The organism is uncultured Coprobacter sp., from assembly GCF_947855755.1.
Taxonomy (GTDB): Bacteria; Bacteroidota; Bacteroidia; order Bacteroidales; family Coprobacteraceae; genus Coprobacter.
On record NZ_CANUAR010000013.1, the window covers coordinates 1 to 57,671 of the forward strand.

At 38.9% G+C, this 57,671-nt stretch carries 48 protein-coding genes and 1 tRNA gene (1 of these 49 running past the window's edge); 19 read left to right on the top strand and 30 right to left on the bottom strand.

The annotated features are described in order from the left end of the window. Positions 1–238: 238 nt before the first annotated feature. The 3 genes from Q0093_RS08245 to Q0093_RS08255 form a co-directional block, all read right to left on the bottom strand. Positions 239–634, bottom strand: coding sequence for an HIT family protein (locus Q0093_RS08245; protein ID WP_294177907.1), 396 nt, complete (start codon positions 632–634; stop codon positions 239–241). 138 nt (positions 635–772) lie between these two features. Continuing rightward, a complete protein-coding gene (greA, locus tag Q0093_RS08250) occupies positions 773–1,243 on the bottom strand; it encodes a transcription elongation factor GreA (protein WP_294177905.1) in 471 nt (156 codons plus the stop codon). A gap of 198 nt (positions 1,244–1,441) precedes the next feature. Then, on the bottom strand, positions 1,442–2,572 hold the full coding sequence (locus Q0093_RS08255) for a TlpA disulfide reductase family protein (protein ID WP_294177903.1): 1,131 nt from the start codon (positions 2,570–2,572) through the stop codon (positions 1,442–1,444). Positions 2,573–2,786: 214 nt separating this feature from the next. Here Q0093_RS08255 and pnp point away from each other — a divergent pair, with 214 nt between their 5' ends. Next, on the top strand, positions 2,787–4,949 hold the full coding sequence (gene pnp / locus Q0093_RS08260) for a polyribonucleotide nucleotidyltransferase (RefSeq protein ID WP_294177901.1): 2,163 nt from the start codon (positions 2,787–2,789) through the stop codon (positions 4,947–4,949). A gap of 233 nt (positions 4,950–5,182) precedes the next feature. Here pnp and Q0093_RS08265 read toward each other — a convergent pair whose 3' ends face one another. The 5 genes from Q0093_RS08265 to Q0093_RS08285 form a co-directional block, all read right to left on the bottom strand. After that, positions 5,183–7,240, bottom strand: coding sequence for a C10 family peptidase (locus tag Q0093_RS08265; protein ID WP_297929604.1), 2,058 nt, complete (start codon positions 7,238–7,240; stop codon positions 5,183–5,185). Between the two features lie 406 nt (positions 7,241–7,646). Then, entirely contained in the window at positions 7,647–8,480 is an 834-nt protein-coding gene (gene rnc / locus Q0093_RS08270) for a ribonuclease III (RefSeq protein WP_297929606.1), read from the bottom strand. Between the two features lie 37 nt (positions 8,481–8,517). Continuing rightward, entirely contained in the window at positions 8,518–9,780 is a 1,263-nt protein-coding gene (gene fabF / locus Q0093_RS08275) for a beta-ketoacyl-ACP synthase II (RefSeq protein WP_009318240.1), read from the bottom strand. Positions 9,781–9,797: 17 nt separating this feature from the next. Beyond that, positions 9,798–10,034: an acyl carrier protein gene (locus tag Q0093_RS08280; RefSeq protein ID WP_009318239.1), complete on the bottom strand. Its 237-nt coding sequence runs from the start codon at positions 10,032–10,034 to the stop codon at positions 9,798–9,800. Between the two features lie 473 nt (positions 10,035–10,507). After that, the gene (locus Q0093_RS08285) at positions 10,508–10,591 is read right to left on the bottom strand and encodes a hypothetical protein (protein WP_297929714.1); all 84 of its coding nucleotides are present in this window, start codon (positions 10,589–10,591) and stop codon (positions 10,508–10,510) included. A 137-nt stretch (positions 10,592–10,728) separates the two neighbouring features. Between Q0093_RS08285 and Q0093_RS08290 the strand changes: the two genes are divergently transcribed. Next, positions 10,729–11,304 (top strand): phosphoribosylglycinamide formyltransferase, encoded by a 576-nt coding sequence (locus tag Q0093_RS08290; protein WP_297929608.1) that lies wholly within the window; start codon positions 10,729–10,731, stop codon positions 11,302–11,304. On the opposite strand, the gene pdxB is transcribed toward Q0093_RS08290, so the two are convergent. Next, positions 11,299–12,426 (bottom strand): 4-phosphoerythronate dehydrogenase PdxB, encoded by a 1,128-nt coding sequence (pdxB, locus tag Q0093_RS08295; RefSeq protein ID WP_297929610.1) that lies wholly within the window; start codon positions 12,424–12,426, stop codon positions 11,299–11,301. The genes Q0093_RS08290 and pdxB overlap by 6 nt on opposite strands. A 146-nt stretch (positions 12,427–12,572) precedes the next feature. Between pdxB and Q0093_RS08300 the strand changes: the two genes are divergently transcribed. The 6 genes from Q0093_RS08300 (at position 12,573) to Q0093_RS08325 (ending at position 19,077) form a co-directional block, all read left to right on the top strand. Then, a complete protein-coding gene (locus Q0093_RS08300) occupies positions 12,573–13,178 on the top strand; it encodes a DUF4254 domain-containing protein (RefSeq protein ID WP_297929612.1) in 606 nt (201 codons plus the stop codon). Continuing rightward, on the top strand, positions 13,165–14,247 hold the full coding sequence (locus Q0093_RS08305; RefSeq protein WP_297929614.1) for a glycosyltransferase family 9 protein: 1,083 nt from the start codon (positions 13,165–13,167) through the stop codon (positions 14,245–14,247). The genes Q0093_RS08300 and Q0093_RS08305 overlap by 14 nt, the downstream gene beginning before the upstream one ends. A 72-nt stretch (positions 14,248–14,319) precedes the next feature. Beyond that, complete coding sequence (locus tag Q0093_RS08310) at positions 14,320–15,066, top strand: lipopolysaccharide kinase InaA family protein (RefSeq protein ID WP_297929616.1); 747 nt, start codon at positions 14,320–14,322, stop codon at positions 15,064–15,066. A gap of 111 nt (positions 15,067–15,177) precedes the next feature. Then, entirely contained in the window at positions 15,178–16,200 is a 1,023-nt protein-coding gene (ruvB, locus tag Q0093_RS08315; RefSeq protein WP_297929618.1) for a Holliday junction branch migration DNA helicase RuvB, read from the top strand. 11 nt (positions 16,201–16,211) lie between these two features. Beyond that, positions 16,212–17,711, top strand: a complete 1,500-nt coding sequence (locus tag Q0093_RS08320; protein ID WP_297929620.1) for a lipopolysaccharide biosynthesis protein — start codon at positions 16,212–16,214, stop codon at positions 17,709–17,711. Between the two features lie 4 nt (positions 17,712–17,715). Then, complete coding sequence (locus tag Q0093_RS08325; protein ID WP_297929622.1) at positions 17,716–19,077, top strand: TIGR00341 family protein; 1,362 nt, start codon at positions 17,716–17,718, stop codon at positions 19,075–19,077. Between the two features lie 116 nt (positions 19,078–19,193). On the opposite strand, the gene Q0093_RS08330 is transcribed toward Q0093_RS08325, so the two are convergent. Beyond that, a complete protein-coding gene (locus tag Q0093_RS08330; protein ID WP_297929624.1) occupies positions 19,194–20,270 on the bottom strand; it encodes a mannose-1-phosphate guanylyltransferase in 1,077 nt (358 codons plus the stop codon). A 230-nt stretch (positions 20,271–20,500) separates the two neighbouring features. Between Q0093_RS08330 and Q0093_RS08335 the strand changes: the two genes are divergently transcribed. Continuing rightward, positions 20,501–20,584: transfer RNA gene (locus Q0093_RS08335), tRNA-Leu, on the top strand. Between the two features lie 139 nt (positions 20,585–20,723). On the opposite strand, the gene Q0093_RS08340 is transcribed toward Q0093_RS08335, so the two are convergent. Together Q0093_RS08340 and Q0093_RS08345 are read right to left on the bottom strand one after the other, a co-directional pair. Next, entirely contained in the window at positions 20,724–21,263 is a 540-nt protein-coding gene (locus Q0093_RS08340) for an adenylate kinase (protein ID WP_297929626.1), read from the bottom strand. A 63-nt stretch (positions 21,264–21,326) separates the two neighbouring features. Further along, the gene (locus Q0093_RS08345) at positions 21,327–21,905 is read right to left on the bottom strand and encodes a GNAT family N-acetyltransferase (protein ID WP_297929628.1); all 579 of its coding nucleotides are present in this window, start codon (positions 21,903–21,905) and stop codon (positions 21,327–21,329) included. Between the two features lie 322 nt (positions 21,906–22,227). On the opposite strand from Q0093_RS08345, the gene Q0093_RS08350 reads away from it, so the two are divergent. Genes Q0093_RS08350 through Q0093_RS08360 form a run of 3 tightly spaced genes read left to right on the top strand, consistent with a single transcriptional unit; the run spans position 22,228 to position 24,892 of the window. Continuing rightward, on the top strand, positions 22,228–22,944 hold the full coding sequence (locus Q0093_RS08350; RefSeq protein WP_297929630.1) for a glycosyltransferase family 2 protein: 717 nt from the start codon (positions 22,228–22,230) through the stop codon (positions 22,942–22,944). A gap of 5 nt (positions 22,945–22,949) precedes the next feature. After that, positions 22,950–23,513 (top strand): hypothetical protein, encoded by a 564-nt coding sequence (locus Q0093_RS08355; RefSeq protein ID WP_297929631.1) that lies wholly within the window; start codon positions 22,950–22,952, stop codon positions 23,511–23,513. 5 nt (positions 23,514–23,518) lie between these two features. Further along, complete coding sequence (locus Q0093_RS08360) at positions 23,519–24,892, top strand: hypothetical protein (protein WP_297929633.1); 1,374 nt, start codon at positions 23,519–23,521, stop codon at positions 24,890–24,892. An 11-nt stretch (positions 24,893–24,903) separates the two neighbouring features. Here Q0093_RS08360 and Q0093_RS08365 read toward each other — a convergent pair whose 3' ends face one another. The 6 genes from Q0093_RS08365 to Q0093_RS08390 form a co-directional block, all read right to left on the bottom strand. Further along, entirely contained in the window at positions 24,904–26,679 is a 1,776-nt protein-coding gene (locus Q0093_RS08365; RefSeq protein ID WP_297929635.1) for an O-antigen ligase family protein, read from the bottom strand. 164 nt (positions 26,680–26,843) lie between these two features. Continuing rightward, complete coding sequence (locus Q0093_RS08370) at positions 26,844–27,344, bottom strand: hypothetical protein (RefSeq protein ID WP_297929637.1); 501 nt, start codon at positions 27,342–27,344, stop codon at positions 26,844–26,846. An 11-nt stretch (positions 27,345–27,355) separates the two neighbouring features. Beyond that, complete coding sequence (locus Q0093_RS08375) at positions 27,356–27,856, bottom strand: hypothetical protein (RefSeq protein ID WP_297929638.1); 501 nt, start codon at positions 27,854–27,856, stop codon at positions 27,356–27,358. Between the two features lie 11 nt (positions 27,857–27,867). Beyond that, entirely contained in the window at positions 27,868–28,368 is a 501-nt protein-coding gene (locus Q0093_RS08380) for a hypothetical protein (RefSeq protein ID WP_297929640.1), read from the bottom strand. Between the two features lie 11 nt (positions 28,369–28,379). Next, entirely contained in the window at positions 28,380–28,880 is a 501-nt protein-coding gene (locus tag Q0093_RS08385) for a hypothetical protein (protein ID WP_297929642.1), read from the bottom strand. Positions 28,881–28,910: 30 nt separating this feature from the next. Continuing rightward, on the bottom strand, positions 28,911–30,626 hold the full coding sequence (locus tag Q0093_RS08390; protein ID WP_297929644.1) for a hypothetical protein: 1,716 nt from the start codon (positions 30,624–30,626) through the stop codon (positions 28,911–28,913). Positions 30,627–30,915: 289 nt separating this feature from the next. On the opposite strand from Q0093_RS08390, the gene Q0093_RS08395 reads away from it, so the two are divergent. Next, positions 30,916–32,748, top strand: a complete 1,833-nt coding sequence (locus tag Q0093_RS08395) for a hypothetical protein (RefSeq protein ID WP_297929646.1) — start codon at positions 30,916–30,918, stop codon at positions 32,746–32,748. Positions 32,749–32,836: 88 nt separating this feature from the next. Continuing rightward, positions 32,837–33,424, top strand: a complete 588-nt coding sequence (locus Q0093_RS08400) for a hypothetical protein (RefSeq protein ID WP_297929647.1) — start codon at positions 32,837–32,839, stop codon at positions 33,422–33,424. A 250-nt stretch (positions 33,425–33,674) separates the two neighbouring features. Here Q0093_RS08400 and Q0093_RS08405 read toward each other — a convergent pair whose 3' ends face one another. The 7 genes from Q0093_RS08405 to Q0093_RS08435 form a co-directional block, all read right to left on the bottom strand. Next, entirely contained in the window at positions 33,675–34,652 is a 978-nt protein-coding gene (locus Q0093_RS08405; RefSeq protein WP_297929649.1) for a family 43 glycosylhydrolase, read from the bottom strand. Positions 34,653–34,847: 195 nt separating this feature from the next. Next, positions 34,848–36,149 (bottom strand): glycoside hydrolase family 71/99-like protein, encoded by a 1,302-nt coding sequence (locus Q0093_RS08410; protein ID WP_297929650.1) that lies wholly within the window; start codon positions 36,147–36,149, stop codon positions 34,848–34,850. Positions 36,150–36,256: 107 nt separating this feature from the next. Continuing rightward, positions 36,257–37,735 carry a glycoside hydrolase family 71/99-like protein gene (locus Q0093_RS08415; protein WP_297929652.1) on the bottom strand — a complete coding sequence of 493 codons (1,479 nt, stop codon included), beginning with the start codon at positions 37,733–37,735 and terminating at the stop codon, positions 36,257–36,259. A gap of 78 nt (positions 37,736–37,813) precedes the next feature. Then, entirely contained in the window at positions 37,814–38,539 is a 726-nt protein-coding gene (locus Q0093_RS08420; RefSeq protein ID WP_009318205.1) for a DUF3823 domain-containing protein, read from the bottom strand. 27 nt (positions 38,540–38,566) lie between these two features. After that, positions 38,567–40,549 carry a RagB/SusD family nutrient uptake outer membrane protein gene (locus Q0093_RS08425; RefSeq protein WP_297929654.1) on the bottom strand — a complete coding sequence of 661 codons (1,983 nt, stop codon included), beginning with the start codon at positions 40,547–40,549 and terminating at the stop codon, positions 38,567–38,569. Positions 40,550–40,564: 15 nt separating this feature from the next. Next, complete coding sequence (locus tag Q0093_RS08430) at positions 40,565–43,732, bottom strand: TonB-dependent receptor (RefSeq protein ID WP_297929656.1); 3,168 nt, start codon at positions 43,730–43,732, stop codon at positions 40,565–40,567. Positions 43,733–43,770: 38 nt separating this feature from the next. Beyond that, the gene (locus Q0093_RS08435) at positions 43,771–45,501 is read right to left on the bottom strand and encodes a PL29 family lyase N-terminal domain-containing protein (RefSeq protein ID WP_297929658.1); all 1,731 of its coding nucleotides are present in this window, start codon (positions 45,499–45,501) and stop codon (positions 43,771–43,773) included. Positions 45,502–45,788: 287 nt separating this feature from the next. Here Q0093_RS08435 and Q0093_RS08440 point away from each other — a divergent pair, with 287 nt between their 5' ends. From Q0093_RS08440 to Q0093_RS08455, 4 genes are all read left to right on the top strand, one after another. Further along, entirely contained in the window at positions 45,789–48,338 is a 2,550-nt protein-coding gene (locus Q0093_RS08440) for a kelch repeat-containing protein (protein WP_297929660.1), read from the top strand. 367 nt (positions 48,339–48,705) lie between these two features. After that, entirely contained in the window at positions 48,706–49,386 is a 681-nt protein-coding gene (locus tag Q0093_RS08445; protein ID WP_297929661.1) for a response regulator transcription factor, read from the top strand. Between the two features lie 14 nt (positions 49,387–49,400). Then, positions 49,401–50,684, top strand: coding sequence for a HAMP domain-containing sensor histidine kinase (locus Q0093_RS08450; protein ID WP_297929662.1), 1,284 nt, complete (start codon positions 49,401–49,403; stop codon positions 50,682–50,684). Between the two features lie 175 nt (positions 50,685–50,859). Beyond that, a complete protein-coding gene (locus Q0093_RS08455) occupies positions 50,860–51,297 on the top strand; it encodes a PepSY-like domain-containing protein (protein ID WP_294177835.1) in 438 nt (145 codons plus the stop codon). A 66-nt stretch (positions 51,298–51,363) separates the two neighbouring features. Here the strand turns inward: Q0093_RS08455 and Q0093_RS08460 are convergent, their stop codons facing one another. From Q0093_RS08460 to Q0093_RS08480, 5 genes are all read right to left on the bottom strand, one after another. Further along, entirely contained in the window at positions 51,364–52,416 is a 1,053-nt protein-coding gene (locus tag Q0093_RS08460; RefSeq protein WP_297929663.1) for a DUF4857 domain-containing protein, read from the bottom strand. A gap of 30 nt (positions 52,417–52,446) precedes the next feature. Then, the gene (locus tag Q0093_RS08465; protein WP_294177833.1) at positions 52,447–53,118 is read right to left on the bottom strand and encodes a hypothetical protein; all 672 of its coding nucleotides are present in this window, start codon (positions 53,116–53,118) and stop codon (positions 52,447–52,449) included. A 22-nt stretch (positions 53,119–53,140) separates the two neighbouring features. Next, positions 53,141–54,025 carry an ABC transporter ATP-binding protein gene (locus Q0093_RS08470; RefSeq protein ID WP_294177832.1) on the bottom strand — a complete coding sequence of 295 codons (885 nt, stop codon included), beginning with the start codon at positions 54,023–54,025 and terminating at the stop codon, positions 53,141–53,143. A gap of 5 nt (positions 54,026–54,030) precedes the next feature. Then, complete coding sequence (locus Q0093_RS08475) at positions 54,031–54,621, bottom strand: hypothetical protein (RefSeq protein ID WP_297929666.1); 591 nt, start codon at positions 54,619–54,621, stop codon at positions 54,031–54,033. 69 nt (positions 54,622–54,690) lie between these two features. Continuing rightward, entirely contained in the window at positions 54,691–56,484 is a 1,794-nt protein-coding gene (locus tag Q0093_RS08480) for a DUF6383 domain-containing protein (RefSeq protein ID WP_297929668.1), read from the bottom strand. A 184-nt stretch (positions 56,485–56,668) separates the two neighbouring features. Between Q0093_RS08480 and Q0093_RS08485 the strand changes: the two genes are divergently transcribed. Beyond that, positions 56,669–57,671 carry the start of a TonB-dependent receptor gene (locus Q0093_RS08485; RefSeq protein WP_297929670.1) on the top strand. 1,802 nt of this gene lie beyond the right edge of the window, so only the first 1,003 of its 2,805 coding nucleotides appear in the window; the start codon lies at positions 56,669–56,671; its stop codon lies beyond the right edge, outside the window.

A 57,671-nucleotide genomic window follows, 5' to 3' on the forward strand; every position in this document is an offset into this window, starting at 1 on the left:
AAATTTGGAATGATTCTAAATAAAGACAGCAAGGTTAATTCGTATATAATTACCTATGACTTTTGAGAGTAACGTTGTGAATTTATAAAAAATTCGTGAGTTTGCTATATTGATAGGTAAAAAAGCCGGTTTGTTATGAGATGAAACCGGCTTTTTCAATTGGGTTAGCTTCTTGTATATATGGTAATGCTTTTTTGAATGATTGTGTGATCTGGATACAAGTTTCCCTTTAAGCGGACTATTCTATTTCTGATGCGATAGAAGCTGCAATTTCCACCATTTTTTCGGAAGAGACTTTTAACTTTTCCTTAGAGAAGTACATATCTGTTTCTTTGTTAATAGGGATTAGATGAATGTGGGTATGCGGGACTTCCAATCCCATAACGGCTACTCCTACACGTTTACAGGGAATCGCTTTTTCGATAGCCTTGGCAACTTTCTTTGCAAATAAGGTCAGTCCTGAATAATCTTCGTCTGACATGTCGAATATGTAATCTCCCTCTGCCTTGGGAATGACTAATGTATGACCTTCCGCTAAAGGATTGATATCGAGAAATGCAAAATATTTCTCGTCTTCGGCAATTTTGTAACATGGAATCTCTCCTGCTACGATACGACTGAAAATAGTTGGCATAATATGTTTATTTATAGATTGAGTATTTTTTGAAAAACTGCCCGCAACGTACGGTAAACTATAGGATATGTACGCAGGGGCAGTCTGTATAGCAAGAACGACACCGTCCGGGCATTAAACCCGGGGTGTCGTTCCCTTTTAAATCGATATATCGATAATTTCGAATGTCATAAGTCCTGACGGAACTTGTATTTCTGCGATATCTCCTACTTTTTTCCCAAGTAATCCTTTCCCTATCGGTGTACTTACGGCAATCTTTCCTTCTTTCAAATTTGCTTCGCTTTCCGATACGAGCATATATTGCATAACCGCGTTATTTTTTGTATTCTTTATTTTTACCTTATTCAGGATCTGCACGGTATGAGTATTCAGTTTTGTGTCATCAATCATGCGTGCATTTGCGACTTTATCTTTTAATTGAGCGATTTTCATTTCCAATAGACCTTGCGCCTCTTTTGCCGCATCATATTCCGCATTTTCCGAGAGGTCGCCTTTATCACGAGCTTCCGCGATTTGCCTTGATATTTCAGGCCTTTTTACAGTTTCGAGAAAAGTAATCTCTTCAAGCATTTTTTTATAACCTTCTTCGGTCATATAAACAATAGCCATAATTTTGATCTCCTATAGTTTAATTTTTAATTGTTTTGTCTTCTGTGTTATAAAACAAAAAAGAATTCCCGCTGTTAAGCCGGAACTCCTTTTTGTGTGTTCTCTATTGCAAAGATAAGTTCTTTTTTTTACTTTCCAAATAAAAAAGACAATCTTTCTAACTTTCTCTGAATAAAACTCTTATTTTAGAACTATTCTTTATAGGAGTTTTTGAATCTCTCCTGAAATTGATTCTATCGAAGCTATCCGTTTTTGTATTGCGCCTGTCCTGTCGATAAGAAATGCGCTCGGAAGATTTTTTACATTGTATAAGCTCGCTACGGTAGAGTAGATGCTGGCTTCGTCACGTACGCATATCCATGGAAGATTTGATGCCGATACTTTCCAGAAATTTTCATCGTTATCTAAAGATACTTGATAAATTTCAAGTCCTTTGTCTTTGAATTGTTTATATATTTTAGCAAGTAAAATATTATATTCCGGTGAATAATCGGTTTGATAAGCTGTAAAATCGAGTAAAACTACTTTCCCTTTCAGGTCTGATAATTTTTGTTGTTTCCCTTTGATGTCGGGTAATGATATATCTATCAGAGATGCCTCATTTGCTTGTTCTAACAAAGTCGGCTGCTTTAGTTGTCGTTCGGCTTGAAGAGAAGCTATGGCCATATTATAAAGTTGCTTGGCTCGGTATGAGCCTTTATAATATACATCGTATGCATTTGCTACGGCACGAATGGCTTTACTATCTTCTTTGTCGAACGGATCGAAAATTATGTTTCCGTTAACTTGTTGGAAAATGGCAAAATAAGCGGCTTTTGATTTGGGATTTCCGTATATAATAGGTAAAGTCGTTTTTTTGTATTGGTCAAGTGCGTTTAATAATCTTTTGGCGTTCGCTATTCGGATACTGTCCGAAGTTCCGGTATTACTTAAAATTTTGTCAACTTCATTTTTTAATAAACTTCCTGCTTTAGAAACTTCTTGTATCTGTTTATTTTCTTCCGATCCTTCCACTGAGTAATCTGTAAAAGATTTGCCGGATGTCTGAAAAGTGACGGTTTCTGTAGAATCTATGGCAAAGTGGATATATGAACTGTCGAGGCGGAGTCTGTAAAATTCCGGGAATTCGGTTTTCGGGGCATAAAAAGTGAACTTTCCGTCCGACTTCAATTTTATAGAATCTAAAGTAACGATTTTGTCGATTTGCGTAGCTTCGAAATAGAGGGTTTTCCCTTCTGCGTCCGAAACATTTCCCGTTACGGTAAAATCATTACGATGGCAAGCCGAAAAGGTCACGATAACAGTTAATAGATAAAGGTACTTTTTCATAAGATATTTTTATGCTTTTCTTATTGCAAAGATATATTTTTTCATAGAACAAACCGCATTTTATAAATTTAAAGACCTAAAATAGAGATTTTACTGTAATAAAAGGTGAAAATAAAGTGCGCGATAAGATTTTTCTTTCATTTTCACCTTGTTGCACTTAAACTTTAATTATCTTTGCATGAATTTGGAAAGAAAGTGAATAAGAAAAAATTTTATGATTAATCCTATTAAGAAAACGATCGATTTAGGAGATGGAAGAACCATCACGATCGAAACTGGAAAATTAGCTAAACAAGCTGACGGGGCAGTAGAAGTCCGAATGGGTAATACCATGCTTTTGGCTACCGTAGTGTCGGCACAAGAAGCCGGCGAAGGAGTGGATTTTATGCCCTTACAAGTAGAGTATAAAGAGAAATATTCAGCTTACGGGCGTTTCCCGGGAGGTTTTACAAAAAGAGAAGGCCGTGCTTCAGATTATGAAATCTTGACGGCACGTTTGGTTGACCGTGTGTTACGTCCATTATTTCCTGATAATTATCATGCAGATACGTTCGTAAATATAATAATGTTCTCTTCCGACGGTCATGATATGCCCGATGCATTAGCCGGATTGGCAGCATCTGCAGCTCTTGCCGTTTCTGATATTCCGTTTAACGGTCCTATCTCTGAAGTGCGTGTCGCTCGTATCGACGGACAATTTAAAATTAATCCTACATTCGAAGAGTTGGAAAAAGCCGATATCGACATTATGGTAGGAGCGACTATGGAAAATATCATGATGGTAGAGGGTGAAATGGATGAAGTTTCGGAAGCAGAATTGCTCGAAGCAATGAAAGTCGCTCATGAAGCTATCAAAATACAGTGTAAGGTACAAATCGAATTGGCAGAAGCTGTCGGTTCTACTGTAAAACGTACCTACTGTCATGAGGTGAATGATGAAGAGCTTCGTAAAGATATTTGGGAAAAATGTTATGATAAAGCTTATGCGATAGCTCAGTCAGGAAATGCGAATAAACATGCTCGTTCTGAAGCTTTTGAAGCTATCGTAACCGAGTATCTTGCCGGGATGGATGCTGAAGCTGCCGCAGAAAAGGAAGCTTTGGTAAAACGTTATTATCATGATGTCGAGAAAGAAGCTGTCCGTCGGTGTATTTTGGATGAAGGAAAACGTTTGGACGGCCGTACTACGACACAAATTCGTCCTATCTGGTGTGAAGTAGATTATCTTCCAGGACCTCACGGATCGGCAGTATTTACACGCGGTGAAACACAATCTTTGTCAACAGTGACATTGGGTACTAAACTGGATGAGAAAATTGTTGACGATGTGCTGGATCAAACTCGTGAACGTTTTTTACTTCATTATAATTTCCCACCGTTCTCTACCGGTGAGGCAAAAGCGCAAAGAGGGGTAGGCCGTCGGGAAATAGGTCATGGTAATTTGGCAAATCGTGCATTGAAACGGATGATCCCTAAAGATTATCCTTATGTGATTCGTATCGTGTCGGATATTCTTGAATCGAATGGTTCTTCTTCTATGGCAACGGTTTGTGCCGGTACTTTGGCCTTAATGGATGCCGGAGTTAAAATCAAGAAGCCTGTATCCGGTATTGCTATGGGATTGATTACGGATAAAGATAATGTGAAATTTGCTGTATTGTCCGATATACTTGGAGATGAAGACCATCTTGGAGACATGGATTTTAAGGTAACAGGTACAAAAGATGGTATCACGGCGACTCAAATGGATATAAAAGTTGACGGACTTTCTTATGAGGTACTTGAAAAGGCTTTAGCACAAGCTCGTGAAGGTCGTATGCATATACTCGGTAAAATTCTTGAAACGATACCAGAGCCGCGTCCTGATATGAAACCTCATGCTCCACGTATCGAAACTTTGACTATTCCGAAAGATATGATTGGTGCAGTAATAGGCCCGGGCGGGAAAATTATTCAGGGAATTCAAGAAGCAACAGGAGCTGTTGTTACGATTGAAGAAGTGGATAATATCGGACGTATCGAGATTGCTGCGCCTTGCCGTGAGTCTATTGACGCTGCTCTGTCCAGAATCAAAGGTATTGTGGCTGTTCCTGAAGAAGGAGAAGTTTATACCGGAAAAGTAAAATCTATTCTTGCATTTGGTGCATTTATTGAGTTTATGCCGGGAAAAGACGGTTTGCTGCATATTTCGGAGATAAGCTGGGATCGCATTGAATCAATGGAACAATCTGGAATTAAGGAAGGAGATGAGGTTACGGTTAAGTTGATCGAAATCGATAAAAAGACTGGAAAGTTCCGCCTTTCTATGAAAGCATTACAGCCTCGTCCCGAACGTCAAGACAAACGTGATCGTTCGAAGAAAGAAAACAAAGATTAATTATTTGTAGAACGATTCTTGTAAAATAAGAATAGGGGTGTTGACTTTGATGTGCCCCAAGTTTAATGGTTAAACATTGTTGAAATACGCTCTTAGATCGGAATAAAGCTCGGTATTGTACCGGGCTTTTTCATTTACTGAATATTCCGATTTAAATCTGAAATAAAAAACAGAGGCCATCTCAAATTCAGCTTGAATTTTTGGATAGCCTCTTCTTGTAGTGCGTACGAATGTTATTTTACCAACATCTTGCGTCCGTTTACAATGTATATACCTTTAGGTAGGTTTTCCAAGGCTTTGTCGTTGCTTACTTTATGACGAATCAAAACTCCGTCAATCGTGAAAACGTCTACTATGGTATTGTCGGTCGTTACGTTCTCGATGCCGAGTTCTTCTTCTTTTTCCGCGCTTACAATTATAGCGTTGTTAATCTTGGTGTTGCTCGAAATCGGAATTTTGACATTCTGTCCGTTTTCGTACAAGTATAGTTCGAGCGAGTAGGGTATCTCTTGTCGCAGATTGGTCGTAGAGCCGAGCGGTGTCAGGACAAGGGTAGTTATGTCTCCGTTTTCTAATGAAGTAACAGTGCCGGTCAATGTGGCTCCGGTCTGGCCGTCCCAAGGTTGCTTGAAATATGCGCGGAATTCTATGTTGCTTACGTTCTCGAGAGCTTGCAGTTTTACATAAAGTTTGAGATTTTCTATAGATGTGAAATCTCCGTGTTCGAAACTGATAGGTGCGGTTACGTATATTGTCGGTGTTTTGCCCGAAATGGTAAGTTGCGGTGCTTTGTTCTGACCCGTAGCCGCTTCTATGCGTATCCATTCTGTGGTGCCGCTTATTTGGTAAACCGGCCATACTTCGAATGTGCCGTTCTTTACAATATCGCTCGTGTTCAGTAGTAATGCGCTGAAACGGTTACCCGGAGCAAAGGTGTAGTCGGTTATACCCGCTATGATTTTCTCATCCGTTGCCACATCGGTCAATTCTAATCCCATGTAAACTTCCTCGGTGTTGGAGATATTTATCATGTTTCCCGAAACGAATAGTTCATCACCGCGAGTTGCCGAGTTTTGCGAAATGGTAATGGCGTCTTGTGCAATAACACCACTGCTGGCTTTAGCCGGCTTTAGTCCTGTTATAATATGCTGGTCGTTACGGTAGCCTTGACCGTGAAGTCCTGCTCCGGTATAAGGATTGAGGGCATCGGTACCCGATAGAGCGAAGTACCCGTTAAAAGTACCTTCCCATCCCCAATTAATATGGAAAAGGCCATCTTTGTAACCATCGCAAACGAATGTGTGTCCGCTGCCGCTATCGTCATTACCGGAATAAAAAACCGGAAGGCCTGCTTGTAAGTCGTTGTATACAAGAGTTTCCCATTCATCATCGTTAGTAATGTTGCTGCGGCTTATCTCTGTTGCTGTTTTTGCATATCCAAAGTAATCTTGAAATGAATAAACAGCCCAGTTCGATGCGCCGGCTGTGCCTATGTTTGTGTCATTGAAAAGCGAATTTACGCTAATTGCACAGTCGAACATTAAAAGAGCCACTGCATCGGCTTGCTGTTGTGTGTAGCCAGAACGGTATGAGGGCAACATGGCTGCATAATCGTATGTGTGCTCAGCAAAATTACTTTCCTTGTGTTGCTGTACTTCTTTGCCGTTTACGTCTATCGAGTAGTCGTAGCTGTACGATCCCGTGCCCTTTTCAGGCCATTTGTGGAAATATATGATTTGCGACATTGCAGTGGCTACACATCCGGTTACAGCGGGTGAGATACTTGTACCATTATTGTAACTGCAAAGCTGATTGAATGGGGGTTCTTGCGACCATTCGGTTTCGAGCAAGGGTTTTATTTCAGTTTTTATGGCTTTATTAGCGGTGTGTGTTTGCTCTGTAACTTCCGGTATGGAGCATACTGCCTTTATTTGCCGTGCGTATTCGCCAAGCCACCAGCGCATATTTGCGGGCAGTGTTGAGGGATTGTATGAACCCTTTTCTACGTATGCAAGTATCTCTGTTGCGCGGTCATCGGCAGCGGTAATGATAAAACCTCCTCCGGTTATGTTGAACACGTAGTAGAGAGGGGTATTGTCATCTCCTTCGGTGTATACGAGTCCCAAGTTAGTGGCAATAGTCTTTTGCTGTATTTTGCCAGATTCAGTGTTGGCAATAAAATTTTTAGCTGTTGACAAGGCATCGGTAACTTCAATTTTACGGGCATCTAACTGCTGTGTAAGCGCGAGTAAAAAAGTTACAACCAGTAGTTTTTGTAAAATCTGTTTCATTTTGTTGGAGTATTAGGTTAAGTATGATGTGTATGCAAGTCTGATTTTCGTATTTGATAAATATAATAAATTAAAATTTATTGACAAGATTGTTTAAAATTTTTTATTGTACCAGCCATTTTTTTTGAAAAAATTATTATCCGATGAAACTTTTTTAGTTTTCTTTTATTTAGATACAATACTGTATTATCGATTTCTATATCGTTGTGATCTTCGATATTGATTAATTCCTGGATCAAAATTAAAGTCGGTATAGAAGTTCTGTCGATTCCAATACCGGAAGAAAAAACGCAAAAATAACCTGATAATTTTTTCTTATTGGAAAATTTAGACAGTTCTTAAGAGCCATAATACCACAGTCTTGAATGACTGTTTTTCTTTTACTTTGTTAATCAAATAGAGTTATTTAAGATTCGTAAGATTTATCTGAAGAATCTTGCTTTGTAAAAGAGGAGAATTGCTCTCTGAAATTTCCGTCATTTTCTTTTTTTGAGAGATTCAATTCGAAGCTTTTTTGTGCATTAAGTATTGATTGAGCGAATGTTTGGTCGTTTTTTACACGAGTCAAGGCTATTTGTGCTGCATTTTGTTGAGCTTCTTTTTTGGAATAACCGATTCCTATTCCACATGGAGTTCCGGCGAGAATTGCCTGAAACTGAAATATCGGATTATTCTCTTTGTCGGTAAAGGCTTCAATAAGGGAGAAAGATATATCGATGTGGTTTTTTTGTCCCCATTCTATCAATTTTGATTTGAAATTGACTTCTTTTCGTGCAATTACCGATAAGTCTATATAAGGTGCGATTATGCGGTCTTGGATAAATGTTTTGCATGTTTCATATCCCTGGTCAAGATATATAGCTCCGATAAAAGCTTCGAATGCATTGCCGTAGATATAGTTGTTGTGGGTATTTGTCCGGATAGAGGTCTGTACGAGTTTGTCTAATCCCATTTTTATGGCAATGTCGTTCAGTGTATCTCTCTTTACGATTTTTGATCGTGTATTGGATAGAAAACCTTCTTTTTTATTCGGAAATTTTTTGAACAGGATATCTGCGACGATAGTGCTGAGGACTGCATCTCCTAAAAATTCTAATCGTTCGTTATTGATACGTTGTCCTTCTTGGGTACGGATATCCGATGACCGATGGACGAATGCCTGTTCATATAACTTTATATTGTTAGGATAGAATCCGAGTATTTGATAGAATAAAGAATACGACTCCTTGTGCTTTTGCACAAAAAGCCGTATTCTTTTATAAAAGTTCAGAAGCACGTTATCCTTTGAATTTCTTTACGATGATGCTTGCGTTATGACCGCCGAATCCGAAAGTATTGGACAAAGCTACATTAACAGTCCTTTTTTGAGGTTTGTTGAATGTAAAATTCAATTTGTAGTCAATTTCCGGATCTTCATCTCCTTCAGTAAAGTTTATTGTCGGAGGAACGATGTCATTTTCAACGGTTTTTACACAAATCATAGCTTCAATAGCTCCGGCTGCACCCAATAAGTGCCCGGTCATCGATTTGGTTGAACTTATGTTCAGCTCATAGGCATGATCTCCAAATACAGATTTAATCGCCTTGACTTCCGATATGTCGCCTACCGGTGTAGAAGTACCGTGTACATTAATATAATCTACTTCTTCAGGCTTCATTTCTGCATCGCTCAGGGCATTTTGCATAACTAATTTTGCTCCGAGACCTTCAGGATGAGTTGCTGTCAAGTGATAAGCGTCTGCCGACATACCGCCACCGACAACTTCTGCATATATTTTTGCTCCACGAGCTAAAGCGTGATTCAATTCTTCAAGAATAAGGCAGACACCGCCTTCTCCCATGACGAAACCATCACGGCTCGCACTGAATGGACGAGATGCTGTTTGGGGATCTTCATTGCGGGTCGAAATGGCATGCATTGCGTTAAATCCGCCGATTCCGGCTACGGATATTGCTGCTTCAGCACCACCGGTTACGATAACATCGGCTTTTCCTAAACGAATATTATTGAATGCATCGATCAGAGAATGAGTAGATGATGCACAAGCCGAAACCGTTGCATAGTTAGGACCATGAAATCCGTAAATCATAGAGATATGGCCAGCAGCGATGTCGGCGATCATTTTAGGAATGAAAAACGGATTGAATTTAGGACCGCGTTCTATATTAGTAAAGTATCCGCCGACTTCTTCTTCAAAAGTCCGTATGCCACCGATACCGGCAGCAAATATAACTCCCACCCTGTTTTTATCTACTTTTTCAAGGTCTAAAGCCGAATCTCCGACAGCTTCTTTTGCTGCAGCAACAGCAAATTGCGCATATCGGTCGAATTTGCGCACCTCTTTTTTATCGAGATAAAGTGTAGGGTCAAAGTTTTTTACTTCACAAGCAAACTGTGTCTTGAATTGTGAAGCATCGAAATGAGTAATAGGTCCGGCACCACTTACTCCATTCAACAGGGCTTCCCAAGTTTCATCAACATTGAGTCCCAATGGCGTAACTGCCCCCAGACCTGTTACAACAACTCTTTTTAATTCCATAAAAGTAGAGTATTCAGTTACTTCGCGTTAGCTTCGATGTATGATACAGCATCGCCAACAGTTCCGATTTTTTCTGCTTGATCATCAGGAATCGTGATACCGAATTCTTTTTCGAATTCCATGATCAATTCTACAGTGTCAAGAGAATCTGCTCCAAGATCGTTTGTGAAGCTTGCTTCTGGTGTAACTTCAGATTCTTCTACTCCTAATTTGTCAACGATGATTGCTTTTACTCTTGATGCAATTTCAGACATAACTTCCAGTTTTTAGTTAATTAATAAATTTACTTCTTATTTTTGCTGTGCAAAGAAATACATTTTTCTCCAAACAAAAAAAATATTTACTGTATAAAATCAAAAAAACTGCACACTTTTAGCTTGTTTGTGCAATTTTTTGCCTCTTGATGGCTCTTTGAAGATAAAAATTGAGCTCATTTTATCCTTTTTGATAATGATTTTCTGTGTCGTTTTTCTTTGAACTTTCAATTTTCAATGGAAAAATAGAACGGACAATGAATTGTTCTATACAGACTTTAGGGAAAAAAACGGATATTTTTCGCATTTCTATTTGCCGTTTAGAACATCTTTCGATACATAATTAAATAAATAGAATTCAATTTTTCAACAGATCGGGCAATTTTATCTTTTAATGTAATCGGTATTAGTAGGTTTTGGCGTGTACCCGTCGAATCCGCTTTTTAGGATCTTATCTTCATCTTCGGTAAAAGCTATGCCGTAGCAGCAATGATGGAAATTGACGAAGATATTTCACGAATTCTTTTTGTCGCTTCGTATCCGTCGAGAACCGGCATATTGATGTCTATTAAAATAATATGAGGTTTGTATTCTTGATAGAGTTTGACTGCTTCTTTATATTAATTGCATCGTTTCTTCGGCTGTTTTATAAATTTTTGTAGTTTTGTCAAGACTTGAAATGATAGGATGAAAAATGAATACACACATTGCCATATTTGCTTCCGGTTCGGGTACTAATGCAGAGAACATTATTCGATATTTTTCCAAATCGGAGAGTATTGAAGTTTCCCTTGTCGTTTCTAACAAGCCGGATGCTTATGTCCTTGAACGTGCACGGTTATTGAAAGTTCCTGAACTTATCATTACGAAAAAGGAATTTTCTGAATCGGAGTATTATGTATTGACAAAACTTCGGGACTTTCATATCGATTTTATTGTTCTGGCGGGTTTTTTATTGCAAGTTCCGAAGTATTTGATTCAGGCATATCCCGATGCAATTATAAATATACATCCTGCGTTGTTACCTCGTTTCGGAGGAAAAGGAATGTATGGAGATCATGTGCATAAGGCTGTTGTCGAGGCCGGAGAAAAAGAGAGCGGCATAACGATACATTATGTAAATGAACATTATGATTCAGGAGCTATTATCCATCGAGAAAAATGTACGGTAGATCCGGCTGATACTTATGAAGATGTAGCCCGTAAGGTGCATCGGTTGGAGTATGAGTTTTATCCTCGAATAATCGAAGAAGTTATATCCCGATTATGATTTTGGAGAAATAATAAACCCTAATTCTTTTAAAACCGAAATTTTCTCGGATGCGGGAAGCATGATTTTATATGCACCGAATTCTCGTCGAAGCCCGTAATTCCCCCGTAAATTCTCGAATTGTTTAGGAGCAGAACGTAAATTTGTTGTGTCGGTTCGGGGATCGTATGATGCGATTACGGCATTTGTTATCGGATCTCCCGAACATACGTTTAAATCTATTTCCGGAAAAGGGGCTGGCGGAGGAATTATTTTTGAGGTGTCGATCTCGATCCCGAGTATTCGGGATATTTCCCGGACCATCGTCCGGGAGGCGTTCGATTTTCCGTCGGCTGAATAACCGGCAATATGAGGGGTTGCGATAAAAGCGTTTTCAAGTAATTCCGGAAGTATATCCGGTTCGTTTTCCCAACAATCGATGATTATATCCGATATTTCTTTCTTTTGATATGCGGTCAATAGGGCTTTATTATCGACAACTTCTCCTCGAGAAGAGTTGATAATAACGGGCTGTTTTCTCAATTTCTTGAAAAAGTCGTTGTCGGCCAGATGAACACTTCGGTATATTCCCGTACGGTTGAGTGGTGTATGAAAAGTGATAAAATCGCATTCTTCAGCAATTGTGTCTAAAGAGACGAAGATATTATTTTTTTCTGCATCTGCCCGAGGCGGATCATTAAGTAGAACTGTCATTCCGATGGTCCTGCAATGGTGGGCGACTATCGAGCCGACATGACCGACACCGATTATTCCGATTTTTTTCCCTTTAAGCGAATAACTGTTTTTTTCTGCATGCAAAAGCAGAGATGCCAATATATATTGCCCGACCGAAGATGCGTTACATCCCGGTGCGTTTTTCCATTCTATTCCGTTTTGTTTACAATATTCGGTATCGATGTGATCGAATCCGATTGTTGCCGTACCGATAAATTTGCAACGACTTTCAGAAAGAAGACTTTCATTGCAACGTGTCCGGGTACGTATGATTAAAATATCGGTATCCTTTACTTGCTCCTTCGTTATCTCCGAAGGAGGTAGATATTTAACGTTTGCATACGGTTCGAGAATACCTTTGATGAAAGGTATTTTATTATCGATGATAATGTTGATGTTCTTTTGCATATCTGTTGAAAATGGTACAAAATTAAATCTTTTTTCAGTATGTATTCGGTAAAGGGCGTTAAACCGTATTTATTTGTCCGAAAGATTGTTCGTTTATGAAACAATTGTTATGTTTGTAGACTTAACTATACAATAACAGACTCGATATGACTTTTAGTGAAAAAAGTAACCGGATATTTTGGAATGCCACATTGGCTTATCACAATATAGATGACGTGGATGCTGAGATTCAGAATCCTTTTGAAGAAAAAACAATCGATTATTATTTATATCTGAAAAATTGGATCGATGCCGTCCAGTGGCATTTAGAGGATATTATTCGCAATCCGTCTATCGATCCTGCAGAAGCATTGCAGATAAAACGCCGTATTGACAAGTCGAATCAGGATCGTACCGATTTGGTCGAGTTGATAGATAGTTATTTCTGGGATAAGTATAAGAATGTAAAGGTGTCGGCCGATGCAAAGATCAATACTGAAAGTCCTGCATGGGCAATAGATCGACTTTCTATTCTGGCCCTTAAGATTTATCATATGCAGCAGGAGGTAGAACGCCGTGACGCTTCTCCGGAACATATAGAAAAGTGCCGTGAAAAATTGCGGGTGTTGCTTGAGCAACGAATCGATTTGTCTTCTGCGATAGATCAACTTTTACTTGATATTGAGTCGGGGAAGAAATATATGAAAGTATATAAGCAAATGAAGATGTATAATGATCCGGCTTTGAATCCGGTGTTATATGGTAAAAAATAATTGTTCTGTGATTTCTTGCCGGCCATTAAGAAATATATTGATTATTCGGCTTTCCGCATTGGGAGATGTTGCAATGACTATTCCGATAGTTTATTCTTTATGTAAAGCTTACCCTGATGTGAATTTTACAATGCTGACTACTCCTGTGGTATCTCGGATATTTATAAACCGACCGGATAATTTGAAAATTTATCCGGCTGAAATTCGGGGACGGCACAAGGGAATAAAAGGTATTTATATTCTATATAAAGAACTTCGGACATTTTCTTTTGACGGTATAGCTGATCTTCATAATGTTTTACGCTCACGGCTGTTGTGTGCTTTATTGCGTTTTTCAGGAGTGAAAAGCGTTCACATAAATAAAGGTCGGATTGCTAAATGTGAAATTACGGCACGTCGGCATAAAAAATTGCGGCAGTTACCTACCTCTTTTCATCGTTATACAGATGTGTTTCGGAAACTCGGCTTTTCTTTTCCTGAAAATTTTGTTTCGATTTATGGAAAGAAAAAGGCAGCTTTACCGGAAGTTTTATTGTCGGAGTATTCATCCGAAATGCACTGTATAGGGATAGCTCCGTTTGCAAAGCATCGAGGAAAGATATATCCGGAGAAAAAAATGGAACAGTTAATATCGATGTTGGCGAAAACGGGAGAATATAAAATATTCCTTTTCGGCGGAGGGGAAAGAGAGTCTTTGATTCTAAACCGGTGGGCGTCTGATTTCCCAGGGAAAGTCGTTTCTTTGACAGGCATGCAATTGGGGTTTTCCGGAGAACTGGCTTTAATGAGCCATTTGAAATTATTGGTTTCGATGGACTCTGCAAATATGCATCTGGCTTCTTTGGTCGGACTTCCGGTTATATCTGTTTGGGGCGCGACGCACCCGTATGCGGGTTTTTTGGGTTGGAAACAATCTTTAGATAATACTGTTCAGGTTGATTTACCCTGTCGTCCATGTTCTGTATTCGGAAATCGTCCTTGTTGGCGAAATGATTATGCTTGTTTAAATGAAATCTCGCCTGAGGAGATTGCAAATAAGATAAAAAAGGAGATATATGCCCAAAAATAGTTTTGTAAAAAGCTATATTCAAGAAAATAGGTATATTTGTATAGAATTAACGAAGAGTCTTAACTCGGTAATATGAATATTGTAATTAATCCGGATTATTCGAAACTTTCACTTTTTATAAAGCAACTTCCTGCTAATTTCAGTAAGGGGGGTGATATGATTTATGAAGCCAGGAATCAAATTAAGAAATTCAGTGCACAAGATATCGATGTTGTAGTGAAGCGCTATAAAGTTCCGATTTGTATCAACCGGATTATTTATGCTTTTTTTCGTCCCAGTAAAGCGAGGAGGGCTTATGAGTATGCAATGTTTCTTTTGAGCAAAGGAATACGTACTCCTGAACCGATAGCTTATATAGAGGTGAAAAAAGGGTTGCTTTTTTATCAAGGATATTTTATCAGTAAGATAGAAAATTATCCTCGGATGATGCGTGATTTTTATAATTCGATAGGGACGGGAGAGTATATCCTCGACAAGTTTGCCGAGTTTACTTTAGGAGTTCATGAAGCGGGGATCTTGCATCTGGATTATTCTCCGGGAAATGTTCTTTATGAACAGGTCGGAGATGAAGTGCATTTTAGTTTGGTGGATTTAAACAGGATGCGTTTCGGTAAACTGTCGAAAAAGGAATGTCTTCGTAATTTCGACAGGATCAGTCCGAGTGATGAGGTGACTTCATATATTGTCGCCGAATATTCCCGTCTTCGAGGTTGGGATATTGCTTCTTCTGTGAAAACGGCATTGTATTATAAGAGAAAGTTTTGGGAAAAAGTAGCTAAAAAAGCTGCCCTGAAAAATAAAATGCGTAAGGATTCTTGATTTTGGCAATTTTGTTTTGAAGTTTAATCAGATACTTTTTCATAAAGATCGTTTGTTCCGAAATAAATATCTAAGTTTGTTTTTCGAAAGTATGAAACTTTTAGCCTGTATATGGAATCTGATTTTGATATAAGAGAGCAAAATATTTCTGAAAATGAGCGGGAGTTTGAAAAAGCCCTTCGTCCGCTGACTTTTGATAATTTTAGCGGACAAGATAAAATTATAGAGAATCTGAGGGTTTTTGTTATGGCTGCCCGTATGAGGGAAGAGGCTTTAGATCATGTCCTGCTGCATGGTCCTCCCGGATTGGGAAAGACGACTCTTTCGAATATCGTGGCGAATGAGTTAGGTGTGGGATTTAAAATCACTTCCGGACCGGTATTGGATAAACCCGGAGATTTGGCGGGAATTTTGACCTCATTAGAACCTAACGACGTACTTTTTATCGATGAGATACATCGGTTGAGTCCTGTTGTAGAAGAGTATCTTTATTCTGCTATGGAAGACTATCGCATCGATATTATGATCGATAAAGGTCCGAGTGCCCGTTCCATACAGATCGACCTGAATCCTTTTACCCTGATCGGAGCTACTACCCGAAGCGGATTGTTAACCAGTCCTTTACGTGCTCGGTTCGGCATTAATTGTCATCTTGAGTATTACGATCATACGGTATTGAGTCGTATCGTTTTACGCTCAGCCTCGATTATGCAGGTTCCTTGTACGATCGAAGCTGCGGATGAGATTGCCATGCGTAGTCGGGGAACACCCCGTATAGCAAATGCTTTATTACGCCGTGTTCGGGATTTTGCACAAGTAAAAGGTAGCGGAGAGATAACGATAGATATAGCCAAGTTCTCTCTGGAGGCTTTGAATATAGATCAATATGGATTGGACGAAATCGATAATAAGATATTGATAACGATTATCGATAAATTTAAAGGCGGTCCTGTCGGGCTTACGACTATAGCTACTGCTTTAGGCGAAGATCCGGGTACTCTCGAAGAAGTTTACGAGCCGTATTTAATTAAAGAAGGATTTATTAAACGGACTCCACGTGGGCGGGAAGTGACCGATTTGGCATATACACATTTGCATCGTTCCCGTTTCTCAGAACAGGGTTCTTTATTTTAAAACGATTATTTATGTCCGGAATGAAAAGTCTTGCCAAGGATACTGCGATATACGGATTGAGCAGTATCTTGGGGCGTTTCTTGAACTGGTGCTTTGTCTTTTTGTATATTAACGCACTGAAAACTACCGCAGAGTACGGGATAGTTACAAACTTGTATGCCTATATGGCTCTGTTATTGATTATTCTCACCTATGGACTCGAAACCGGATTTTTTCGTTTTGCCAATGATAAAGAGTATAAAGACCCTCTTAAAGTATATACTACCGGACTGATATCTTTAGCATCCACGTCGTCTTTGTTCTTTATATTGGTGCTTATTTTTCTGAAGCCGGTTTCTGCATGGTTGGGGTATCCCGCTCATACCGATTATGTCTGGATGGTGGCATTGATAATCGCGATAGACGCTTTTACTGCTTTGCCGTTCGCTTATTTGCGTTATCAGAAACGACCGATGCGCTTTGCCGCGCTTAAACTTTTTTCTATATTTCTGAATATCGCATTAAATCTATTCTTCTTTTTGCTGTGTCCATGGATATACAAAACTAATCCTGTTTTGATTTCATGGTTTTTTGACCCTGATTTTATGGTAGGCTATATTTTAGTCTCTAATTTAATCAGTTCGGGAGCTGTATTATTGATGTTGATTCCCGAAATATTTAAGATTCGTTATCATTTTGATGCGGTGATCTGGAAACGTATGCTTCGTTACTCATTCCCGTTGTTGATATTGGGGGTTGCCGGAATTATGAATCAGACATTTGATAAAATGTTTTATCCGTTGTTGGCGGAATCCCGGCCTAATGCGATGTCTGAGTTGGGAATATACGGTGCGGCCTATAAGATAGCTATTGTCATGGTTATGTTCACGCAGGCGTTTCGCTTTGCTTATGAACCGTTTATTTTTGCAAAAAATAAAGAATCCGGAGATGAGAATAAAAAATCCTATTCAGATGCGATGAAGTATTTTGTCATTTTCGGTCTCTTTATATTTTTGGGTGTGATGTTTTATTTAGATTTGGTACGCTTTCTTATGCCGAAAGAGTATTTTACAGGCATCGAAGTCGTTCCCATCGTTATGTTGGCAGAGTTGTTTTTCGGAATATTTTTTAATCTTTCTCTCTGGTATAAGCTTACAGACCAGACTCAATGGGGTGCTTGGTTTTCTTTATTCGGGTTTGTTGTTACGGCAGCGATAAATATAATGTTCGTCCCTCGTTTCGGATATATGGCATGTGCATGGGCTGCTTTTTTCTGTTATTTCTCGATGATGATGGTTTCCTATTTTATAGGACAAAAAAAATATCCGATTAAATACGATTTATCCTCTATGGGACGTTATGCGGTATTGACTCTTGTTTTATATAGTGTAGCAGTATTGGTGGATATAGATAACCTATTTCTGAAATTATTGTTCCGTACAGCACTTTTATCTGTTTTCGTTGTTTATATGGTAAAACGGGATTTGCCGATAGAAGAGATTCCGCTGATAAATAAATTGATAAAAAAGTGAGGATATGTTTTTTAAAGAGTCGTTTCTTGCTGTCAGACAATTTCTGGGGCATTATTTAGATCAAAGTCAGGACCGAGAAAGTGAACAGGTGACAGTCGAGGCTATCCGTGAAGGAATAGAATTTAAAGGTTCTACTATATGGATTCTTATTTTTGCTATTTTTATTGCTTCTTTAGGATTAAATACAAATTCTACGGCGGTTATTATTGGTGCGATGTTGATTTCTCCGTTAATGGGTCCTATAATGGGCATTGGATTGGGGCTTGGAATCAATGATTTTGAACTGATAAAAAAGTCTTTTCGGAATTTAGGTGTGGCGACTATTTTCAGTGTATTGACCTCTACGCTCTATTTTTTGATTTCTCCGTTGAATGAAGCCCGATCGGAATTGCTGGCACGCACATCCCCGACGATATATGATGTGTTGATCGCTCTTTTTGGCGGATTGGCAGGCATTGTGGCTATGGCTACCAAGCAAAAGGGAAACGTAATTCCGGGAGTGGCTATTGCTACGGCTTTGATGCCTCCTTTATGTACGGCAGGTTTCGGTCTGGCGAATGGAAATATGCACTATTTTTTCGGAGCGTTTTATCTGTTCTTTATTAATTCTGTTTTTATTGCTTTTGCAACTACAATGGGAGTAAAAGCAATGAAGTTTTCTAAAAAGCAGTTTGTCGATAAAGACCGTGAGAAAACCGTACAACGTATTGTATATTCTATTCTGCTCCTTACAATGACGCCGAGTGTGATCATTACCTATAATATGATACGTCAGAATTATTTCGAGACATCAGCATTCCAGTTTGTTAATCAGCAATTTAACTTACCTGATATTCAGGTTTTAAGTAAAACGGCTTCATTTGAGAATGGTCAGAAAGTTATTCGGGTTTCTCTTATAGGACAAGAACTTTCGAAAGACTCGATATTATCAATTGAATCTCGGTTACCCGAATACGGATTGACCGGTACAAAATTGATCCTTTCACAAGGATTTGCGTCCAATAGGGAAATTGATTTGAAAAGCTTGAACAGTATGATGTTTAAAGATATTTATAAAGATAATCAACAGCGCATTGCATTATTGAATAAAAAAGTCGATTCTTTGCAGACCGTCGTGTCCCGTTACCAACAGTATGATACGATAGGTATTGCAATTTCTCCCGAAATTAAAATCCTTTTTCCGTTAGTTGAAAATATTGCGGTTACGAAATCTGTATTTAGCAGTGTGGAAACCGGAAAACTTGATACGATGACGTTAGCTGTGGTACGCTATGCGAAACCCATGTCGAAAGCAGAACAATCACGTTTTGTTCAGTGGCTTGAGGCAAGGCTTGCTGTAAGAAGTATAAAAATAGTAACGGAATAGTCTTTTTTTCTATATAGAGACGGCAGATTCTTGTAGAAAGGATCTGCCGTTTTAATTGCTATTTAAATTTTTGAAAATATAAATCAGACTGATAAAATATAGAACCTTGTTGCTCATTAGGTAAATTCATTTCCGAATTTTGCTTTTGCATCATTCACAATCTGTCGGATACGTTCCTCTTCATCTTTTCTGCAAATGAGCAATACATTGTCCGAATCGGCAACGATATAGTTCTTTAAGCCTTCGATGACGACCAATTTATCTTTCGGAACAGCAATGATATTGTTGTCGCTTTCGTAAATGAGAGATTTTCCCTCTTGATTTACATTGCCGTTTTTATCTTTAGACGAAATATCATAAAGAGATCCCCATGTCCCTACATCTGCCCATCCGAAATCGGCGCAGAGAACAAATACATTCGATGCTTTTTCCATCAGTCCGAAATCTATGGAGATGTTTTGGCAAGCGGGGAAATTTTCCTGAATAAATTCTTTTTCTTCAGATGTGTTGAATTTTCCGATTCCAGATTCGAACCGAACCGAGACTTCGGGAAGATACCGTTGGAACGCTTTAATAATGGTTTGTACATTCCAGATAAAGATCCCGGAATTCCAGAAAAATTCTCCGCTTTCTACAAAAACTTCGGCCAATTCTTGGTTTGGTTTTTCTGTAAACGTTTTAACGGTCTTGATATCTCCGTTACTTTCATCTCCGATCTGTATATATCCGTATCCGGTCTCCGGACGGTTGGGTTTTACTCCTAATGTAAGGAGTGCCGGAAAATTGTTTACAAATTCTAATCCTTTACCGATACATTCCGCAAAAGCATCTTCTTTGAGAATAAGGTGATCTGATGGGGTTACTACGATATTTGCTTCCGGGTCGATTGCCTGAATGTGGTATGCTGCCCAAGCAATACAAGGAGCTGTATTTCTTCGTTGGGGTTCTAACAAAATATGTTTATCATCGGCATCCGGTATTTGTTGTTTTACCAAACCCTCATATTGTTCGTTCGTTACGATAAAGATATTTTCGGGAGGAATGATTTTGCGGAAACGATCATAGGTCAGTTGCAAGAGAGTATGTCCTGTTCCGAAAAAATCTAAAAACTGTTTGGGGCGGTTTGTTCGGCTGACAGGCCAGAACCGGCTTCCGATTCCGCCAGCCATAATAATGCAATATCTATTTTTCATACTATAGCTTTTTGTGTCGGTTGGACGAATAAAATACGGTACGAAAATATATTAAAACCTGTTTTTCATTTATTTATCCGATTTTATTCTGAAATATATTTTGTATTTATACCGTTTGCTAAAGTAACTAATATTTTTCTTTACAAATCTATATATATCCTTTTTTTGAAAAAAAAGTCTGAAAAGCTTGCCACAATCAAAAAGAATATCTACTTTTGCCCCGTCTAAAAGCCCAGATGGCGGAATTGGTAGACGCGCTGGTCTCAAACACCAGTGGATTCACTTCCATGCCGGTTCGATCCCGGCTCTGGGTACAAAAAGAAAGAAGTCAAATGTAAATATCATTTGACTTCTTTCTTTTTATATATAGGTTTCCCAAATTGTTCCCACGTGTCTTAAGAATAAAATAATTGCATTAAGCTGTTTTTTCGCTTATATGGGGAATACTCCTCATCAACCTTCCCGATGGATTATATTTATAATGTCATCTATATTCATTAAATAGCTCTTGTCAATTAGAATGTAATTGTATTTTCTTGATATACACTGTTTTAGGTTATATCTATTGGTTTTATTCATATCCTCCAAGATTATATCTGTTGTTTGCCTCTTTTCTATAACATTTTCATATTTCAAGATATCTTGAAAATTATGTCGTATATATTCTTGGCTGAATATAAGACAGATGTATTTTATCTGTTTTCTATATTCATCAGTAAAGTCATTTTCCCAGCCGAAAGGAATATAGCATCCTTCAATAATCAGGTTTTGTGAATTCTCGATACAGGTCTTTATTATTTCTTTGACAATCGGCCACAGATAATCGGCTAATTCCATATCATTGCTATCGGCAGGCAATTTACATTGTCCGCTTCTGATAGTTCCCATTTTCAAATGGTCTATCGAAAAGTAGGGATATTTATATTTTTCCAGCAACTTTTGTGCTAATAAGGTCTTTCCCGTATGCGTATCTCCTGCAATAAGAATAATCATAAATCTTTTGGGTTATCTAAAATTTCAAATCTTATACTATGCTTTTTATCAACAATCTCATCATTATAAAGGCATTTCCTCAATAAAATGGTTGGGGTATTTATCCCAATATTTTTTATATACTCTGTCTTTTTGTCCATCAAAATTTAGTTGGTACATTCTGAATGTAACCAGAAAATTTTTAGGTTGCCACAGTTCTTCATAAGAGTACCGATATGTCATGCCTATGGCTTTCATTACTTTTCCGCTTCTCGGATTATTTACATCATGTGTAGCTGTGATATAGGGGATATCTGTTTGTTTCAGCATATCGATTATTGCCAAGCAGGATTCGGTGCAAATCCCTTTATGCCAGAACTCTTTCCTGATGCTATATCCTAAATCATGGCTGTCGTCTGCGCTTACATGAATACAGCCGATAGGAATATTGTCTTCTTTGAGGCAAATAGCGTAGTAGTGCCCTTTCTGTTGAATATAATCTTTTATATATTGAAAATACTTTTTCGCCTCCTCTATGTTTCTCAAAAGATACATGGGGAGAAACGTGTTTACATCTTTATCACTTAAAATAGCGAACAGAGCATTTATATCTTTTTCTGTGAAATGCCTTAATATCAATCGTTTTGTTTTTAAGCAATTCATTTTTACGTATGTTTATGTTTTCGTAAATATACAAAAATATAAATTGGAGGTTATATATCTATTGTATGATAGACACTTGTTTCTATAACAAAGAAAAGTCTGAAATTTTTCTATATATGCAAAGTCGTGATTAAGAGTTTGTCGAATGTTCTTATACATAATTCCAAACATGGTTTTGATCTGTTGAAATATAAAATTAAATTTATTTACTTAAAGAAAAAATCATAACTTTGTTTTCTCATTCCGAGATGGGGTGTAATTATACCGTGACACGATTAGAAGTCGGTTCGAACGGAGATATGTTTCGAAACAGTTATTGCCTATGGCAGATCATGAAAAAACTTTGTCGGTGATCATTCCTTCGTATAACGAAGGGAAGACCATTTGCCATATCCTGACTCGGGTTTTGTCGGTGTTGTTGCCGTTCAAAATAAAAAAAGAGATCGTGGTTGTCGATGACGGTTCTGCCGATGAGACCGGAATGCTTGTCGAATCATTTATCCGGGAACATCCGGAGATTCCGATAAAATATATTGTTCATGATATAAATCGAGGAAAAGGCATGGCTATCCGTACCGGGATAAAACATATTACCGGAGAGTATGTGATTATACAAGATGCCGATTTAGAGTATGATCCGCACGATTATTCTTTGCTGTTGCCTTATTTGCATTCCGGAGAATACTCGGTTGTGTACGGTTCTCGTTTTTTGAATAAGCAGAACCGTCATTCCTATCCGTCATTCTATTGGGGAGGCCGTTTGGTCTCGTTTATAGCAAGTTTATTGTACGGACAGGTCTTGACTGATGAGCCGACTTGTTATAAAATGTTCAAGTCGTCTTTGTTAAAATCGATCCCTCTTGACTGTACCGGTTTTGAATTTTGTCCGGAGGTAACGGCTAAGATTCTGAAAAAAGGATATAAGATAAAAGAGGTGGCAATCAGCTATACCCCTCGATCTGTGGAGGAGGGAAAAAAAATAAAATGGACAGATGGACTTGAGGCGATTTGGGTTTTACTGAAATATCGGATAAGATAGTTAATATGGGAAATAAGAAAAGAATAATAAAAGAGTCGAAAACAGAAATAAACGGAAAAGCCGTAAAAAAACCGGCTTATTCCAGATGGTTGTTTAAGAATATCATAGCAGTTGCGCTTACGTTGTTTTTATTAAAGGTCGTCATGGTTTTGCAGCCTACCTATAACTGGGTATGCTTTACGATGCTTCCTGAAAATATGGAAATTGTCAGAAAGTATCCGAATCTTAATTATGACGGTAGAATGTCTATAAAGCTCGGAGCCAATTATATGTATCTGAAAAATACTCGGGAACATACACCGGAGAATGCGATTATTTTATGGCCTTCTTCAGAAGCTTTTACAAAAGGAAAGAGCCCTTTTACGGCAGAGATATCGAATAAAATATATGCACTCCGCTTCCTTTATCCCCGAAAACTGGTTATCCCTTTTGATTTCGGAAAAAGCCATTATGTCGATGAGATTACCCATGTCGCCATTGTAAACGGTGAAGGATTTGAATATGTCCCTTATGAAGTAGAAAAGTTCGAAAACGGTATTTTGCCGGTCAAAAAAACTGAAAACAAATAAGCATTATGGTATCTTTTGGTATATTTCTTTCATTCCTGGCAGGATTTGTGACGGTCAATCTTATATCGTTAAGGTTCAGCTTGATCGAGAAACTGGGGCTCTCTTTCCCGATAGGCATAGCTTTGCAGACTTTGTTGATGCTGTTGATGGATGCCGTCGGTATTCCGCTTACAAGAGTCTCGGTTTTAGTAGCGAGTGCCTTGCTCATCCTATCGCTTTCGTTCCCGCTGATTTTCCGTCGGAAAGAACTTGTTCAGGAGATTCGGAAACCGCTCTCTTTCGATTTCTCCGGTTTTAATCTGGTATGGCTGCTGTTTGTTATCCTCATTATTATTTTGGAATATATGAATTTCTCTCGGTGTGTCTATTTCCCTACTTATGACCGGGACAGCCTTTCGGGATTCGATACGATCGGGTACATCATTTCCCAAGAACATACGTTAAAAGGCCTTTCCATATTTCAAGGAGATTATATGCCGTCTATACACCAACCGGGAAGTTATATTACCTATACCCCTATGGTTCAGCTCAGTTATGCCTATGTTTATTTATTGGGAGCACCCATGTCGAAGTTGATTCCGGGGTTGATGTATCTTTTCTTCCTGATTGCTTTTTATGCGGTCTTATGCCGGGTAGTTAATCGTACAGGCGCTGTAATAGCCACTTTCTTTATGTTGATAACTCCCGATATGCTCGGTTTCTCTTCGCTTTCGGGGACAAATGTCATACACGCCGTAACCGCTTCTTTGGGAATCATATATCTTGCCGTTTGGTTTCGGTATCGTGAACGGAAAGACCTGTATCTGGCATCCCTTTTGCTGGCATTGAATATTTGGACACGTACCGAAGGAATCGTATTTATCGGCGCTGCACTTTGTGTTGTCGGTTACGACTCTTTCAGAAGAAAACAGTATAAAGACTTATTGCCGGTTTTGTTGTCATTGTCTCCCGCTTTGCTTTGGAGTCTGTTTATGAAACTGAACGGGCTGTATGCCGAAGGGATAGCCATTGTCCGCCTTTTCTGGGATGGGGAGAAGGTCGAGACTATCTATAATTATATGAAAGATCTTTATGTCAATAATTATTATTACGGCTGGTCGTTTTCCGCTGCTCTTCTTTCGCTGCTTGTCAATATCCGGAATGTGATAAAGACACGAGATAACCTTCGTCTGTTATCTATGATTCTGTTGGCATCTTTGTTCTATGTGATTATTTTATATCAGATCGATTATAAATGGGATACGATAGAAAATGTTTTGGCTTATTCCGCCAAGCGTTTCCTTTTTTGCTTTGTCCCTTGCGTATGGTTCTTTACGGTGACGAACAGAGTTGTAATGACCGCATTCGATAAGCTGGAAAAATATTTAGCGCTCAGATAGGTACTAAGTATTTATGGGGCAGAAACTTGTTTTTTCCCTTGTTCGGTTTCTAAAAATCTCCGTATTTCGCTTTTGGCACGGAGTGTATAAGTGCTTTCTGCCTTTAAAGGTTGTTTCAATATCCGTTCGGCAATGGCGATTGCGGTCGTCGTGTCCCCTTTTTGTAACGAGTTTTGCCATAACAAATAGTTGGGAGTTATTTTCCCGGGAACCATAAAAGACGCTGTTTTCAAATATTCTTCTGCAGAGTCGTATTGTTCAGAGAGCATATATGTTTTTCCTATATTGCAATAATTGCTGCATCCCGCCGGCAGTCTCGGCAATTTTTTTATATCCGGATGTTTTTCTATCCACATGCTGTAGATATTGTTGAATAATTCGCTATATTTTAGCTGTTCATAATGTCGGTCTGAAAATAAAATCGCTTCCGAGCAGTTTCCCGTGAAAAATTTTTCGAGAGTTTTTGCTCCGTTATAATAAAATCTGATTTCCCGAATCGAACCGGAACAGACCAGAACCGATAGAATTAGCAGGCTTCCCGTTGTCAAGGCGGATATCGGTATTTTAAATACCTTCCGGTTCTCGATGCATCCCGAAAATATTCCGAAAAGGACGAATAGAGGGAAGACCGAATTCGGATAGGAAAACAACGAAAAACATAAATAAGCGATTAATCCGGCTTTTAAAACCCGTTTTGTCCCGTTTTTCGATCGAGATAAAAATAGAGAGATCAAGAAAGCGCCGATTGCCGATAATCCCGGGATACCGAGTTCTACCAATATATGTAGAAACTCATTGAAAGGGTAGAGCGTATCATCGGCAGTTTGAGAAAAGCGCGAGTCGGGATGCGTTTCGAAATAGTGTGCTTGGTGCAGCATATAATCCTGTCCGAATGATGCGGTTCCGTATCCTGAAAACGGCTTATGAGAGATCATTTCCGAACACACTCTCCAGATCAGTAGCCTGCCGTTTGCCGAGTTTTCCCGATAATTGAATATAAGGATGGATGATAATATCAATATTCCTCCGATTATCGGGATAATATGCGGATGCTTTTTCAGAAAAATCCGTATTGTTTGAAAGAAATAAAATGTGCAACCTGCTATTGTCGCTACAAATGCCGCGCGCGAATCGGCAAAATAAAAGGCCGTTAACATTGTTCCGGCGGCAATAATATATGTGCTATGTATTATTTTGTTTTGCTTTCGGGTTTCATATATCCGGCACAGGCATATAACGATGCAAATAGCCAGAAATCCTCCTAATGGTCCGGGATTACCGAACGATCCTGTAATCTCGAACCATTCGTTGTTACTTTTCATATAGCCGGTTTTCTGGAATAAGACTATTGCCGATTGCATCGTCCCGCTGAGAATGAGTGTCTCCGGTATTATGTCTGCACATCGTATGTTTCGCATCAGAAGATAAACCGCTAATATGGCACACCATTCTTCTACCGGAATAAAAATCAATCGGCCGTTTTTAATGGAATTAAAAACAAGAATAAAGGAGAATAGTACGATTAATATATCGGCATAAGATATGTTTATAAATTTTTGTTCGGAAAAACCGGTTGACTTTGAAATTACTGTTCCGGCATAAAGTATGCTGCAAAATAACAGAGTACAAACTATAAGCAGTTCTTTTCCCAATAAAAGACTGTGACAGATATTCCAGAGTATGGGTAAAGAGATGATATATATGCAGAAAATCAGGCCGCTTAATTTATCTGCATATTTCTTCGGTTCTGTAATTTCATCTACTCTTGTTCGATCTGTTTCTGTCATTGGGAAAGGTAAGTATTTACAGTTATTTTGGTTGTCTCAGTCGATATTATTGTCCCGTTGTTTTGGGGGCATCTTTTCGAATATGTTTTTTTGTGCATACCCGGCTGTCGTGATCAGTAGCAGGGCAAATAAAGTGATTAGTATCCGTTTCATAATCCTGTCGGTTATTTATATACTTTGAACTTTCGTGGAACAATTTTACTTGAATCTACGGGAAGTGGAGTTCCTTCTTTTGATTGAGGTATCCAGAAAGGCATTATGGTATGTTCGTTATCTTTTTCAAGGCTTTCAATGTCTAACCCCCACTCATTCATAAAATACATGCTGCAAACTTTTCCATTGTCCGCCCAAATAAGTACTTGTACGATATAATTTTTGGCATATTTTTCTTTTAGAGGGTCATAGAAAAAGGTTACTTGATAAAATGGCCTTCCTCTGTCTTCTTTTATCCGATAATCTTTGGGTGCGGCTCCTCTGAAAATGACTTCGGGTTTTTTATAATCCCTGTAATATCCGGGTGCATATTTCAGTACTGCATTTTTAGCCGTTTCTATAAGGATGCTGTCCCGTTGATTTGAGGGCATCTTTTCGAATATGTTTTTTTGCGCATACCCGGCTGTCATGATCAGTAGCAATGCCGATAAAGTGATTAGTATTCGTTTCATAATCCTGCCGGTTATTTATATACTTTGAACTTTCGTGGTACATTCTTACTTGAGTCTACAGGGAGAGGTGTACCTTCTTTTGATTGAGGTATCCAGAAAGGCATTATGGTATGTTCGTTGTCTTTTTCAAGGCCTTCAATGTCTAACCCCCACTCATTCATAAAATACATATCAGAAACTTTTCCATTGTCTGCCCAAATGAAAACTCTTACGATGTAGTTTTTAGCGTATTTTTCTTTTAGAGGGTCATAGAAAAAGGTTATCTGATAGTATAATCTACCCCAGTCTTCCTTTTTATGGTGTTTCTTAGAGAGAGCTCCTCTAAAAATGACTTCGGGTTTTTTATAATCCCTGTAATATCCGGGAGCATATTTCAGTACTGCATTTTTAGCCGTTTCTATAAGAATGCTGTCCCGTTGTTTTGGGGGCATCTTTTCGAACATGTTTTTTTGCGCATACCCGGCTGTCGTGATCAGTAGCAGAGCAGATAAAGTGATTAGTATCCGTTTCATAATCCTGTCGGTTATTTATATACTTTGAACTTTCGTGGAACAATTTTACTTGAATCTACGGGAAGTGGAGTTCCTTCTTTTGATTGAGGTATCCAGAAAGGCATTATGGTATGTTCGTTATCTTTTTCAAGGCCTTCAATGTCTAACCCCCACTCATTCATAAAATACATATCAGAAACTTTTCCATTGTCTGCCCAAATGAAAACTCTTACGATGTAGTTTTTAGCGTATTTTTCTTTTAGAGGGTCATAGAAAAAGGTTATCTGATAGTATAATCTACCCCAGTCTTCCTTTTTATGGTGTTTCTTAGAGAGAGCTCCTCTAAAAATGACTTCGGGTTTTTTATAATCCCTGTAATATCCGGGAGCATATTTCAGTACTGCATTTTTAGCCGTTTCTATAAGAATACTGTCCCGTTGTTTTGGGGGCATCTTTTCGAATATGTTTTTTTGCGCATACCCGGCTGTCATGATCAGTAGCAATGCCGATAAAGTGATTAGTATTCGTTTCATAATCCTGCCGGTTATTTATATACTTTGAACTTTCGTGGTACATTCTTACTTGAGTCTACAGGGAGAGGTGTGCCTTTTCCTACTCGAGGAACAGAAAAAGGTACAATATTCGAAGAATTATTTTTTTCTGCCATTTCAACATTAAAAGCCCAATTGGTCATAAATGCTAAACTATATACTTTCCCATTATCCGCCCAGATATATGCTTTTACTATATAGTCTGTGGGAAATTTTTCTTTTAAAGGGTCATAAAAAAAAGTTACCTGATAAAATAACCTTCCCCGGTCTTTCTTTATCCGGTAGTCTTTAGGTACAGCTCCATAAAGAATGACTTCGGGTTTTTTATAATCCCTGTAATATCCGGGAGCATATTTCAGCACTGCATTTTTAGCCGTTTCTATAAGAATACTGTCCCGTTGATTTTGAGGCATTTTTTCAAATATGTTCTTTTGTGCATATGCAGTCGTAATAATAGATAATAAAATTTGCGCTGTGATTAAGAATCGTTTCATATTGTGTTTAAATTTATATAGTGTAAATTATTAGTTTGGTCTTCTTTCAGATCCATAAAAGTATATCTTTGCTGGTTCGTTTTTTTTGTGGCCATTATAAATATAATACTCTCCTGTTGTGTTTTTTTTCCCGATATAATCATAAATAATACCGGGAACTTTGTATGGAAGCGGATTTGCTAAATCGAGAGCAGATGGACCTGTTCTTCGGGATGCTTCTTGGGGCGCAAATTCTATAGGTGGATGTGTATGAAAGCACGCGACCCCGAATATACCCCCTAATGAAAAGGTCGTATCGTTAGGCGATTTTCCGGAGAAGTCATCTTTCAGTTCAATTCCTACGTTTATTTCGGTATAGTCAGGAGTTTTCATTTCTCCCGGAGTATCCTTGTAGATATAATCTTCTTTTCCTCCATCCCTCGTATCGAGATAAACGGCACAGCCGTATTCCCGACACGAGGTTTCGGAATAGTCGTTTAAAGTTTTTTGCCATAATTCGTCAAAATGGGATTGTGCTGTTTGCAATATCTCGTCCCTCGACGGAAAGATATGCTCTACCTGTATAGTGTTACTATAGAAGATTTCATAATCGATATAGGCGTGCGCCCGTAACTCAAAGCGACCGGGGAAACGAGCTTTTACCGTTGCGCCATTAAGGCCCTCCCATTTTCCCTCACCGGGTCTTGACATTTCGTAATAAAATATTCCGGGATTTTTGTTTGCAGGAGAGACACTTACCGATAGCGTATATTCGTCGAGAAGAGTATAAGTTTTACTTCCCGACACATCCAGACGGATAATTACCGGGTCGGTATCTTCATCCGGATCGGTAGGATTTTCTCCGCTGCCACCCCCACCACCGCCCCCACCGCTACCGGGGTTGGGATCAGGTTCAGGAACTTCCGGGATTTCCGGATCCGTTCCGGGTTCTGGCTCAGGTTCAGGATCAGGTCTGTGTCCCGGGACTTCAATATCCGGCAAATTGTAGCCGTTCCATATAATTGTACCGTGGCCTCCTCCGATATACTCCCCTCCCCGTGTTGCCGTAGCTTTAGGCATCCGATAGACCACCCCGTCTTCGACGAACGAACGCATTATCCGGTGGTTCTCCTCAAACGTATTCTCGTTATTGTAGACCGAAGCCGCTTTCACGGCCTTTCCGTCCCTCAAGACGTTTATTCTCACCGTGCTGTTATCTTTAAGATACGAGTATAGAACGATACCGCAGAAGTCGTTTTCGCAATTCGCAAAACGCAGGGGGATATCGTTTTTGTGCTTATTGTAATATTGCTTTGTCGGAATCAGGTTAATAATAAAGCATCCGGTCAACCGGCTGCGTTTATCATAAACGACCAGCAGTTTCTGAAAAATGTCGGTAGCATACCTTTCTGTATCGCCTTTTTTAGATAGCTTTCCGGAATTGAAAGTTCCCCGATATAAGAATTGCGCGCTGATGGGCACATCGACACTTTCGATAAGAGAATCCGCCGATTCGCTCGCTTTATCCCAAATAGGGGTGAAGTCACCCGGGAACAGTCCGGATTTCTCGACGAGCGATTTTTTCAAGACAAGAGAATCGGAAGAAACGAATTGCTCGAATATCTGGCGAGCTTTCCGGATGGTAAGGGTGGTATTGGGAACTCCCTCAGTCTCTTCTTGCGGGAAAAAGAGGTCGTCTTTGCAGGCGAGAAATATGATCGGAATCATTATCCCTACGAGTAAGAAGACGATGCATCTGTTTTTCATGGCAACGGAAGATATAAGGTTATAAATAATATTGTGTTTCGATAATAAAATTTAGTTATCGTATGATCTGAATCATTTGCAAAATGAAGCCGATTCGGTATCGATTCATCAATAAAAATAGGTATTATTTATTAAATATCAAAGTTTATGACCCGAAAATATTTGATATTATAAATTTATTGTGAATAAATTTTTGGCGAAGTATTATTTTTATTATATTTGTATTATATAATATTATAATATTAAGGTGGAGTATCGGCAATCGGCACATAGTGTTATAGATAGGTTCATGAAAATAGTTTGTCTTTTTTCAGGGCTTGCCGTTATCGTATGCACCGGCTGTAATCGGGAAAAGGAACGAAATCTCGAGATATTGGAAAAGGCCGTTTACGAACATTACGGCCATAAGGCTGAAGATAGTCTGAAACTTGTTGCGGCAAAATTCTTGATCGAGAATATGTCGGGACATTTTTCGGTTCGGGATGAGGATTATTTTGGGCAAGTCGCATCGATTGCACAGACAAAGGGCATTTCTTATCCGGACAAAAAGGCTTTGGAGATGTTTGCCTCTTATTACAGCGAGGGAGCGGAGCGGCTTTCGGATGCGGATGCCGTTTCTCCCGCTTTCCTGATCCGGCATATCGACCGGGCTTTTGAACAGCAGGCAAAGTTCCCTTGGTTACGGGATATCGATGACGAAACTTTTTTTGAGTATTTATTGCCGTATCGGTTTTTGAACGAACCGTTGGATTATTGGAGGGATTCTCTGACGATAGCTCCGCAGGCTTTTTCGGACATGATATCGTGCGATAATTTGAAATATGACCCGGCTGCAGTCGCTTCGCATGTATATACCGATCGGGAATCGGGCGATATGGGAGGATATGCGTATGTGCGACATTTACCGGGGGTGACTACGGATAAGGGTTGTTACTTTTTTGCCGCTGCCAATTTGCTGCGTTATCGGGTATCGGGGATACCATCGGCGATCGACTTCATTCCTGCGTATGCCAACCGGAACGGAGGACATTGCTGGGTATCGGTAATTTCGCCTGACGGGAGATTCGGAAAGTCGGAGATAGACCCGGGCAGGCGTGCTCCTAAGATTTATCGGTATATGTATTCGAGAACGAACCGTTATGCCGATTACCGTACGAGAGAATATCTTCCCGAGATGTTCGGCAATCCTTTTATTAAGGACGTGACAGATTGTTATCTGAATACGCGGGATGTGACGGTTACCGTTTCGAGAATGTCGGGAGACAAACTTCCGAATCTCTGTTTCCTTGCGGTTTTTAATGCGGGGCAATGGATACCGGTTGCTGTGGCGGAGAGAAAGATGAAACGAGCGACTTTCGATCGTATGGCGGTCGGGAATGTCTATCTTCCGGTATATTATTGGCGACGAGAACTGAAGGCTTTCAACTATCCGTTTATAGTGAACGAAAAAGATGGTATGGTTTATCTGATTCCCGATCATTCCCGTACCCGGAAAATCAGGATCTCCCGAAAATATCCCTACAACGAAAAGTTGAACGGTTATTGTAAATCGCTCGAAGGGATGGAAATCTGGGGATCGGATGAGCGATCTTTCGATCGAGCCCGGCGATTATGCGTGTTGAAGAAGGGCAGCGGGGATGCGATATTCGATAATAGCGTGAGTTTGTCCGGTAAGTTCCGTTATCTGAAATTGTTGAGCCGCAAACCTGTTGCCGATTTGTCCGAGATTGTTGTATATGATGAAAAAGGACATGCGGTCGGTTGCGTGCCGACAGACTCTTGTTTTAAAAAAAGTACCGATCGTGACCCGTTGACGTATGTCCGCTATGTAAGAGATAATAAGAAAGAAATGGTAATCGATCTGAAAAGTCTTGTCGGGATAACCCGGATCGTATGTGTGCCTCGAAATGACGGAAATTCGGTTTTCCCGGGCTCTGTCTATGAACTGTTTTATTATGGTATGGACGGATGGGAATCGTTGGGGATAAAACGGGCTGAGGATTATAATGTGGAATATGAAGATGTGCCTGCCGGGGCGTTGTATTGGCTGAAGTGTCTTACCGGAGGTGTTGAAGAGAGAATATTTACGTTTACCGATAAAGACGGAATACGTTTTTTTTGAGGACAGAATTAGATAGGCTCTTAGACGGATTCTTAAACGAGTTATGAAATAAAAAATATGTTTTGTGTAACATTAAATCGGATTTGCCATGAAAAAGTTTATGATTGTTGCCTGCTCGGTGTTGATTGCTTGTTTCGTTTGGGGTATTGATTTGACGAATGATTCGGGAAAACAGGTCGGGATCGATACCGGTACAGAAGAGGTTGAAGATGCTTCCGAACCGGAGAGTATCGGAATAAATAAAAATTCCGAGTCAGCGGTGCGGTATAATCCGGGACGGCAAAACCGTTCGGTCAGGAATTATCCGGAGGGGCGCAGATATACTACAAACCATGTTTGGGTGCAACCCGAAGGCGATTATTGTTGGGTCGGGATAACCGATTATCTCCAAGAACGTTTGGGAGATATCGTATATGTCTCTGTCGATGGAATCGATGAATATTTTGATAAGAACACTGTATTTGCCACTATAGAATCGATTAGCGAGGTTTGTGATTTGTATATGCCTCTTTCGGGCACGGTCTTAGGTGTGAATAATATTTTGAATGATTCTCCGGGTATGTTGAATTCCAATGCTCATGAATATCCGATTATTATGCTGAAACCGGATGATAGTCTGGAATTCGAAGAATTGTTGACCGCCAGCGAATATTCTGATTTTATTGATAGTTGGTAAATCGTTTAGAGTTCTTTCTTCAACAGTTCTCGGATTTTCCTACATTTATATATGTGTGAATCTTCATTTGTCCGGCAAGTTCCATAACATGTTCATCTCTATCAATTTTATAAATCATATTATAAGCCAATGGAATAATTATATTAAAATAACATGAGTTTGATATAAAAAGCCAACTAATTCATAATAATTTGATTATGAATTAGTTGGCTAATTTTATTATTTACTGAATCTACCTAATCATTCAGGATTATTTTCTTTGCTTTACCATCTGGATAGTCCCATCTTCATTATAATACAATCGGTCTACACAAATGGATCTCAACCAATCATGATTAGACAATGCACTATTATGATAGAAAGCAAACCATTCGCCTTTATATTCTACAATAGAGCCATGATTTGTGTAACTGTCGGTAGGTTCCATATAGATACCTTGATGTTTCCATGGTCCCAACGGGCTATCACTGATAGCATAACGCATCCGGTTATCACCTTTGACTCCATCATTCATATTTTCATCGTGATTATCCGAGTATGACAGATAATACTTTCCGTTATATTTATGTACCCATGGTGCTTCATGAAAATCTACCAATCCTTCCATTCGGAGCATTTCACCATCCAGTTCCATCATATTATCTTTAAGCTTTCCGCCTTTACATATACCACCTCCTCCATGATATATATAGGCCTGTCCATCATCGTCAATAAATACGCACGGATCGATCAATGAATCCATACCTTTTATATATCCTTGAACTTTAAAATCTCGGTCAGGATACCGACTGGTTGCCACTCCGATTTTCCAGGAATCATTCCAAGCCGTTTCACTCGGATGCGGGAAATAAAAATAATAAGTTCCATTTTTATAAGCACAATCGGGAGCCCACATGAAACCTCCTTCTTTACGCCCCCAAACAACCTGAGATGAATTCAAGATCTCTCCATGATCTGTCCAATGTACCATATCATCGGTAGAAAAGACATGATAACGGTCCATCAAATCACATCCCCGTGGAGGATCGATATCGTGGGATGCATAGATATAAAGTCTTCCATCCTCCCATACATGCGCCGAAGGGTCTGCTGTATACATATGTGTAATAAAAGGGTTGGATGCCAAGCTGTCTATACCACTTTTTTCTGTAACCTTATTCTTGACCGACTGGCACGACATCATGCAACCAATAAAACATAAAGCTCCAATAGAGTGTAAAACTTTCATAAGCAGTTAGTATTAATCATGAAACAAATGTCAATAAATTGACGGAGAAACTACATCCTTTTACGCCCCCATTCCTTATTTGGCATATCATATCTTTACGGGATATTCCGCATCCTGTAAATACCAAACACATTATGAGATATAGAATATTATTCTTCATTATTTCTTCATATTACAAAAGTCGGACAATCGGTTTTAATGCGGACGCTTGGGCAATGTAAATGTCAAGGGTTTTTTCCCCTTGAGAATTAACGAAGCCTCTCCTGTCAACCATAAATAGTGATCAGAAGGCATATTGTCCATTCCCACAAATTGAATATTCTTGCCTACCGGTGGATTATCAGTACATTTGAAGATAGCCGTGCCCTCATTCACTTCATCGAACATAGCTATATACAGCATTCTGGCGCCACAGTTTATGGCCGTAGAAATCTGCTGCCAATAAAAACGACCACCTTGACGGGGTATTGAACCGGAGGGTTTAACATCATCCGGAAATGCATATCGACTTAAATTATACCAACTGAATCCGGGTGTAACACAAGGAACATATTCTATACCGTTCTCCTTACACCATGACATATCACGCAGTATCACATCGCGATAACGGTCCATGTCATTATGCAACAAAGGAGTAAATCTTTGTACCATCCAAGGCATAATTAAATCTGCTTCGCGGATAATTTCATGTAAATAAGGATCATGCACACAGTCGGCACCAAGTTCACGCCAATAGGTAGGTACTCCCAACATAATGCTGCATCCTCCATACTCGGGATCATTACATAAAAAATCTATAAAACGTTTCAGACCGATGTTCCGAATATCGTAAGGCCTGTCAGGAAAACCTACTCCCCAAATTGTAACCAATGGCTTCCCGTTATGGAAAATATAAGTATGAGCTCCGTCCTGATTTGTAACTTTTAAAGAATCGACTAAGAATTTCCAGTCTTCAATCAAAGATGAACAATCCTCGCCATGAGCTTTCAGCCCTGACAAATCATACATGATGCCGATTGCACGGTTATACTTGGAAGCTGCTTTAAAGGCATGACTGATAACAGCATTCCCTTTTGTGTTATCTTTACGGGCAGCGTTAAAGAAACGCTGCATAAAGACACCGTCTACCCCATACTCTTTCATCCAACGGAAATGGAGGTCTACAGTACTCTCGTCGGAAGAACAAAAGAATCGTGCTGTAGAACCGTCGGCATGTTTCAGACCTGTTGGATAAGTTTTGGGATATTCGCTTACATCAGGCCACATGTCAATTCGCACATTCTTCTCATCGGGATACATCATTCCTTTTTCCGGTTTATGAAACCATCCTTGATAACCGGCCATAGCGAGTCCGTGGTAAGACGGATAATTTGTATCTGCTGCATGCTTGGGAGATGCAGACAAACTTAATACAAAACTATTAAATAAAAGGAATACGCTTATCCGGATTCTACATGTCTTGAGACTACAATATTTTTTAGTAACAGAATATATCATCAATCAACTATATTACAGATTTAGAACAACATTGACTATTTATTTTTTAACTTGATTTGTTCTACTGCCTGATCACAAAGACCAAGCAGTAGGACAAGTACACGGATTTATCTTGCCGGCCAGGATGACTTCAAAGGAACTTCTCCTCTAAGCATCCTGCGACCTTGCCCGGTGAGCCATAAATAATGGTCTGTCGGAAGCCCGTCTTCCACTCCTTGAAATTTAACCTTTAGATCCTTAGCCAACTGACACCATTCATTAGCCCCGGTCACTTCTACCTTAGATTGAGTCATGCGATAACTATTATTTTGATATACAACATAATAATCGTCTTCAGCTTCATTGCTTGGCACATCGCTTTCATTCAAGCATTTGAAAATAGCTGTACCTTCGTCTATTTCATCGAACATGGCAATATACAACATTTGCGCACCGGACTTGATACAGAAATACATCTGATCCCACAAGAATTGGCCTCCGTAACGCGGATTAATCGAATTATTCGGGTGCATATTACGGTCTGAAGAGCCTGGGAAACATAAAGGAGCATAGGCTACATTATTTTCTTTACACCATGCAATATCTTGCTGAATCAAATTATGGAAGTTAGAATATTCACTTTTCCCATACCTTCCGACAAACCAAGGCATAATCACATCAGCCATTTTGATAAGGTCATGTAGTTTGGCATCTGGTATTGCATCATTTCTTCTTTCTCTCCAATAAGTCGGAACTCCCAACATGATACTGAAACCTTTTTCTTTCAGCCCATTCATCAGTTGCTCTACATCATTCATGTTATAAGGACGATTATCGTTAAATCCGACGCCCCATAATACGATCAGCGGTTTCTCGTTTTCATACAAATAGTATTTCTGCACATTCCTGTCTTTCAATCGATATGTATCCAATATTTCCTGTGCATCGGCCAAAACAGCATCTGCATTACGAGTATTATCAGACATAAATCCTCCCAAATCATACATGACACAAATAGCACGCTGATACTGATTTGACGCTTTCATTGCAGAAGCCAGTACTTTATTGAAATGTGCTTTTCCGTCAGGATTATTTATAACTTCACCTACGAATCGCTGCATAAAGACACCATCTAATCCGTAATCTTTCATCCATTTAAAATGTAACATAACGGTAGATTCATCATAAGAGCTGAATACTGTCGCTTTTTCACCATTAGGAAGAATAAATTTGCCGGGAGTATATTGAGTCTCATACTCACTCATATCTGGCCAGAAATCAATTGAATTTCTCAAGACTCCGGGTTCAAAGCGGTCGTTTTCACGATAATGATACCATGCGGTATTGGAATGGTCACTGTGCGGACACCCGTCACCGGGAGCGCCGAACCAACCTTGATAGCCGGCCATAACCAACCCGCGATAAGTATTGAAAGGTTCTCCATCTACGTGGGGAGTAAATCCTAAATCATTATAGATTTCAGGATCTGCCGGTTTTTCCGGTTCTTGAATGGCAGGTGGAATATAGTCATCATCTTTATTACTACAAGAAATACAACACAAGCCTATTACAGCCCAAAGTATGTATAAATTATATTTCAATTTCATAAGCAACTATTCATTTTTTACGTTCGGGAAAAGATTTCTCCTTTCCCGAATCGAACTTTATTAACTTTAATATGTCTATTACTGAGGTACTTCGACCTTTACTATTTCGGTATAGTTATGTTTTTCAAACGAATCCTTTACTTTTGCTCCCATACGAACAAAGTAAATATATCCGCGTTTTACAGGAACGGTAACCTCAAAAGGAATAGTTCTGCCGTCTCCCTCTTTTTCGATCTTGTCCCATGATTTCATCACATTGACTCTAAAATCATTGGTATTATAATAGTTAATGCAGTTGGATGCTCCGCAAAACTGATTTAAGCTCAAATATGGACGGACTTCCATTATTTGTGGCAATCCCTCGGTTATAGGTGCATCCAGACGGCAGGACATCGTAAGATTTTCGCCTTCCAGATTCACTTGAAAATCTATTAACTTCAGATAGGGAGTTACCTCAAAATTCTGAGTTACCGTTTTCTTTCCAATCCCGACACGGATAGTATCGCAAGGCCACCAGGCTCCTTCCGGAACGACATCGTATGTTCCGGAAAATAATTTTGAATTATTATATGTACCATCCTGTTTCACAGGGATATCCTGATTTGCAGGATTCAGGCTGAAACTTTTCTCCCAGATACGGACTCTGCATTCGCCCTGGTCTGCCAAAATATTCTCGCCTGTAGTGCTATCTATAATACGACCGGTTACATGAGCTTCAGGAGCATCGAAGTTGTCTACTTTCATGCATGAAGAACTTGCTAACACGGATGCAACAAACAGAATACTATATATTGTCTTTTTCATATTGTGATCGTTTATATAGGTTTGAAATTAATAACCATCATTGCGGATCAAGTTTGGATTCTTTCCGATTTCACCACTTGGAATCTGTTCATAGTACCAACGTTTTTCAAACGTCACTTTACGACCTTCGCGTTCCACTTCATTCAAGAAGATCCACTTATTTTCATCCATCACATAATATGGCAACAATGTATGGGTGTACATACCATTCTGGAACATGATATCCGCAACTCTCCAACGACGTAAGTCGAAAATACGATGGTTCTCATAACATAATTCACGAGCACGTTCATCACGGATATACTGAAGGTTCTCATCAATAGGGAAACCATAAATTTCAGAACCTATATCTTGCGGACTTTCTACCATATCATGGCGATGGGCACCTGCTCTATCACGAATTTCGTTGATATGATCGAATGCTTCTCGTTTTAGATTATTATCATTTTTGATAAGTCCAAGTTCATAAGCGGCTTCTGCCCAATTCAACAGAATCTCTCCGTAACGGAATACTTTCCATGACTGAAAACTTCCATGTAAAACTCTACTCGATGCATCAGCATTATAGTTGACATATTTGCGTATAAACGCACCTGTACGAGTATATCCTTCATCACCGGTGCCTTCGGCCAATCCATGCTTCCCGCTTACTTGAACAGATTGCCCGTTAATGACTTGAGTTTCACCGGGACTTGCTGCTCTTACTCTGTAAGTATTAGTATAATCATTAATACTTCCGGGAATTTCAGACTCTCCATCGTTTGCCAAACCCGGGTATTCCTTATATACACCACCCCGTATGTCAAGGCTAACCCCGGAAACAGACTCGGTCATACCGGGGAAAAAGAAATTGGCTCGGCAACGAGCTTCCATCTCGTCTGTATTCCACAATTCATTGACACTATTGAAGCGAATCGGTTTACCTTCTGCATCTTTTATTGCCGGCATTTCATATAAACCTATCATTTCCCAAACCGGTTGTAAAGCACATCCGACATCGCTGGCCAGACCTTCACCTCTCGGTAAAATCATAGTATCCCAAGAATGAAACAAACTCGTGTTTGCCGGAGTAGTCGTCTTGGGGCCATACTGTTTAACAAAGATATCTTCTTCATTGTCTATCAAGAAAGTTTCAAGATAAGCTTTTTCCTTATCAGACCCGGTATGCAATGTAAAACCGGCTTTTTTCAAGAACACACAAGCATCATAGGCATATTGGAAAAACTCTGCCGCTTTGTCCGACGGGATTCCCATCAGGCCTGCAGTAACTGCAGGACCTGTCGTCCCGACATAACCTCCATATTTGGCAATTGTTCCGGCATATAACATTGCTCTTGACATTAATGCAGCTGCAGCATACCGATTTGCTCTACCGATTTCTGCTTTAGATGCAGATGCATTATTCATTGCATATAACAAATCATTGTAGATAAACTTCCAGCAATCGTATTCAGTATCTCTCGGCTGTTGGAGTTCGGCAGTCGGAGCACTTGGGTCCAATACTTTATCTACAATAGGGACTCCTCCATATCTTTTTACGATACCGAAATAGTAGAAAGCGCGTAAGAAACGTGCTTCTCCCATATACGCATTGTAATCTTCTTCTGTATGATAACTACGATATTCAGGAAGTTTCTCAATGAAATTATTAATATCGCGGATTCTGTCATAAGGCCAATATCCCCAACCGTCACCGTATGAAGGATCGCGACCGGCAGCTTCTGCTCCAGCGGCGGCCGGGCTACCTTTTTGGGCTTGCCATTTATTACCGGTATGCCAACCTCCTTGATTGACCGTCGCAAAGCCTTTTTCATCACCATTTTGTTTATAGTTGAAGTCTTCAATAGGCAAATCTTGGTATATAAGGGCCATATATTTCTTTATGCCGTTATCAGACTGAAACAAAACATTTTCGTATAACAATCCTTTTGGTTCCAGTTCCAAATCATTACAAGAAGTAATCGAGACTCCCAAAGCGGCTAATATAAATAAATATTTAAAAGTTTTCATATGCTATTCCTTTGATTAGAATTTAATAGTCGCACCAATATTGAATGTACGATTTACAGGATAATTATAGTAAAGGATACCACTGCTACTACCGCTATTACTTCCCCCTTGATATCCGGGTCGTTCAGGGTCGATATTGTCCAATCCGCTAAAAGTTAACAAGTTATATGCATTTACATATATTCTCAGATTTTTTACTCCGATCTTATTCATCCATACTTTAGGGAAAGTATAGCCGAGCTCGAGTGTTTTCAGACGTATATAAGATGTATTGTGTATACCTGTCGAACCTGTGTTAAAGCTATGTCCGGTAGCCGGATACAATCCTTCTACCCATTGAGTATTAGGATTCCACGGATCATCATTGACATTTACTGTATGCCAACGGTCCTTATACATGTCAAGGACTGCACCACCGTTGAATGGTCCGACTTCTGTAAACACTTCATTATACGAATTATATACACCTGCAGCACCTTGCCAATTCATTGATAGGTCAATGCCTTTCCATGATGCTCCCATAGAAATACCATAGTTGAAAACCGGCAGATTAAATGTGGCTACAGGATGTCTGTCCGCATCATTTACGATACCGTCTTCATTCCAATCTTTATACCAATAGTCACCCGGCAATGTTCCTTGGTTATAATTCGCACCGGTCGTTCCATGATATCGAATTTCATCATAACTTGTAAAGCGTCCGCCTTCCTCGTATGTAAACCAAATATCCTTGTTACGTCCGGATACATCGGAACGATACCAATTCTCCATCGAGTTACCGGCTTGACTGTCCAAATGATAATCCCAACGGTTCTTAGTTGCTGAAATCTGGGTATTTACCCAATAATCGATATTAGCTACACGATTATGGTGTCCCAGACTGATTTCCCAACCGAAAGTTTCGTCACTATTGATATTTTCTTGAGGCATAGAGGCTCCCACAGTACCTGGAATAACGGCCGATGACGTAGCTAACAGGCCTTCGCGTTTACGTTTAAATAATTCCAATGTACCGGTGAGTTTCTGACTCCATAAGTCAAAATCCAATCCCAAGTTATATGTTTTAGCTGTGTACCATGTCAGTTTCGGATTAGGGATCGATGTTGCAGAAACACCTGCTATAAATTTTCCATTATAAAAATAACCGATCTGGTCTTTATTAATATTATAGGCAACTTGCGTCTGAGGATATGTATTTGCACCGGCATCATCTCCCATTTCACCATAAGATGCACGGAGCTTTAAGTTGGTCAAGAATGGTACTGCCTCTTTTATAAAATGTTCCTCGCTTATTCGCCAACCGGCAGATATCGCAGGGAAGAATCCCCAACGAGAATCTTTAGGGAAACTTGATGTCCCGTCGTAACGGAAAGAAAAATCAACCATGTATCGACCTTTATAGTCATAATTGAATTTACCGACCAAAGCCTTTCGGGTCTTATCGCCGGCACCGGACATCGAACCGACCTGTTCTTCATCTTCACCATAAATCAGATAATCTCCATCAAGCATCATCACACGCTGAGCATAAAAGTTATCCCAATTATCATATTGTTCCTCGAACAAAAGCATACCGCTTACATTATGATCGCCGAACTTATTCGCATAATTCAAAGAAAGTTGCAGTACGGTTCCATATCTTGGATCCGTATTTCTACGCAAATAACTGTCACTATTTCTGATAAATGATTGTAATTCGCCATCTCCCCCTCTATTATACAGTTTATAAGTACGACGATATTCTGTATTATTTGTTGTATAATAATCATAACTGTAAAATGCTTTTGCAGACAAACCTTTAACGCCGGGTATATCATAGTTCAAGGCTAATGATCCATTGAAATTATACCGCTTTTCTCTACGATAGCCGGTAAATTCGCTATTTGTTGCAGCCACCGGATTTTCACTGTCCAGCATTTCATCATCATACGCCGGCAGACTATGATCACCGTCAACCCATGCAGACGATGTAGGTCTGAATGTCCATGCTTTCTTATATACTGCCCAAATATCGGTAAACGGTTGATTCTTTTCATCCATATAACCACTCAAAGCAACGGTAGCTTTCAACCGGTTAGTGATCTTGGCATCTATATTTGAACGGAAATTCCATCTATCATAATTCAAAGAACCGCTTTTATATGAACCTTCCTGTTTCAAATAGCCCAAGTTGAAGAAGTACCTGATCCTGTCAGAACCACCATCCATACTGATATTGTATTGTTCCTGAGGTACATTATTGTCAAACAACTCATTTGTCCAATTTGTACTCTGTTTTTTTCCTGTACTATATTCCATCATCTGCTCCCAAGTATATTTAGGAGTTGTGCGGATAGGATAGTTCCCATCGAATGAATTATAGCCTTTCTCATTGATAAGGAGCATATGATCTACTGCACTTGCTGTTTCCGGGACATATAAGAATTGTTGCCATCCGTAATTCGCAGAAAATGTAATGTTAAACTTACCATCGGAGCTATCTCCATGTTTTGTAGTCACCAAAATAACACCGTTTGCAGCTCGGATACCATAAATAGCAGCTGATGCATCTTTCAAAACAGATACGCTTTCTATCTCATTGGCATCCATACGTGAAAAATATGCCTTATCTCTTGGGATTCCATCAACAACAATTAATGGTTCTCCCATACCACGAATATCAATAGTGTTATCAAACTCACCGGGTTGAGAACTATTTTGAGAAATTCTGACTCCCGGAATTTTACCGGTAAGCATATTGACAACATTCTCATTCTTGGTAACTGTAATTTCTTTATTGGTTACAGCAGATATGGCTCCTGTTAAAGTAGCTTTTTTTTGAACTCCATATCCTACCACTACCACTTCATCCAAAGTCTTGGTATCCTCTTTCAAAATGACCTTAATATTTCGTTTATCACCAACAGAAACTACGGCATCCAAATAACCGATAAACGATATGGTAAGTTTCTCATTATTTGAGACATTTATATCGAACTCTCCATTAAGGCCTGTTACAGTACCTCGAGTACTACCATCCACTCTCACGTTGGCTCCGATAACCGGTTCGCCGGAAGTATCCAAGACGACACCGTGTAGAGCTCTATTCTGAGCAAAAGAAGGAAGCGATGAACAGATAAAAAATAGTATCATCATGGTTTTCCATAAATATGGGCTTCCTATTATTAGTCTTTTATGTTTCATGTTTTAGATTCTTAAAGAATTAGACGAATAATATTAAATTATTCTTTAGGAGCCGGCATTGTAGCACCTTCCGGAGCCAAACGACGATTAAAGAAGAATAATCCGAATTGGTCTGCTTCACCTATCTTCTTGACTCCATAAGCATATTCATATCCTGCACCTACACCGATACGGAAGCCATAGCCTGTATATGTTTCAGGAAGGGTGATGACACCTGTCTGTTCATCAATCTTAAAATTCCAGGATGAAACCGGATCATAGAAAGTTGTCGGATTATTGATATATTCACTATAAGAGCCTAACCAGAGATCATAATCATATCCTTCTCCTCCGGCATAAGATTTACCATTTGTCCCGATGTATTTACCATCTTCTACGGCCAATGTTTCAGGAACATAAATTGCAAATCCGCGATAGAACCAATAAATCCCACGAGATTTCGCAGCATATTCTGCGCCCAAATCTCCTAAAACTAATTTAGTTCCGTCGCAATAAATAATGTTATCCTCATTAGGAGTAGAAATAGCGATACTTGACCATTTTGCAAAGAAGTCATCTTTTCCGCTATGAATTATTGTATAATCACTTTCATAGTTAGTAAATGTAGCTTGAATATCAATAGTTTGTGCTCCTAATGACAACGATTTTTCACGACCTCCCCATTCTGCTTCAGCTTGTTTTAAACCTGCATTAAAATCGACATCGGCCAATTCATCAATAATTTTCAAATAAATTTTAGCCTTTACTACATCATTGGATACTATATTAAACAAGAATCCGGGACGGTCTTGATTGGAATTAAAACTTGTTCCCGGTCTTTCGGCAAATGCCCATGTTCCATCTTTCTGCAAACTGTTTGCCAACAGAGTATATTTATTCTGCGCATCGCCGACAGGCTGCTGATCTATACCTGCAATTCTAAATTCTGCATTTTCCGGTAATTGAGAGAAGAAGTCCTTAAAATTCAAATTTTTTAATAGAGTAACACCGTTTACAGTCATTTCACTATAATTTTCGTCCAAACTGGCAGGATTATATTCTGATTTTATTTCATAACCACCAATCTGTTCACCGATAAAAGAAAAGTCTTCGGCAATATGCACATTAAAATAATTAGATCCTATGACTGTTCCACGCATATTCATTTGTAAAGAGATTGCATAATGGTTTCCGGCCTCAACGTTTAAAGCCTTAAGAGGAACAGAAATGAATCCGTTAGCTAAGGTTGCCTGACCATTTACTTTAAACTGCTCACCATCTCCTGCACGGGTTACCGCGTGTGACTCGGCAATAGAAAATTCAGCACCATCCAGACTGTTTAATGAAGGTCTTACTAAAAATTTTACGACCGCACCGTCATTTCCGATTTCTACGATACCATCCAATGTTTCAGGGACATATACCAATGAGCTTACAGATGCTCCTAAAGGAAGGATATATTCTTGACCATCTATTGTTATAACTGCATTGGTATCTGTTACTACAACAGAGATATTAGAACCTCCTCCTGCCTGGTTCTTAATTTCAATAGTCTGCCCATTACTTAAAGTAATGTTCCAACTTCCGTCGTCTTTTTGTTCTACCTTCGTTATACTAGCACCTGTAACAAGAGCATTCTGCAATTGCGACTTAATATCATCAATGGCAATTTCTACCACAGACATTCGAGATTTTAATTCATCAACATCATCGTTACATGAAGTAAAACCATTACAAGAAAGGATAATTGTTCCTAATAGGAACGCATTTAAAATGTGTTTATTCATCATGATTAAATTTATAAATTAAAAAAAATAATGAAATCAAGGCATCGTAATTCAATATTTGAGCGGGAATTATATCGGGATAAAAGTATGCTTGCAACCTTAACATTTTCCTTAAAAAAACATTAATAAATACGCTATGTGTCTAAAATATTGCTATTATAATATTATTATATAAAGTTGTACGACAGGATCTTAGAGAAATAAGCGGAAAATCTTCACGGATAATTTTCGTATTTATTTATAGGAAAAGTTACTTTTGTTTAATTGCATATATTTCTTGTGTTTTATCTATGAAAAGCGTACTGAATTTATTAACGTTTTTGTTTATTTCAATATGTACGGCGATTGCTGCATCTCCAAAAGAGTATGGATTATATATTCGAACATATCCATACCCCAAAGACGAATTTACCAGTGTCGTATTGGAAAATGGGGATCCGATAAGAACTTTCCAAAAGAAACTCACCTTAAGTTTCAGCATATTCACAAGAGAAGAAAATGTTTTTGGTAGCATATTCCGAATAATAACCGACAATAATCAGAATATAGATTTATTATATAGCGTTGATCAAGATGATAAACGCTACCCTATTTTAGTCACAGGTAAAACAGTACATCCTCTTTCTGACGAGAATGTAAAAAAAGGAGTATGGGTTAATGTCACAATAAGTATTGACCCTAAGACCGGTGATATAAACCTGATCTATGACAAGACTTCCACATTTATTAAATTTCCGGAATTGAAAGATACCGAGAGTGTTCGAATCGCTTTTGGATATTGTCCGTTTGAAAACTTTTCTTTAGCAGATGTTGCATCAGTCAATGTCAAAGACATAACTATCAACAGAGGGAAAGAAGAAATACGAAGATGGAAATTGGGTCATCATGACGGAAATACTTGTTATGACGAGCTATTTTACAAACCTGCGACTACCTCTAACCCTCATTGGATTATCGACCAATACATAACTTGGAACAAATTATATTCCGCAACGTTCGATTCATCTCTTTCTATAGCGTTTGATCCTAATATAGGGACTTTTTATATGGCTACGGCTAAAGATAATTTATATGTGTACCATCTTGGAGAAAAGAAAACAGATACAATTTCTATAAAAGGAGGAGAAATAGCATCAAATTATCCTAATCAATTAGTGTTTATTCCTGATCAGAATCAACTTCTCTCATATAATTTGGATGAGAACACATACTCACCGTTGAACCCTATCAACCATCGATGGGGCAATAATATAGTCTCCAAAAAGGACCATGACTATTGGAACAATACTTGTGTATTTAACCCTAAAGATTCCAGTCTGGTTAGCTTTGGAGGATATGGACATTATCGTTATAATAATGAACTCTTGATCAGCTATCCGTTCCATACAAAACCTCAACAGAGATATATATTAAAGGAAATAGATCCACGATATTCATGCGCCTCAGTGATAGTCAATGATACTTTGTATGTTTTTGGCGGACGAGGATGCCCATCCGGAAGGCAAGAATTATCTCCACAAAATTATTATGATTTATATGCTATTGATTTAAAGACTTATAATGTACACCGATTATGGCAACGTACTACTCCAATAGAAGGAGGAGAATTCCAACCTTGCGAACACATGATTTATGATAAAGCCAATAATTGTTTTTATGTATTCTGCACCCAAGAAGGAGGACTATTAATAAAAATAAATAGAGACAATCCTCATTTTGAAAAGATGTCACTCCCCATAGGCAAAAAATTTGATTTACAATATTTATATACCGATATATATTTCTCCCAACAATTAAATAAACTATATTTAGTCATACATGAAGCTGAAGTATCGGGGAAATCTTATGTAGAAATTTACGAATTAGACTACCCGCCAATTCCTGCAACAAGTTTTATACAAACCAACAATACAGAGGGAACATCACAAACGCATAATTATTGGACAACTATTATTATATTATTATCCCTTATTGCTATCGCGATCTTAAGCTACATTATCTATATCAAGAAAAGAAAACATAAGGTTGCCTCCGAATATAAGGAAAGTCTCAATAACAGTTTAGATGTCGATAATATACATAAAGAAGCATTCTCTGCAAAGCAGTATGATTTTTCGAAACAATGCATCTGTTTTTTGGGAGGCTTCCGCATTGTAGATAAAGAGGGGAATGATATAACCTTGTTATTTACACGTACCCTGAAAATGTTACTTATAGCATTGATATTATATACCGGAAAATGTGAAAAAGGCATAAATGGTAATAAGCTCATCCAAATGCTTTGGCCCGGAAAACCTGAAGATGCCGCACAAAATATCCGTAATGTATATATGAGCAAATTACGTAACATACTTGAAAAGATTGGCGATATCAAAATTATTAACCAGAAAGGATTTTGGAGCATAAAATTAGATCCCGATGTTACATGTGATTATCTTGAAGTATTATATCTCCATAACAAAAATGGCGACAGTAATAATATTGAACGATTATTGGAATTATTATTGCATGGAATGATGCTTCCTAATATTGAGACAGAATGGGTAGATACATTTAAAAGTGATTTCTCCAGCCAAACAATTGATTTACTTTGTAACTTACTTAAACAAGAAGACTTGCCAGATTCCCTCAAAATACGAATATCAGATGTTTTATTCCAGCATGATTACCTCAATGAGAATGCTCTGTCAACCAAGATACGTATACTCTGTGCCCAAGGTAAGAAAGGTGTTGCTAAAAGTATTTATGATGCATTCTGCAAGGAATATTATACGACATTAGGCGTAGAATACCAATATTCTTTTATGGAAATTATTAAAGATACTCTGGAAATAAGATAAAATGGAAGGCTATCTTAAATGGAATGCCTCTAAAAGTTAGATAATTATAGAAGGATATCTGTACATTTGTATTATTCATAATCAGCGAGATGTTCCGTATCGTATTTATTGGGGACTCGAATAACTGTCAAAATCGGTTGATTTCTCGGTTAAGGTTACATTGAGGTTCGATAAGCCGTAAATTCCGCCGTAATTATATGTTTGGGTTATGGCAGACCGGAAAGAACCGTTTTTCTCTCAGAGTTTCAGTTTTATTTCAGGATTATCTTTTATCTTTGAATTGTAGGTTGTTTTTAGTTTGTCGAAAGAGGAAAGAGACGATCCGAGAATAAATCGGATGCGATTCTTTATTTTAAAACAGTAGGAAATGAAAATTCTGATTGTCGAAGATGAACCTTCTTTGAGAGAATTGATGCAGAGAACGCTGGAGAAAGAACGTTATGTTGTCGAGGTTGCCGCAACTTACGGTCAGGCTTTGCAAAAGATCGAAGACTACAATTATGACTGCATTTTGCTGGATATTATGCTGCCGGACGGTAGCGGTTTAGATTTGCTCGACCGTTTTAAAGCGTTACGAAAGCAGGGAAATGTCATTATTATATCGGCAAAAGATTCGATAGAGGATAAGGTGTCGGGGCTTGATTTAGGTGCAGATGATTATTTGGCGAAACCTTTTCATCTGGCGGAGCTGTCTGCACGAATAAAAAGTGTGATGCGCCGTAATCGCGGGAATGGAGAAAATACGATCAAGTTGGGAAATGTGGTCGTGTCGCCCGATAAATTTCTAGTATCGGTAAATGGCGCTGATGTGCCTCTGCTTCGTAAAGAATACGATATATTGTATTATTTTATTCTTCGTCCCGGTCATTTGGTCGATAAATCGGTATTGGCGGAAGCCGTATGGGGCGATCATATCGATCAGGCGGATAATTTCGATTTCATATATGCGCAGATGAAAAACCTGAGGAAAAAGTTGAGAGATGCGGGAGCTGAAATTGAAATAAAATCGGTGTACGGATTCGGTTATAAACTTGTCGTTGCCGGATAACCGGTTATAGTGGAATGAAGCTTATATATCAGATCATATTGCGGGTTTCGGTCGCCTTGGTGATTTTACTGACGGCTTGGGCGGCCTTTTTTTATTTTGCATTGCAGACGGAGATTAACGATGAGGTGGATGATGCGCTCGAGAACTATTCCGATATGATTATTATGCAGGTGCTGGCAGGAGAGAAGACTCTTTCATCAGGCGACGGGTCGAATAACAGTTATCAGATCAGAGAGGTAACCCGGGAATATGCCGAAAGTCATTCGGCCATCAGCTATACAGACGCGAAAATTTACATTCCCCGTTTGCAGGATACCGAACCGGCAAGAATCTTGAAAACCATATTTCAAAACGATTCGGGTGTTTATTTTGAACTGACCGTAGCGACACCTTCTTTTGAAAAAGAAGACTTGCGTAATTCTATTCTGAACTGGATCATCGTGCTATATGTTACTTTATTGTTGATTATTATCGGGATAAACACATGGGTTTTTTACCGGAGTATGCGTCCGCTTTATACATTATTGCATTGGCTGGATGATTATACTGTGGGGGGAGAAAACAAACTTTTGAAAAATGATACGAAAATATCGGAGTTTAAAAAATTGAATGATGCGGCGATTCGTTATGCGAGAAGAACCGAACAGCTATTCGATCAGCAGAAACAGTTTATCGGAAATGCTTCTCACGAGATACAAACCCCGTTGGCGGTTTGCCAAAACCGTCTCGAATGGCTGACGGACAATACCGAGCTTACGGAGGAACAATTGGTTGAAATCTTGAAAACCCGGCAGACGATCGAGTATATAGTCCGCCTCAATAAATCTCTTTTGTTCCTTTCTAAAATAGATAGCGGACAGTTTACCGATAATGTTTCTGTAAATATGAACGAATTATTGGAACGACAACTGGATCTGTATAAAGATATATATAGCTACCGGAACATAAAGGTGGAATTGGAAAAGCGCTCTCAGTTGATTGTTTATATGAATGAGTCGTTAGCGACGGCGCTTGTTACGAATTTATTGAAGAATGCCTATGTCCACAATTCGGACAACGGTTATATCCGTATCATAACGGACGCTTCGGGAATTATGTTTTGTAACGGTGCGGTTTCCGGAGCTTTAGACGGAGAGCGTATTTTTGACCGTTTTTATCAAGGTTCTAAGAAAAAAGGGTCGACAGGTTTGGGCTTGGCTATTGTTAAAGCTATAGGACAATATTATGGAATAGAGGTCGATTATCGGTATGTCGGGGGAGAGCATCGTTTTATCCTTTCATGGAATAAACTGCCTTAGAACCTGTTCAAATTTTATTCGGGTCGGCGGTTTTGATAATTTCTTTCGGTCTGTTTTCCTGTTTTTATTTCAAGTTCATTTCAGATTTGTGTTTCATTTTTGTCACATACGGTTATTCTTAACGGCTGTGTGACAGTTGAATTAAAGGTCTTTTTATAAACGAAAAAAGGAGATTATGAAAAAATTATTTGTTCTGTTTATCTGTTTGTTTACCCTTAGTACTGCGACTTATGCGAGAGAAGATCGTCCTATTCGTGTGGATCAGCTACCTGCTAAAGCCCAGCAATTTATCAAAAAATATTTCCCCGATCTGAAAGTTGCATTGGCAAAAGTGGATAAGAGTTGGTTCGATCAAGAATATGAAGTGATTTTCGTGAATGGCAATAAGGTCGAATTCCGTAAATATGGCGATCTGAAAGAGGTAGATTGTAAATACAGTATGGTTCCTGCCGGTATTGTTCCTGTTCCGATTGCCGAATATTTGAAGGAAAATCATCCGGATATACCGGTTATTAAGTTTGAGCAAGATACGAAAGAGTATGAGGTGAAGTTGAAAGGTGGCATAGAGTTGACATTCGACAAGCAGTTTCGCCTGATAGATTATGATGATTGATCTTTGCAGAAGATTACAAGGGTGCGCCCGGAAGCAATTCATCCTTCCGGGCGCACCCTTGTAAAGCTACATCGAGATGCGGGGGAATACGTATTTATCGGATAATGATGTAAAAGTAAGTCGGACAGGAAAATTGTTCCGCTGGATATCCGGATAAAGTCTCGCCAAATCTATTTGTTTTAGTAACCGGAGATTTTCGGCATCTAATGCATATATTTTGTTTTCGTCCGGATTAGATAAAGATACCGTCCAGTCGAAAATGTTTCCGAAAATGGAAATTTCATCCTTCTGCGGGTTGAAGTGAGGAACACCGCTTTTTTTGAGTTCGTAAGTTTTGGTATATAAAACATACAAGTCATTTTTGTCATCGGTCAGGAAAGCATGGTATTTCCGATTTTTAAACTCTGTCGGGAAAATATATTTTATTTTCAATCCGTTCGGAATTTCTATTTTCCTGAAATACGGGCGTCCTTTTACCTGTTTCAAATGATATAAAGATCCTGTCCGGTCTGTAATGAGATAACCTTCGTCATAATCTTTTCGGGCAGTCGGATTTCCGGCTATGATATTCGCCGGGAAACAAAATCCTTTTTTCTTCATGGCATCTGTATAAATGTCGCTTTTCCTTTCATCGATACTGTTTGTGTTTATATCTATGAACTCGATACCGTTGTTATTTATCCTGAAAACATCATCCGGCATTTTCAGATCGACTCTCCCGGACATCGATTCCAGAAGAGGATAAAGTCCCGGTTTTTTACAATTCACGTCAGACGGCTGATGGCGGAAGATGAAATTTTCCGTTTGTGCGATTTTCGGAGTCAAGACGACACCGTTTATTTCCTTCGGGAATCTTTCGTCCGCGATTAATTGCCGGTAGTAGAACATCGGCAATATGCTGTCGAATTCCGATTCGGTATAGTATTTCCCTTTCAGGTCTTTTCTTTCCGTTCCTTTTCCGTTATTTTCTAAAATGGCGAAATCATTTATTACCGTACTGTATAAAATAAACGGATTTTTTTGAGGTTTTGAAAAAATGAAATCGTATCCCCACGGAATCAACCAAAATAATAACAGAATTATGGTTATATACAGGAGTATTTTGCTGAAACGTATCATGATTTTTAGTTTTATATTAGTATCTTAATATTAATCCTGTTTCCCCGCTCTGAATCGTGATATCGACAATAAGCTGAAGAATAGTGTCAGTATTGTAAATAAGATAAGTATGGGTAAAAAACAGTTATAAGATTCGGGAACAGAAGATAAAAAGAAAATACGGAGTATCGCTGCGGAAATAAAAATATTGAGTATTCTGCGTTTCCATGTGGGTTCGAGGCATATCCATGCAGTTAATAGATATCCGGTAATACCGGCTGTAAACCAAGGAATAGCAGTCAACAATATTCTGGATGTCAGTTCTGAAGCGAAAAACTTCTGCAAATAAAGCCATAACAACAGAAAATTCGATGCAAATCCGATAAGCAATAAGATAATTCCGAAAGATAGCATGATCGATATTGTCTTGTATTGCGATACCGGCAGATGTAAAGTCAGCTTTAGTCGGTTCTGCTGCATCTCAGGAACAAATTGTACCCACGCCAACAATATCCCGATCAATAACGGTAAATAAGTCAACAAGTCGATAAAAACCACGTCTTTCCCGAGCATTACCTCCCATAGATGAGGTGCGCCTTTCATGGTTATCGCTCGGTTGATTTTAAGTATACAGTATCCGGTCATGCCCCATGACACGAGTATTGCCAGGAAGTAATAGTATCGGGTTTTGATCCATTCTTTATAACATAATGCTTTTTCCATTCTGAGAAGAGTCTTTAATGTATTAATATTTTCCGGTGAGACCGATAAATGCGTCTTCCAGATTGACTGATTCGGCTTTTAATCCGGAAAAGGGGATTCCGAGAGACTTGAGTTTCTCCTCCGCTTCTTTCTCCGAAAAGAAAGAAAATGTTTCTACGTGATTTCGTATTTTCGAAGGATAGTAAAATCCGGGACATTCGTTTAGTTCATATCGGTCGGGCACGGTAAACTCATACCGTTTTACAGAGCCTAAAAGTTCTTTTACCGGTTGTTGGATCATTATGCGTCCGTAATCCATGATAATACAATCATCGATAAGGCGTTCCATATCCTGAATGATATGAGAAGTGAGAAAAACCGTTTTTTGTTCTGCTCGGGCATATTCACGCAAATAATCGACGAAAAGCCTTCGGTAACCGGGGTCAAGACCTAAAGAAAAATCGTCCAAAATCAATAATTCGGGATCTTGAGCAAGAATAAGTCCGAGAGCTATTTGAGATCTTTGTCCGCAAGACATGCGGCTGATACGTTGAGTCGGGGTGATTTTTAATTTCCCGACCAGTTCGTAAAAAGCCTCTTTTTTCCATTTCGGATAAAAAGAGGCATAGAACTTCTCGATTTGCCGGATATTCATGAATGAGTATTGGATATGTCCTTCTATCAGTAACCCTATATTACGGCGTAATGACGGCTTCATGTTTTGCACGTCTCGCCCGAATATAAGGCATTCTCCTGATTTAGGTTTCAGATAACCGTTCAGAATATTGATCGTTGTTGTCTTTCCTGTTCCGTTTTTTCCTAAAAGTCCTAAAATCCGGCCTTTCGGGACATTGAAACTCAAATCTTTATAAATAAGCCTTTTCCCATAATAATGGGTCAGGTTTTTACATGATATGACGTTTTCCATTATTCTTATTCTAAGATCTTATAGGACTCTGCTTCTACAAAATAAAAAGAGAGATAATCTTTTCCGGTTTTCGCTTTGCGTTCTGCTATTTTTTTTCTGAAGTCTGCAATCCGTTCTTCTGTCGTGTTTCCGGTTTCTCCCCGAGCTTTCTTCTCGGTACTGCATCCGGCTTCTCCTGTTCCGTGTTTCTCTCCGGTTTGTGCTTTAACTCGTTCTTCCCATTGTACCAGATATTCTTCGTCGATCCGTTGTTCTTTTAATATACCGTTTACTTCTACTATACTGTTTACGCAATCGGGACTGAATTGCCCTAAATCTCCGGCTTCAATGCGTATAGTCTGTGTATTGTCACTTCCCATCAAGAATATCTTTTTAGCGCCGTGTTTGCAAGTGTGTGTACAAATACCTTGTACCGTTATATTTTTTTCAGCCAGCGAATCGGCGTTTGCAAGAAGAGAATCGACTTCCATCCCGGTAGAGACGACAGTTTGTTCTTCTATCGTATTATTTTGAGATGCTTGTTTTGTACTGTTTCCGCAACTGATGCTTCCTATACATAGTAATGAGGAAGCGATGTAAAGCATTGTTTTATTCATAATGATTTTTTTTATAACAAAAAGCATCCATTTCCTGTAATAACAGGTTTATGGATGCTTTTTAGTAAATTAATATACAACTACTTTTGATTTGTTTACGATATAGATTCCTTTAGGTATGGAAATAGAGTGCTTACCGGCAGATACGGTTGTATTTTTCACGATTTGTCCATAAGTATTCAGTATTTGTACATCCGAAGATTCTCCAGCTTCTACAAATATCTGATTTTTACCGCCGTAAACTTTGATGCCTTGTTCTTGAGATATTTCTGAAGAAATTAATCCGGTTGTTTGTCCCAGTTCCGGAATTTCGAAAGAAGCAAGAATTGTGATCCATGATCCGGCATCTTTTCGGCCTTCTATCGTGTAAGCTCCGTCTAAAATATTATTAGCAGATGTTGCTCTGCTGCGGGCAAGAGTCAGAAGTTGTCCTCCGTCGAACAGGCATCCCCATGCGGAAGTTGATCCGCCTTTTACCAAACTATATTCATTCTCTATCTCCCATGTAGAAGTATTATAGGTTATAAGATAAGTATTTCCTAAAGCATAACCGTATGTGTAGATTTTTCCGTTTTCATCTTCGAATGCGCCATAATATCCTCCGATCGAGTTCTCACCGATAGCTCCGCCTAACCAAGTCCCGTCAGTTGCGCTGCATTTGATAAGGAAGCCTGTCTGCATAGTGGATGATCCTTCGATCAGCGCTTCGTTTTTATCTGTCCCAAAACCTCCGATGACGTGTCCCATCAGGTATAAACTTCCGTTTTGCACTTCCATTTTTTTGTTTTGGGTAGTGTGTTTTCCGTTACTGGCTGCAAATGCAGGAAAATGTTTTACCCATGCGACGGTCATATCGGTATTAACAGCCCCTACGATAATATCGTCGAATTTTGTCGGCTGTATAGTAGTGTCACCTAATTTTATTTCCGAATCTTCTGTCGATGCTCCTTTTACCATACCCAAGAAATAGATTTTTCCGTCAGCGTATGTTATATCGTTAATACTTTCTCTGGCTGCAACTCCGGTAGTAGTTACGTGTCCCAGATAATTTCCTGCTTCATCTAATTTTACTAAAAACAGGTCTCCGACACTTGATTGAGGATCTCCGGTCCAGCCTTCGGTATTGTGAGGTGTCAATATAACTTTTTCTCCATCCTTTTTAACGAATGTCATTTCTTTTCGATAATTTCCTGCAATATATAGATTCCCGTCGTTATCTTCTGTCGCACCGTAAAAGTAAAATCCTTGCGGAGTATAGTTTTTGTAGGTGCTCGATGTCGTTCCCGGTACAGGGGAATAATCTACATTGATCAGTTTTGTCCATTCAACATTTCCGTCCGTACTGATTTTCACTAAAATTCCCTGATATACCCAGTATCCCGGATATTCCCAAATAACATCTGTCGTTTTACCCGATGCATCGACCAATGACAGTAATTTCCCGTTTTTTGCGGCATCGTAGTTGGTATGATAAAACTTCAGAGCAAGGAATGCTCCTCCGTCGGCAGTCGGGGTGTAAGCACAGTCAGAAAGAGAGGCTCCACCCCAGCAACTATATACAGACCAAATGAGATCACCGTTCTTTTCTAATTTTTGAAATGCAATGTTTGAATTCCCTGAAGAACTGCTTCCGCTATAAGGTGCTCCATGTCCGATTAATTCATCGTTATAAGAAAGAGAATCTGCAGCTCCGGACGATCCGAAATTGGTAAATGCAAATACTTTGTCGTCTGCACTTTTGGCAAGAGAATGTGCCCCTGTTCCCATAGGAGAAACAAATGTTTTTGCCCATTGAAAATCAATGTCGCTCGCATAAGCAGTCAACCCACATAAAATCGAAACAAATAGTAAAATCTTTTTCATTATCACTTAGTTTTAAATATATTTTATTGCACGGCAAAAATATGTACCGAAGAAAAATTGTGAAATCACATAATTTAGGTATTTTATAAAATACTAATCAGTATTTATAGGTATTGTCCGGTGAAAATATACCTCTTATTTTCGCATCGCATTAATATTGTGTAAATAATGTGATTATTCGAGGATGAATTTTAAAAAAGCGATTCTGATTTTTTTAATGATGCTTTTGTATTTTTCTTTTGTCCGGGCTATCCCGGATAAAGTAATTTGCAGTGGCTATGTAAGGGATACGGTTACTAACGAACAGCTTGAGTTTGCTACGATACAATTGAAAGGGAAAAATACATTTTCTGTTTTATCTGATAGAAATGGTAATTTTAAATTTTCTTCCATTCCTCCCGGAGAATATATTTTGCAAGTATCTTATTTAGGCTATGTGCCGTGGCAAAGAAAAATCATATTGAGAAAAGATTTGTTTTTGCAGATAAATATGACTGCTCGGTCTAATAGATTGAAAGAAGTCGTAATAACGGCTGCCGAGTCGCCGGGTATTGTTAGTTCGTCGAAAATCGATAGAGCTGCGATGGCGCATTTGCAACCTACAAGTTTTGCCGATTTGTTGGAGCTTTTGCCGGGAAATATATCTCAGACCCCTAATATGGGAGTAGCCAATACGATAACGTTACGCGAAACGGGTATGTTGAATGCTTCCGGAGAAAAAAGTGACAATCCCGATTATTCTATTACCTCTTTGGGAACTTTGTTCCTTGTCGATGGAGCTCCGATTAACGGTGATGCCAATATGCAGTATATTCCTTCGGGCTCTGACTCGAGTTCTCCCGAGTATAAAAGAAATATAACGAATAAAGGTGTAGATATGCGTTCCATATCTACCGATGATATAGAAAGTGTGGAGATCGTTCGTGGAATACCTTCTGCAGAGTATGGGAATCTTACCAGCGGTTTGGTGAATATTAAGCGGATAAGAAAATCGACTCCGTTTACCGCTCGTTTTAAGGCAGATGAATACAGCAAACTTTTTTCTGCAGGTAAGGGCTTTGTTGTTCCGGGGCAAGATTTGATTTTGAATATAGACGGGGGATATCTCGATTCGAAAGTAGATCCGCGAAATAATCTCGAAAATTATAAACGTATCAATGCTTCGGTGCGTTCGACATGGAATTTTA

Bases quoted from the DNA above. Each gene is read 5' to 3' on its own strand.
- Q0093_RS08320 (WP_297929620.1), top strand. From the start codon at position 16,212: ATGTCCGGAATGAAAAGTCTTGCCAAGGATACTGCGATATACGGATTG.
- Q0093_RS08450 (WP_297929662.1), top strand. From the start codon at position 49,401: ATGAAGCTTATATATCAGATCATATTGCGGGTTTCGGTCGCCTTGGTG.
- Q0093_RS08375 (WP_297929638.1), bottom strand. From the start codon at position 27,856: ATGAAACGGATACTAATCACTTTATCTGCTCTGCTACTGATCACGACA.
- Q0093_RS08355 (WP_297929631.1), top strand. From the start codon at position 22,950: ATGGGAAATAAGAAAAGAATAATAAAAGAGTCGAAAACAGAAATAAAC.
- Q0093_RS08350 (WP_297929630.1), top strand. From the start codon at position 22,228: ATGGCAGATCATGAAAAAACTTTGTCGGTGATCATTCCTTCGTATAAC.
- Q0093_RS08420 (WP_009318205.1), bottom strand. From the start codon at position 38,539: ATGAAAAAGACAATATATAGTATTCTGTTTGTTGCATCCGTGTTAGCA.
- Q0093_RS08265 (WP_297929604.1), bottom strand. From the start codon at position 7,240: ATGAAACAGATTTTACAAAAACTACTGGTTGTAACTTTTTTACTCGCG.
- Q0093_RS08465 (WP_294177833.1), bottom strand. From the start codon at position 53,118: ATGGAAAAAGCATTATGTTATAAAGAATGGATCAAAACCCGATACTAT.
- Q0093_RS08380 (WP_297929640.1), bottom strand. From the start codon at position 28,368: ATGAAACGAATACTAATCACTTTATCGGCATTGCTACTGATCATGACA.
- Q0093_RS08455 (WP_294177835.1), top strand. From the start codon at position 50,860: ATGAAAAAATTATTTGTTCTGTTTATCTGTTTGTTTACCCTTAGTACT.
- Q0093_RS08345 (WP_297929628.1), bottom strand. From the start codon at position 21,905: ATGAATTGCTTAAAAACAAAACGATTGATATTAAGGCATTTCACAGAA.
- Q0093_RS08435 (WP_297929658.1), bottom strand. From the start codon at position 45,501: ATGATGAATAAACACATTTTAAATGCGTTCCTATTAGGAACAATTATC.
- Q0093_RS08310 (WP_297929616.1), top strand. From the start codon at position 14,320: ATGAATATTGTAATTAATCCGGATTATTCGAAACTTTCACTTTTTATA.
- Q0093_RS08390 (WP_297929644.1), bottom strand. From the start codon at position 30,626: ATGAAAAACAGATGCATCGTCTTCTTACTCGTAGGGATAATGATTCCG.
- pdxB (WP_297929610.1), bottom strand. From the start codon at position 12,426: ATGCAAAAGAACATCAACATTATCATCGATAATAAAATACCTTTCATC.
- Q0093_RS08430 (WP_297929656.1), bottom strand. From the start codon at position 43,732: ATGAAACATAAAAGACTAATAATAGGAAGCCCATATTTATGGAAAACC.
- Q0093_RS08445 (WP_297929661.1), top strand. From the start codon at position 48,706: ATGAAAATTCTGATTGTCGAAGATGAACCTTCTTTGAGAGAATTGATG.
- fabF (WP_009318240.1), bottom strand. From the start codon at position 9,780: ATGGAATTAAAAAGAGTTGTTGTAACAGGTCTGGGGGCAGTTACGCCA.
- Q0093_RS08285 (WP_297929714.1), bottom strand. From the start codon at position 10,591: ATGCCGGTTCTCGACGGATACGAAGCGACAAAAAGAATTCGTGAAATA.
- Q0093_RS08460 (WP_297929663.1), bottom strand. From the start codon at position 52,416: ATGATACGTTTCAGCAAAATACTCCTGTATATAACCATAATTCTGTTA.
- Q0093_RS08305 (WP_297929614.1), top strand. From the start codon at position 13,165: ATGGTAAAAAATAATTGTTCTGTGATTTCTTGCCGGCCATTAAGAAAT.
- Q0093_RS08290 (WP_297929608.1), top strand. From the start codon at position 10,729: ATGAATACACACATTGCCATATTTGCTTCCGGTTCGGGTACTAATGCA.
- Q0093_RS08255 (WP_294177903.1), bottom strand. From the start codon at position 2,572: ATGAAAAAGTACCTTTATCTATTAACTGTTATCGTGACCTTTTCGGCT.
- Q0093_RS08385 (WP_297929642.1), bottom strand. From the start codon at position 28,880: ATGAAACGATTCTTAATCACAGCGCAAATTTTATTATCTATTATTACG.
- Q0093_RS08480 (WP_297929668.1), bottom strand. From the start codon at position 56,484: ATGAAAAAGATTTTACTATTTGTTTCGATTTTATGTGGGTTGACTGCT.
- Q0093_RS08425 (WP_297929654.1), bottom strand. From the start codon at position 40,549: ATGAAAACTTTTAAATATTTATTTATATTAGCCGCTTTGGGAGTCTCG.
- Q0093_RS08405 (WP_297929649.1), bottom strand. From the start codon at position 34,652: ATGAAAGTTTTACACTCTATTGGAGCTTTATGTTTTATTGGTTGCATG.
- Q0093_RS08300 (WP_297929612.1), top strand. From the start codon at position 12,573: ATGACTTTTAGTGAAAAAAGTAACCGGATATTTTGGAATGCCACATTG.
- Q0093_RS08365 (WP_297929635.1), bottom strand. From the start codon at position 26,679: ATGACAGAAACAGATCGAACAAGAGTAGATGAAATTACAGAACCGAAG.
- ruvB (WP_297929618.1), top strand. From the start codon at position 15,178: ATGGAATCTGATTTTGATATAAGAGAGCAAAATATTTCTGAAAATGAG.
- Q0093_RS08470 (WP_294177832.1), bottom strand. From the start codon at position 54,025: ATGGAAAACGTCATATCATGTAAAAACCTGACCCATTATTATGGGAAA.
- Q0093_RS08325 (WP_297929622.1), top strand. From the start codon at position 17,716: ATGTTTTTTAAAGAGTCGTTTCTTGCTGTCAGACAATTTCTGGGGCAT.
- Q0093_RS08410 (WP_297929650.1), bottom strand. From the start codon at position 36,149: ATGATATATTCTGTTACTAAAAAATATTGTAGTCTCAAGACATGTAGA.
- Q0093_RS08360 (WP_297929633.1), top strand. From the start codon at position 23,519: ATGGTATCTTTTGGTATATTTCTTTCATTCCTGGCAGGATTTGTGACG.
- Q0093_RS08415 (WP_297929652.1), bottom strand. From the start codon at position 37,735: ATGAAATTGAAATATAATTTATACATACTTTGGGCTGTAATAGGCTTG.
- Q0093_RS08340 (WP_297929626.1), bottom strand. From the start codon at position 21,263: ATGATTATTCTTATTGCAGGAGATACGCATACGGGAAAGACCTTATTA.
- Q0093_RS08395 (WP_297929646.1), top strand. From the start codon at position 30,916: ATGAAAATAGTTTGTCTTTTTTCAGGGCTTGCCGTTATCGTATGCACC.
- Q0093_RS08400 (WP_297929647.1), top strand. From the start codon at position 32,837: ATGAAAAAGTTTATGATTGTTGCCTGCTCGGTGTTGATTGCTTGTTTC.
- pnp (WP_294177901.1), top strand. From the start codon at position 2,787: ATGATTAATCCTATTAAGAAAACGATCGATTTAGGAGATGGAAGAACC.
- Q0093_RS08330 (WP_297929624.1), bottom strand. From the start codon at position 20,270: ATGAAAAATAGATATTGCATTATTATGGCTGGCGGAATCGGAAGCCGG.
- greA (WP_294177905.1), bottom strand. From the start codon at position 1,243: ATGGCTATTGTTTATATGACCGAAGAAGGTTATAAAAAAATGCTTGAA.
- Q0093_RS08245 (WP_294177907.1), bottom strand. From the start codon at position 634: ATGCCAACTATTTTCAGTCGTATCGTAGCAGGAGAGATTCCATGTTAC.
- Q0093_RS08440 (WP_297929660.1), top strand. From the start codon at position 45,789: ATGAAAAGCGTACTGAATTTATTAACGTTTTTGTTTATTTCAATATGT.
- Q0093_RS08280 (WP_009318239.1), bottom strand. From the start codon at position 10,034: ATGTCTGAAATTGCATCAAGAGTAAAAGCAATCATCGTTGACAAATTA.
- Q0093_RS08370 (WP_297929637.1), bottom strand. From the start codon at position 27,344: ATGAAACGAATACTAATCACTTTATCGGCATTGCTACTGATCATGACA.
- Q0093_RS08475 (WP_297929666.1), bottom strand. From the start codon at position 54,621: ATGAATAAAACAATGCTTTACATCGCTTCCTCATTACTATGTATAGGA.